The sequence below is a fragment of the Bradyrhizobium sp. JR4.1 genome (assembly GCF_040548605.1).
GTDB lineage: Bacteria > Pseudomonadota > Alphaproteobacteria > Rhizobiales > Xanthobacteraceae > Bradyrhizobium > Bradyrhizobium canariense.
On sequence record NZ_JBEPRY010000035.1, the window covers coordinates 1 to 53,300 of the forward strand.

General features: G+C 58.7%; 34 protein-coding genes and 4 pseudogenes. 20 read left to right on the forward strand and 18 right to left on the reverse strand.

The genetic code is table 11. The features are described from left to right. The coding region (locus ABIB90_RS37615) for an IS5 family transposase (protein WP_354202528.1) at positions 1-1,154 on the reverse strand (1,154 nt) is incomplete at its 3' end. 1,251 nt (positions 1,155-2,405) lie between these two features. Between ABIB90_RS37615 and pimC (ABIB90_RS37620) the strand changes: the two genes are divergently transcribed. Together pimC (ABIB90_RS37620) and pimD are read left to right on the forward strand one after the other, a co-directional pair. Next, positions 2,406-3,593, forward strand: a complete 1,188-nt coding sequence (gene pimC, locus ABIB90_RS37620; protein WP_354202529.1) for a pimeloyl-CoA dehydrogenase large subunit — start codon at positions 2,406-2,408, stop codon at positions 3,591-3,593. A 64-nt stretch (positions 3,594-3,657) separates the two neighbouring features. Beyond that, complete coding sequence (gene pimD, locus ABIB90_RS37625; protein ID WP_354202530.1) at positions 3,658-4,800, forward strand: pimeloyl-CoA dehydrogenase small subunit; 1,143 nt, start codon at positions 3,658-3,660, stop codon at positions 4,798-4,800. Positions 4,801-5,293: 493 nt separating this feature from the next. Here the strand turns inward: pimD and ABIB90_RS37630 are convergent, their stop codons facing one another. Continuing rightward, on the reverse strand, positions 5,294-5,467 hold the full coding sequence (locus ABIB90_RS37630) for a hypothetical protein (RefSeq protein WP_354202531.1): 174 nt from the start codon (positions 5,465-5,467) through the stop codon (positions 5,294-5,296). A gap of 207 nt (positions 5,468-5,674) precedes the next feature. Here ABIB90_RS37630 and ABIB90_RS37635 point away from each other — a divergent pair. Together ABIB90_RS37635 and ABIB90_RS37640 are read left to right on the forward strand one after the other, a co-directional pair. Next, a pseudogene (locus ABIB90_RS37635) lies at positions 5,675-6,711 on the forward strand (IS110 family RNA-guided transposase). Positions 6,712-7,038: 327 nt separating this feature from the next. Further along, a pseudogene (locus ABIB90_RS37640) lies at positions 7,039-8,060 on the forward strand (IS110 family RNA-guided transposase). Positions 8,061-9,077: 1,017 nt separating this feature from the next. Here ABIB90_RS37640 and ABIB90_RS37645 read toward each other — a convergent pair. Both ABIB90_RS37645 and ABIB90_RS37650 read right to left on the reverse strand, forming a co-directional pair. Next, positions 9,078-10,370 carry an MFS transporter gene (locus ABIB90_RS37645; protein ID WP_354202532.1) on the reverse strand — a complete coding sequence of 431 codons (1,293 nt, stop codon included), beginning with the start codon at positions 10,368-10,370 and terminating at the stop codon, positions 9,078-9,080. A 453-nt stretch (positions 10,371-10,823) separates the two neighbouring features. Continuing rightward, positions 10,824-11,759 carry a cyclase family protein gene (locus tag ABIB90_RS37650; protein ID WP_354202533.1) on the reverse strand — a complete coding sequence of 312 codons (936 nt, stop codon included), beginning with the start codon at positions 11,757-11,759 and terminating at the stop codon, positions 10,824-10,826. A gap of 1,404 nt (positions 11,760-13,163) precedes the next feature. Here ABIB90_RS37650 and ABIB90_RS37655 point away from each other — a divergent pair. Further along, on the forward strand, positions 13,164-14,858 hold the full coding sequence (locus ABIB90_RS37655) for a vanadium-dependent haloperoxidase (RefSeq protein ID WP_354202534.1): 1,695 nt from the start codon (positions 13,164-13,166) through the stop codon (positions 14,856-14,858). A gap of 191 nt (positions 14,859-15,049) precedes the next feature. Continuing rightward, positions 15,050-15,257 (forward strand): annotated as a pseudogene (locus ABIB90_RS37660) (Ku protein); the annotation flags it as partial. On the opposite strand, the gene ABIB90_RS37665 reads toward ABIB90_RS37660, so the two are convergent. The 4 genes from ABIB90_RS37665 to ABIB90_RS37680 are packed head-to-tail and all read right to left on the reverse strand — an operon-like array spanning position 15,242 to position 19,829. Continuing rightward, complete coding sequence (locus ABIB90_RS37665; protein WP_354202556.1) at positions 15,242-16,324, reverse strand: NAD(P)/FAD-dependent oxidoreductase; 1,083 nt, start codon at positions 16,322-16,324, stop codon at positions 15,242-15,244. The pseudogene ABIB90_RS37660 and the gene ABIB90_RS37665 sit on opposite strands and share 16 nt — an antisense overlap. Before the next feature lie 20 nt (positions 16,325-16,344). Further along, positions 16,345-17,886, reverse strand: a complete 1,542-nt coding sequence (locus ABIB90_RS37670; protein WP_354202535.1) for a LodA/GoxA family CTQ-dependent oxidase — start codon at positions 17,884-17,886, stop codon at positions 16,345-16,347. 34 nt (positions 17,887-17,920) lie between these two features. Further along, a complete protein-coding gene (locus ABIB90_RS37675) occupies positions 17,921-19,378 on the reverse strand; it encodes a ferritin-like domain-containing protein (RefSeq protein ID WP_354202536.1) in 1,458 nt (485 codons plus the stop codon). 52 nt (positions 19,379-19,430) lie between these two features. After that, a complete protein-coding gene (locus ABIB90_RS37680; protein WP_279668549.1) occupies positions 19,431-19,829 on the reverse strand; it encodes a cupin domain-containing protein in 399 nt (132 codons plus the stop codon). Between the two features lie 702 nt (positions 19,830-20,531). Between ABIB90_RS37680 and ABIB90_RS37685 the strand changes: the two genes are divergently transcribed. After that, on the forward strand, positions 20,532-21,293 hold the full coding sequence (locus ABIB90_RS37685) for a hypothetical protein (protein ID WP_354202537.1): 762 nt from the start codon (positions 20,532-20,534) through the stop codon (positions 21,291-21,293). A gap of 42 nt (positions 21,294-21,335) precedes the next feature. Here the strand turns inward: ABIB90_RS37685 and ABIB90_RS37690 are convergent, their stop codons facing one another. Beyond that, positions 21,336-22,856: a Dyp-type peroxidase gene (locus tag ABIB90_RS37690; RefSeq protein WP_354202538.1), complete on the reverse strand. Its 1,521-nt coding sequence runs from the start codon at positions 22,854-22,856 to the stop codon at positions 21,336-21,338. Next, complete coding sequence (locus tag ABIB90_RS37695) at positions 22,849-24,159, reverse strand: DUF8225 domain-containing protein (protein WP_354202539.1); 1,311 nt, start codon at positions 24,157-24,159, stop codon at positions 22,849-22,851. Before ABIB90_RS37695 ends, ABIB90_RS37690 begins: the two co-directional genes overlap by 8 nt. 305 nt (positions 24,160-24,464) lie before the next feature. On the opposite strand from ABIB90_RS37695, the gene trpF reads away from it, so the two are divergent. Beyond that, positions 24,465-24,764, forward strand: coding sequence for a phosphoribosylanthranilate isomerase (gene trpF / locus ABIB90_RS37700; protein WP_354202540.1), 300 nt, complete (start codon positions 24,465-24,467; stop codon positions 24,762-24,764). Positions 24,765-25,328: 564 nt separating this feature from the next. Here the strand turns inward: trpF and ABIB90_RS37705 are convergent. From ABIB90_RS37705 to ABIB90_RS37730, 5 genes are all read right to left on the reverse strand, one after another. Beyond that, positions 25,329-25,514, reverse strand: a complete 186-nt coding sequence (locus ABIB90_RS37705) for a DNA adenine methylase (RefSeq protein ID WP_354101689.1) — start codon at positions 25,512-25,514, stop codon at positions 25,329-25,331. 317 nt (positions 25,515-25,831) lie between these two features. Continuing rightward, positions 25,832-27,325: an NAD-dependent succinate-semialdehyde dehydrogenase gene (locus tag ABIB90_RS37710; RefSeq protein ID WP_354202541.1), complete on the reverse strand. Its 1,494-nt coding sequence runs from the start codon at positions 27,323-27,325 to the stop codon at positions 25,832-25,834. Positions 27,326-27,889: 564 nt separating this feature from the next. Next, a complete protein-coding gene (locus tag ABIB90_RS37715; RefSeq protein WP_279669038.1) occupies positions 27,890-28,366 on the reverse strand; it encodes an Lrp/AsnC family transcriptional regulator in 477 nt (158 codons plus the stop codon). Positions 28,367-28,992: 626 nt separating this feature from the next. Continuing rightward, positions 28,993-30,645, reverse strand: a complete 1,653-nt coding sequence (locus ABIB90_RS37725; protein ID WP_354202542.1) for an MFS transporter — start codon at positions 30,643-30,645, stop codon at positions 28,993-28,995. Between the two features lie 470 nt (positions 30,646-31,115). Continuing rightward, on the reverse strand, positions 31,116-31,592 hold the full coding sequence (locus tag ABIB90_RS37730) for an Lrp/AsnC family transcriptional regulator (protein WP_091966966.1): 477 nt from the start codon (positions 31,590-31,592) through the stop codon (positions 31,116-31,118). 151 nt (positions 31,593-31,743) lie between these two features. Here ABIB90_RS37730 and ABIB90_RS37735 point away from each other — a divergent pair, with 151 nt between their 5' ends. From ABIB90_RS37735 to ABIB90_RS37760, 6 genes are all read left to right on the forward strand, one after another. After that, a complete protein-coding gene (locus ABIB90_RS37735) occupies positions 31,744-33,258 on the forward strand; it encodes an NAD-dependent succinate-semialdehyde dehydrogenase (RefSeq protein ID WP_354202558.1) in 1,515 nt (504 codons plus the stop codon). Positions 33,259-33,268: 10 nt separating this feature from the next. Further along, a complete protein-coding gene (locus ABIB90_RS37740) occupies positions 33,269-34,666 on the forward strand; it encodes an aminotransferase (RefSeq protein ID WP_354202543.1) in 1,398 nt (465 codons plus the stop codon). A 478-nt stretch (positions 34,667-35,144) separates the two neighbouring features. Then, the gene (locus ABIB90_RS37745; protein ID WP_354202544.1) at positions 35,145-36,272 is read left to right on the forward strand and encodes an ABC transporter substrate-binding protein; all 1,128 of its coding nucleotides are present in this window, start codon (positions 35,145-35,147) and stop codon (positions 36,270-36,272) included. Further along, a complete protein-coding gene (locus ABIB90_RS37750) occupies positions 36,257-38,011 on the forward strand; it encodes an ABC transporter permease subunit (RefSeq protein WP_354202545.1) in 1,755 nt (584 codons plus the stop codon). The genes ABIB90_RS37745 and ABIB90_RS37750 overlap by 16 nt, the downstream gene beginning before the upstream one ends. Positions 38,012-38,072: 61 nt before the next feature. Next, positions 38,073-39,158, forward strand: a complete 1,086-nt coding sequence (locus ABIB90_RS37755; protein WP_354202546.1) for an ABC transporter ATP-binding protein — start codon at positions 38,073-38,075, stop codon at positions 39,156-39,158. 173 nt (positions 39,159-39,331) lie between these two features. Further along, the gene (locus tag ABIB90_RS37760; protein WP_354202547.1) at positions 39,332-40,879 is read left to right on the forward strand and encodes an acetolactate synthase large subunit; all 1,548 of its coding nucleotides are present in this window, start codon (positions 39,332-39,334) and stop codon (positions 40,877-40,879) included. Positions 40,880-40,897: 18 nt separating this feature from the next. Here the strand turns inward: ABIB90_RS37760 and ABIB90_RS37765 are convergent, their stop codons facing one another. From ABIB90_RS37765 to ABIB90_RS37775, 3 genes and pseudogenes are all read right to left on the reverse strand, one after another. Beyond that, on the reverse strand, positions 40,898-41,275 hold the full coding sequence (locus ABIB90_RS37765) for a hypothetical protein (protein ID WP_354202548.1): 378 nt from the start codon (positions 41,273-41,275) through the stop codon (positions 40,898-40,900). A 258-nt stretch (positions 41,276-41,533) separates the two neighbouring features. Further along, positions 41,534-42,984 (reverse strand): annotated as a pseudogene (locus ABIB90_RS37770) (aldehyde dehydrogenase family protein). A 226-nt stretch (positions 42,985-43,210) separates the two neighbouring features. Then, positions 43,211-44,320, reverse strand: coding sequence for a DUF2817 domain-containing protein (locus tag ABIB90_RS37775; protein ID WP_354202549.1), 1,110 nt, complete (start codon positions 44,318-44,320; stop codon positions 43,211-43,213). A gap of 662 nt (positions 44,321-44,982) precedes the next feature. On the opposite strand from ABIB90_RS37775, the gene ABIB90_RS37780 reads away from it, so the two are divergent. From ABIB90_RS37780 to ABIB90_RS37805, 6 genes are all read left to right on the forward strand, one after another. After that, complete coding sequence (locus ABIB90_RS37780; RefSeq protein ID WP_354202550.1) at positions 44,983-45,756, forward strand: EutQ-related cupin domain-containing protein; 774 nt, start codon at positions 44,983-44,985, stop codon at positions 45,754-45,756. A gap of 130 nt (positions 45,757-45,886) precedes the next feature. After that, entirely contained in the window at positions 45,887-46,711 is an 825-nt protein-coding gene (locus ABIB90_RS37785; protein ID WP_354202551.1) for an enoyl-CoA hydratase-related protein, read from the forward strand. 486 nt (positions 46,712-47,197) lie between these two features. Then, the gene (pimC, locus tag ABIB90_RS37790; protein ID WP_354202552.1) at positions 47,198-48,397 is read left to right on the forward strand and encodes a pimeloyl-CoA dehydrogenase large subunit; all 1,200 of its coding nucleotides are present in this window, start codon (positions 47,198-47,200) and stop codon (positions 48,395-48,397) included. 90 nt (positions 48,398-48,487) lie between these two features. Next, positions 48,488-49,651, forward strand: a complete 1,164-nt coding sequence (locus tag ABIB90_RS37795) for an acyl-CoA dehydrogenase family protein (RefSeq protein WP_354202553.1) — start codon at positions 48,488-48,490, stop codon at positions 49,649-49,651. Positions 49,652-49,713: 62 nt separating this feature from the next. Next, positions 49,714-51,924: an acetate--CoA ligase family protein gene (locus ABIB90_RS37800; protein WP_354202554.1), complete on the forward strand. Its 2,211-nt coding sequence runs from the start codon at positions 49,714-49,716 to the stop codon at positions 51,922-51,924. A 224-nt stretch (positions 51,925-52,148) separates the two neighbouring features. After that, the gene (locus ABIB90_RS37805) at positions 52,149-53,006 is read left to right on the forward strand and encodes a MaoC family dehydratase (RefSeq protein WP_354202555.1); all 858 of its coding nucleotides are present in this window, start codon (positions 52,149-52,151) and stop codon (positions 53,004-53,006) included. Positions 53,007-53,300 lie beyond the last annotated feature (294 nt).

Genomic DNA, 53,300 nt, shown 5'->3' on the forward strand with positions numbered 1-53,300 from the left:
TGTCCGATGATGGGCTCGATGGCGGAGCGGCGCCGGAGCTCGCGCTTGATGGCGCCGAACACGCCGCGCTTCTGGCCCGAAATGAAGACGCGACGTGGATTTTGAGCATCGTGGCCGCGGTATCCCTTGTCGACATAGGCCCGCTCGATCGGACATCCGGTGAGCGTCTCGGTGCGGTCGATGACGTCCCGCAGGGTATGACCGTCGTAGGGATTATCGGGCAGCGACCTGGCGTGCAGTACGAACAGGCCACCGGGCGCCCGGCGGTTGTTGGTGACGATGGAGGCCTTCACGCCGAACTCGTAAGGGGCGGCGGCCTTGCCTTTGCCGATGCATTCCACCTCCGGGGCATGGAAGGAATAAAGCTTCCAGCCGCGCTGGCGCTGCTGCTGCGAGCGGATTTGCACGGCCCGGCCAAGCGGGAGGGCGAATGCCTCCTCCAGTGCCGGCTGGCCCTCGATCTTGCGGCGGATGTCGCGGATGATGCGGCCGAGCCGGCTGCGCAGAATGCGCAACTGCCGCTGATGCCGGCTGAACTGTTTGGCATGGGCGTAGCGGCCCGCCATCATCGCGGCGGCCTTGCCACACGAGAATAGGATTGCCGCAGCCTGACGGCGTGCCTTCTCGCCAGGCGGTTGAGCCCCCTTGATAGCCGCATGGAGCAGCTTGGCATCGGTCGGAAAGGTGATGGCCTTCGGCTGCACCGTGGTGTCGACGGTGACGCGCTTGAGGTCCTGGCCGCGTAACGCGCCGGCCTCGTGCGCCACCCGCAGGCTCTCCGCCAGCAGCAGCTCCAACTTGTCGCCGAGCCGCTTGCGCCAATGGCTCAGGTCCGAGCGCTCGTGCGGGAAGGCATGCTGAAAGAACTCTTGCCCGGTGAAGAACTGGAAATACGGGTCGTGAACCCAGCGCTCGCAAACGCCCTCATCGGACAGCCCGTAAGTGTGCTTGAGCAACAGCAGCCCGATCATGAACCGGGTCTCGATCCCGGGCCGGCCATTCTCGCTGTAGAGCGGCGCGACCTCGCCGTCGATCCAGTCCCAATCGATCTTGCCGGCGAGCTGAACCAGCTCGTGCTTCATGTTGATGATCTGGTCCAGCCGCGCCCGGAACAGATCGTTCGATCCCGTCGTCTTGTGCTTCTTCGGCCGCATCGTTCCCTCCGATGCACCACAGAATCATGGGCCGCAGGGAAAGGGAATCCAAAAGCGAAATTGCAGGGTTTGGCGGCCTCAAGCCCCCAATCCCTGCAATCTCAAATGCCGCCGCAACCGGAAAACTGACTCCTGCTCAATCGCTTAGAGCCTTGTTCACAGACGACTTGCTAGGCGGTGATCGGCCGCAGCGCGCGTTCGCAGCATTGCTGATTGGCAGGGCGCTCGTCACTCAACTCTCGCGACCCCTGCCACGCGTCTAATGATCCCGGCAGACCGCGAGCGATGCGTCCGTCCTCGCTCACGTTCACGATCATCCCGGGGCCCGGATCAGCATTGATCAAGCGAAGGCTGATCGAAGAACCGTCGGGCTAGATGATGATGTCGGCGGTCTGCTTAGGACCGGCTATTGCGGTTCGCTGCTCGCCAAACGAGCTTGCAGGTCGACGATGGCAGCATCAAGGACTGCGCGAGCGTCGGAAGCCGTAGTGGAAACTCCTCGCTCGTGAGCCGTCGTTTCGAAAGCGCCTCAATTGCGCGTCTTTCTAGCGCAAACCCGAGGCTTCTGTATTCGACCGTTCGCAGGCCCACAGCACTCGGGCGGCAGGCGACCGTTAGCGCACATCTATTCGCATCGAGCTGAGAGATAATGAACGCTAGCAAATTTGCACCAGCCCGTCGCGCGGCTATGGAAACGACGGTCGAACTGTCAATGCTTGTCCGATTTCGCACAGCGTACGATGTCTGTTCGGTTCATAACGCCGGTGATTGTTCGCGAACTATAGACTATTTTCAACTGGCACGACCGTTGCTACAGACGTTGGTGCAGAGCGGCGGCAACACTGTGAAGAGGCGGCTGAATGCATTTAGGAGTACAGGATGGGCGATGTTCTCGCTACCGAAATTCAGGATGCCGATTATGCGGGAATAGCTAAGCAATCTTTCACGCTCGCCTGACGGGAAGCAAGACGCCTCTAGTCATCACACTGCGGGACAAACTGAAAACGAGAAGTCGAACGCGGACATGGGGCACCATCGTCTAACGGGTTCGCAGGGGCCAGAAAGGAGAAATCGTTGGTATCGCCACGCAAGGGCGCTGATAACAGGCGGATGCTTTGCCCCTCGCCAGTCCTCTCGATACACTTCGCGTTCGACTCCACCTCTCCTCGATGCCTCTTCCAATTGGCATGCATGGAGAAGGCGTCGCCATCCTAACGCGGCCCCCACTTTATTCGGTTGCAGGAGAATTCGATGGATCTTGTATTCACCAAGGAAGAGCAAGCATTCCGACATCAAGTCCGGCAGTTTCTGCGCGACACTGTATCGCCGCAGCTGCAGCGCAAGATGATCGAAGGCCGCCATGTGTCGAAGGAGGAAATGGTGACATGGTGGCGCATCCTCAATAAGAAGGGGTGGAACGTTAGTCCCTGGCCGAAGGAGTACGGCGGCACAGGCTGGAGTTCGGTTCAGCATTACATCTTCAGGGAGGAGCTGCAGATGTATCCGGCGCCGACGCCGCTCGCCTTTGGCGTCGGCATGGTCGGCCCCGTCATTTATACCTTCGGTAATGAAGCGCAAAAGCAATATTACCTACCGCGCATCGCAAACGTGGATGATTGGTGGTGCCAGGGTTTTTCGGAACCCGGCGCTGGCTCGGATCTCGCCTCGCTCACGACAAAGGCCGAACGCAGGGGCGACAAGTGGATTATCAATGGCCAGAAGACCTGGACGACGCTCGCGCAGCATGCCGACATGATCTTCTGCCTCTGCCGCACAGATTCTAGCGCAAAGAAGCAGATGGGCATTTCCTTCATCGTGTTCTGCTTGGATTCCAAGGGCGTGACGGTGCGTCCGATTCAGACCATCGATGGCGGACATGAGGTCAACGAGGTCTTCTTCGATGACGTCGAGGTGCCTTACGAAAACCTAATCGGCGAAGAGAACAAAGGCTGGGACTACGCAAAGTTTCTGCTCGGCAACGAACGCACCGGCATTGCGCGGGTTGGGGTCTCCAAGGAGCGAATCCGGCGCATTAGGGAGCTGGCCGCAAACTTCGAAAGTGGCGGCCGGCCTATGATCGAGGATTCCATGTTCCGGGAGAAGCTCGCCATCTCCGAGATCGAGCTGAAGGCACTCGAGCTCACGCAACTGCGCATTGTCGCGGACGAAGGCAAGCACGGTAAGGGCAAGTCAAATCCTGCGTCGTCCATGCTTAAGATCAAGGGCTCACAAAGCCAGCAGACCGCGACGGAACTCTTGATGGAGATGATCGGGCCATTCGCTGCGCCCTATAGCGAACATCCCGATTCGCCCGATGAAGCAGTGGACTGGACCACGCAGATAGCGCCGAGCTACTTTAACAACCGCAAAGTCTCAATCTACGGCGGCTCCGACGAAATCCAGCGCAACATCATTGCCAAGGCGGTGCTTGGGCTCTAACCCCTCTTTTACACCGATGGGACCGGCAGGAGGTCCACATCTGTCGCCTGGAGAAGCTTAAAATATGGACTTCAATTTGTCCGAGGAGCAGCGGCTCCTCAAGGAAAGCGTCGATGGACTCTTGACCGATGTCTACGGTTTCGACGAGCGCAAGAAATATTTGAAGGAGAAGGGCGGCTGGAGCAGAGTGGTCTGGAGCCGCTTTGCTGAGCAGGGTCTGCTCGGACTCCCTTTTGCCGAAGCCGATAGCGGGTTTGGTGGCGGCGGCGTGGAGACTATGATCGTGATGGAAGCGTTCGGCCGAGCGCTTGTGGTCGAGCCTTATCTCGCCACCGTTGTGATCGGCGGCGGTTTCCTGCGGCATGGCGGTTCGAACGTGCAGAAGGCAGCTCATCTGCCTGAGATTATTGACGGTAGCAAGACCTTTGGATTCGCGCAACTTGAAAAGAGCTCTCGCTATGATCTGAATGACGTGACGACCTCCGCGAAGAAGAGCGGCGATGGATGGGTCATTGACGGCGAAAAATTTGTTGTTCTCAACGGCGAGAACGCCGACACGTTGATTGTCACCGTGCGCACCAAAGGCGCTCAACGCGATAGCAGCGGTATTGCGGTCCTTCTGGTGCCTACCGACGCGCGAGGCATTTCCAAAAGGTGCTACCTGACCCAAGATGGGCTGCATGCCGCCGACGTGAGCTTCACAAGTGTCGAGGTGGGCAGCGCAGCCGCGATCGGCGATCCCGAGAACGCGTTGCCGCTGGTCGAGCGGGTGGCTGACGACGCCCGCACCGCGCTTTGCGCGGAAGCGGTCGGCCTGATGGACGAAGCGCTGAAGGTGACAGTCGATTATATGAAGACGCGAAAGCAGTTCGGAGTGCCAATCGGCTCGTTCCAGAGTCTGCAGCACCGCGCCGCCGACATGTTTGTGGCGCTCGAACAGGCGCGCTCGATGTCGATGTACGCCACCATGGCCGCGGATATCGATAATGCTGCCGAGCGTGCAAAAGCCGTCGCCGCGGCTAAAGTGCAGATCGGCAGGAGCGGAAAATTCATCGGTCAGCAGTCGATCCAGCTTCATGGCGGGATCGGGATGACCATGGCGGCTAAGATTGGCCACTATTTTAAGAGGCTGACCATGATCGAGAACACGTTTGGCGATGCGGACTATCACCTTCGTCGGGTCAGTGAGACAGGCGTGTTGGCGTGATTTGTGGTAGCTAGGGCATGTCACCAAATTCCACTTCGAACTCTATTCTGGAGAATGAGGGGCAGCATGGATGCTGCGCCCCTATTCGTAGGCACTCGTGAACGCGCTCTGACACCGACCGACGCAGGGAGACACTTCGGCTTCGGATCGGCCCCTCCTGTGTAAAGAAGTGAAAGAATTTGAGGCGGGAGAGGAGAGGCGTTCCGTCCGGCGAGATCGGTGGTCACAACAAGTCGGTTCTGTCCGGTGCCAATGCCAACTGACTGCGCCAGCGTGTTCGCTTGGGGCCATCAGCTTGCGGAAGTTGACAAAGGAGTTGGTGACGCGCGGGATCAAGACGGATCTGCGGGCGGTGGGGACGTTTGTGCACGCCGGAGTGCTGAGTTTCAAAAAGCGATCCTGCCGGCCGAACGTGAACGCCCCAACATCGCCCATAATTCGACGCGCTGGAAGGCCCACCAAGTCAAAATTGACGCTTAACTCCTGATCTTTGTCAACGAGGATAGCGGACCATTTGTCGGATCACCGCGCCATTCTTCTGCTCGACAAAGGCCTGATCGTTCTTGCGAAAGGAGAACTCGTCGTCAGGAATGCGGCCCTTTTTGACACCGCTCGATACTCTGTAAAGCCGCGCCGAAACAGACTGCAGTTCCGCGCGCGTCGCCAAGGGCAATTTCCTCATCGCCGGCTCTACGCTCCGTTGCCATTGGGGGAACAACTTACGTAACAGAATAACTCACTAGTTCAGGCATTTCTGACGAGGCAATGCGGCTTCCCATCCAGATTGATGGTGTGGAACGGCCCCGTAACCGACAGCATCAAAGTGCTAAAACGTGGTCGTTGCTGGCAACGCCACAAGGTAGGGAGCCGTTCCGTGAATCAGATTAGCACCATCGGCCTGGATTTGGCCAAGAACGTTTTTCAAATACACGGCGCCGACGCCGAGGGCGCGCCGATCTTAAATCGAAAACTGCGTCGGGCCGAAGTGCTGCGCTTTTTCGAAAAGCTTCCGCCGTGTCTGGTCGGCTTGGAGGCGTGCGGCAGTGCCCATTATTGGGCGCGCGAGATTGCGGCGCTCGGTCACGACGTGCGCTTGATCCCGCCGGTTTACGTAAAGCCGTTTGTGAAACGGGGCAAGACGGACGCTGCCGACGCCGAGGCGATCAGCGAAGCTGTGACCCGCAAGACCATGCGTTTCGTTCCGATCAAATCGGCCGATCAGCAGCGGCGGCCATGGTTCTGAAGACGCGCGCTCTTTTATTCCGCCAGCAAACTCAGGCGATCAACGCGCTTCGCGGGCATTTGTCGGAGTTGGGCATTATAGCCGCCATCGGCACGGCGAAAGTAGCAGAGTTGATCGAGATCGTGCGTGACGATGAGGACGTTTGCCTGCCAAAAGCCGCCCGCTTGGCTTTGGCCGAAATCGCCGATCAGATCGAGGCATTGACGGGCCAGATCGATAAGCTCGAACGAGGGATCGTCGGCGAGGTGAAGCGTGACGAGGACATGCGGCGGCTGATCACAATTCCGGGCGTTGGAGCGATCACGGCGGCTTCCGTCAAAGCCGTCCCGGATCCCGAAGGATTCAAATCCGGCCGTCACTTCGCCGCCTGGCTGGGACTGACGCCAAAGCCTCATTCTAGCGGCGGCAAGGAACGGCTCGGCGGCATATCGAAAATGGGCAATCCGACGCTCCGCTCGCTGCTTGTTTGTGGCGCGACGTCGATCCTGCGACGCGTGAAGGGCAACGAGAAAGCGCCGCGGTGGCTAATCGCGCTTTTGGCGCGACGGCCTTTCAAGGTAGTCGCGGTCGCGCTTGCCAACAAGATCGCGAGGATCATCTGGGCGCTCCTCACCAAGGGCGGGAGCTGTCGAAATACTGGCGCAGCAAGCGGCGCAGCACGTGCCTGAGCCGAACGACGACCAGAACAGACTGCCCGGCGCGTAGCCGGACAGAGGCGAGGTGCATAATAGACGATGACCCCACGGGACGAAATCCCGAGGCGAGAGAGGCCGGCGCGACAATGCGCTTAAAGCGCGTCAGATTGATCAGCCCCTCGCGTCGCGAATTTCATCGAGGCCAGCGGTCCACGACCGCGCTGAAAGGCCGGACATATGACCGCACCGGTCCCGGAGGACGAAATGTCTAAAAAAGCACTTGCCCGCGGGGCCAATGGTATGGACCCCGCCCTTGCCGCGGTGGAATCTCAAGCGTCAACTGCAGCGAAGGAGGATGTTATGCAGGTCGTTCGGATAGGTCTAGATCTGGCGAAGTATGTCTTCGAAGTTCACGGCGTCGACAACCACGGGAAAGTCGTTGTGCGAAAGAGGTTACGTCGCGATGCGGTGGCCGGCTTTTTCACCAATTTACCGGCCTGCCTGGTCGGCATGGAGGCTTCCAACGGGGCACACTATTGGGCTCGCGTGCTCACGGAGCTTGGCCATCAGGTCCGACTAATCAGCCCTCAGTTCGTGACACCATACGTCAAGTCGAACAAAAACGACCAGAACGATGCGGAAGCCATCTGCGAAGCGGTCGGTCGTCCGTCCATGCGCTTCGTGCCACCGAAATCAACCGATCAGCTGGCGGTACAGGCCGTCCACCGCATTCGCCGGCGCCTGGTCGCCGATCGAGTCAGGCTCGTCAATCAGATTCGCGGTCTTCTGTCCGAGCATGGGATTGTCATTGCCCGTGACATCGCGCAGCTGCGGCGTGGCCTCGCGGTCATCGTAGGAAACATCAATGACGACCTCAGCGAGATGCTCCGAGCGCTCATGAGGGAACTGCAAGAGGAGTTGTCCGAGCTTGATACCCGCATTGCAGCCTATGACCGGCGGATAAGGGAAATCTTCCGTACGAGTGAGCAGTGCCAGCGGCTCGGCAAAATCGAAGGCGTCGGACCTGTGACAGCAACAGCCTTGGTCGCCGCCGTGGGCGATAGAAGCTGTTTCAAGAACGGCCGACAGTTCGCGGCTTGGTACCCAAGCAGCGATCCAGTGGAGGGCGGGCCCGCTTGTTCGGCATCAGCAAACGGGGCGATCGATACCTGCGGACGCTGATGATTCACGGAGCTCGCGCCGCTTTAAGCCGTGCTAATGGCAAGCAGGATCCGCGAAGCCTCTGGCTCGGCAAGATGCGGCAACGGCGCCATCCCAATGTCGCGGCCGTGGCTCTTGCCAACAAGAACGCGCGGATCGTGTGGGCTATGCTCACAGGCGGCGCGGCTTATGAGCCGGCGCTTTCGGTGAAGGCGGCCTGAAGCGAAGCGGCAATCAAGGAAAGGAGGTCTCACCGGCAATTGCAACAAATGGCAGGAGATGGCGAAACGGTCACCCCGTCGCTTCCCGAACCTGATGTGTGGACCGGCACGGCTTGCGCCGATGTCTCGGGGCCGTTGAGGTGGAAGCGGGCGAAAACCATCGAGGCTCGCGGCGGAGACGTTGTCCAGCCGCATCAAGAAGCCGGATATACGTCAGCAGTTGTGGCCGTCGATCCTGATCAAGCCAGTCGTTGCAATCGGGCGGGGTCCATATACGTTCCACATATGTCGCGCTATAATAAACCCCGACAATGCAGCGAAGGCTGCCCGGTTCGACGCTGCTTGGTTTGTGGCGAAACGTCCGGACAGCAAGACCGACTGGGGCCACATACAGGAGCGTTGGCTGGCGTGGCGGCAAGCTAAGCTCAGCCGCTGCATGTGAGCGACGTCGGTTCTGGCGGGCTTCGTCATGGACCAGGCCAACACATTGAGTCTGCTTGGCTGCCGCTGCCTGGATGCATCTTTCTCGTGGTACTTGTAATTCTGCCTCGTGCGGCCCTTATTGCTTTTGTTTGGGATGGGAAACCGAACGCTGGGGATCTTTCAGCACATCGGCTAGCATAGTCAACGAAAGGTCGACCTCTAACGTCCGTAATGCTATTCCTCTGGTGCTGATGCCATGTGTTGAATCGCGTGCCGACTCCGTCATCAGCGAATCCGTTTTGCGTTGCCTCATTACCCGAACCCATCAAGAGCGCTGCCCGCCGAAGCTGCGGGTGCCCAGACGCCCCACTGGATCGCTTTGATATCTGATCTCGCAAAGGGACGCCCCAGCTAGCTATTCAATCGAAGTGCTAGCGATCGTCAGTATCCGATTGTGGTCGTCTATGGCTCGCGCGCAAACAACGAGCTTTCCGAGGCACCGAACGCGAAGAGGAACTAACTGCAGCGGCGCCGCTGCAGCTATCGCCTACGGTGTCGGTGAAAGCTCAAGCGCCTTGCACCCAAGGCGCGGTGCTAGAGCGCAGGTTTGTCGTTGACCTCCTCGGCCCTGGCGCGCCTCCCCACGTTGCGTAGCGTTGGACTGAGACAAGCATAGGCAAGCAAGCCAGCGAGCACAACGGACTCGAGGAGAAACGGACCGCGAGGGAAAACCTCGTAAAGGCTCACCGCGAACGGCGCGAAAAGCACATTAACACCACTGATCGCCCCAATAGCTCCGGCCACACGGGCCTGCTCTTTCATCGGAACGGAAAGGGACGCGCCGACGATGAAGCCCGGTCGGGCCAAGGAGAAGCCTAGGCTCGCCAGGGCATAGCCCAGGATAGCGATAGCATAATCTGACGAGAGGGCGACCGAGACGCTGCCGAGAGAGGCCAGTCCGGCACCCCACCGCAGTAGGGCTTTCGGCGTCATGCGGAAAATGGGGATGAAGGCCCAGAGCGCAAGCAAACCGGCGAGAGCCCCGCAGACCATCGCAATCTCGATATGGCCTTGCGCTATGCGCAGCAAGTCCGGGGATGGGAGCTCAGGTAGCTCTTTGCTCGTTTTGTCGATGATAAGAAAACCCAACGTCTGTGCCAGCGCATTCTGGCAAACGAAGAGCAGGAAGCCGTAAGCGAGGAAGGGGACAAAGTTGGAGCGGAGCCACGGCGGTCCACGCGCCGTCTTGTCACTCCGGAGCGGTGGCTTCGTCGCCAAGATCGGCGCCTCATCTAGATAGCGGGCGACAATAATCAGCATTGTCGTGGCGATCAGGGCAAACGCGTACAGCGGCCCTGCGTATCCAAAGTTTTCGATGATGAAAAGTGGCGCCAGCACTGGGCCAACCACGGTGCCAAGGCTAGAAGCCCCAGCGATGCTGGATATCCACCGCGTGCGGTCGGCAGGGCAGGTGCGCTCCGCGATGTAGGTTTGATTCGCCGGGCTGGTGGCCGAGCCGAAGAGCCCATAGATCGCGCGACAGACGAGGAAACATCCGAAGATGATTGTGGGAGTAGTCAAATGGGCCAGGCCGGCGCTTACCACCAGGCCGCAGAGCACCATGGAAACCGCAAATCCAGCAAGGCCGATGATCATGAGGGGTTTACGACCACGCAGATCAGATTGACGAGCCCAGAAGGGTGAGGTCACAGCCCACAATAGGGAGGAGAGCGAGAAAATGGCCGTCACCATCCAGTCCGCGATGCCAATCGAGCGGCCGATCGACGGAAGCACTGACTGCAAGCCAGTATTGCCAATTGCGGTAGTTATCGAAAGACAGAAGATGATAGCGAAGGCGCGGCGCGAAAGCCTGGGCATATCGGACATGTGGCGTTCTTGCTAACCCCGCTTGTTGCGAAAGTATTGGTCCGGCCGGCGTCCCACGTCTGTCAAAAGGGAAAGCAAGCCATCGAAACGCAGCTTATGCGAGTTCCGCGGCCGAATTTTCGTGTGGATCGTCCGTGCTTGCCGAACTTCGGCGTCTTGGACGTAAATTCAGGTGAAAGTCTTCTTGCCGCAGATCGGCAACGCTACATTCCACGGTACCGGTGCCCATTGCCCATGCTTACCTTCTAATCACGGCTATTTTTCCGGTAATATCCGCACTCGTTACTTACTTGTTTTTTCATCGCGGCCCCGCAAAATTTGAAGCATGACCCACGCGAACGACGAGCCATGAGCGCTTCCTGCAAAGGCGCGATTAAGTCGTGGTTTGAACGCGAACGTCTTAAGCGCTGCATTTTCGAAAGCCGGCGCGTAGCCACCACTCTTAAGGCCAGCCTATTTCAGCGCGTGCGGGTTCACGGGCGAGCCAAAGCCGCCGGTAACCTCCAGAGGCGGAGCTGCAAGCAGGAAGCTGTACCGTCCGTCGGCGGCGCAGTCCGCTGCCAGCGCCTCCAAGTTGAACATCTCCCCAAGCGGCATGCCCATGTCTCGCAGCGCCAGCATGTGGAAGGCGAGGGGCATCTCCGATGCCAGCCCCTCTGAATCCAGGATCTCGACAGCCATGTTATCCGCGGCCACGGCGGCCAGCGACTTGTCATGAGCCCATTCGGCGCAGGTATAGCTGAGGCCCGGTTGTATCCCCATAAAGCGGTCGCGGTCGCCGTCCGCGGTGAACCACAGCATATGGCCAGTGCGCACCAAAAGGATGTCACCGGCTCCGACGCTCACGCTCTCCTTCTGGCAGGCGGCGTTCAGATCGTCGACCGTGATCGCGTAGTCGAGCGGCAGCCGCTCGACCCCCTTTAGCCGTGCGATATCGAGCAGCACCCCGCGCGAAACAATGCCGGGGGTTGCCAGATGGTTGATGCCCATCTTGAGCGCGCCGTTTTCGGTGAGGCATTCGCGCGCGTTGCAGCCATTGTAAAGATGGCCGTCATAGTGAACATGGCCGAGCGCGTCCCATTGCGTTGAACATTGCAAGGGCATGTGGATGACGTCATCGGAGTAACAGACGTCCGGCGCGGCGGGGCTCATGGGGGTGAAAAGGTCGGTCGCGTAGACCATCGGGTTGAACCGCTTGCGTCCCAGCTGAGGCCCGTGCCGGTCGAACCGCAAACCGAGATTAAAGAGCTTGCCAACGCGCACCTCGGCGGCTGCGTTCTTCAGTGTTTCTGGCCCGATGTGGTTAAGCGTGCCGCGCTGATCGGCTTCGCCCCATCGCCCCCAGTTGCGCAGCTTGTCGGCAAGAAAGTCAAAATTGACGGGCCGCATGGCCGGCTCCTTGTTTGTCGCGAAATTATGGGCCGCCTCGGCCCTGTTCGATGGGATGCCTCTAGGCTGGCTTGACGTTCTTGGTTGGCCAAGCGGCGCCATCGCGAACTATTGTGTCGTCGCGAAGCGCTTCTTCTGCGTGAGAAAGTTACCGATTCGCGACAATTCTGGCCGCTTAAATCGACCGGCGTCCTGACGAATTTCTGCGCCCGATCGCGTCGATGCGCAGCTTTCCTACCAGTGTGCCGCGCCTCGTGACGTGCTCAGCAACTGATCGATTGGGTGAGCGCATTTAGGAAATGAAAACGCAACAGCGTCAGCGGGCTCTCGCCTTCAGCCGCTGCCGATTCGCCGCAGCTGAACAGTGTCACTCAGGAAAGCGAGATGTAGGCCAGTTGCTCCGCGCCAAGTCAGCATTTGGCAGCCGTTGATCATCTAGAGTGCCTGGACGTGCTCGATTACGCGAACCTTGAACCTGTGAAAGCCGTTTGCGGACTGCGGCGGCACTTTGCGTGGCTGCTTAGCCCGCTCAACTCGGCTGATCGACGATATCATATTGCCGCTACCAACGCTGATATCCTCGCTCGTTCCCGATGATTGGTTCTGACGATATTTCTGACAGCGGGGTGAGGAGGAGAAACTCGCGAGAGACCACGCCAAGATCATAGGTGGTATGGCCGACAAAGCGGACCCGTTCACCAGGAGGAAGTAGGTAAGGCTTCCGGAAAAATCGGATTTATAGGAGGCGGTCAGGAACTGTGACATCGAAAGCCCAAACATGGTCATCGCAAGGCTCGGGCTCGACCGCCGATAGATCCTATGCTGACACATTAACAACGAGTCGGCTAACTCATTGAACACTCACGATCCGGCGCTGAAAGAACGCGTCGGATTTGACCTTAGGAACGAGTCATTTGGTCGTGTCGGGCTTTAGGTCCGAGTCGTTTCCTGCAAGTTTTTGATTTTACAGTAATCGCTAGCGCGCGGAGAAAGCCGTCCGGGGCTACTCGGCGGCGGTGCGGATCTCGTATGCTAGTGCGGTCGATTTGGTTGGGCGAACTGGATCGGCATTGCCGTAGTGGCTACCACGGTCCAAGCGGATAAAGCCGCGGGATAGGAAGCTGGTGGAATAGGCGGCTGAGCCGCGCAGCCAGATGGCTGCAATGTCCTCTGGGAGCCTCTGAGACCCCCGGTATTGCCGGCGAGCAGTGGGGTCGGCGCGCGCTTAGGGAGGATGGCCTCGGACCATTCGTACAGTTCCCCGCCTAAGTTCGCCGAGCAAGCGACGGCCGCCGATCCTCCCGACGTGCCCTTGAAGGGGACCGCGGCCGGTTCAGACGCAGTACAAACCGAGGAGTGACGGTCGAGGGTCTACACTAGACTGCGAACCGGGATTGGCTCGCGATGATCGACCGACCTTCTCCAAGCCAGCGCGTTTCGGCTTTGCCAGCTGGGTACCGCATCGCTGTGGTCCGCCTGGAGGCAGCGGCATCCCGGCGCCGCCGGACTGCTCTCGCGCGATCGCAACGCGGCGATCACCAGCTCCTGCCGCTCGAGCTTGCGCGTGAGAGCGTCGATTTTGCCACGACGCGGCCCAATCAGACCGGGACGCTGATGAGCATTTTGGCGTTGAGCGACCGAACAGTCTGCGACAGGAAACCACACCCCCGGCGAAGGCTTGGTATGAAATTTCTCACATTATCCGAACGCTGTGCGTGCTATTTTTACAACGTAACACCAAAAGTTGAAAGGCATTTTGACATGGACATTTTAAGCGTCAATAAACTTGCTCTTGATCTTGTCGCCAGGGATTTCAGCGACGGCCACAACGCCAACAATGGCGGCCCAACGAAGACCGCGCGAGCGCTGGCCATTATCCATCTGGCGGCGCGCGACGCGTATGCCAAGGTGACGGGTGTCTATCCTCCGAAGCTCGCCGGATTGCCCAACAAACCGGCGGGCCTTGGCGCGGGCGATGACGTCGGAAGTAGTGCGGTCATCGGCGCCGGCATCAGAGCCTGCACAATTCTCTATCCAGATTTCAGCGGATTTATCAACGAGCAGTCGGCTCTGATTGGCAGTGGCGTGAGTGTCGAGGCCATGACTTATGGTTGCGAGATCGCCGAGAAATGGATCGCAAGCAGGCAAAATGATGGATCGGCACTACCGCAAAACGACGCCATGTACAGCAGCGATCCGGGCCATCATCGACCGGACCCGGTCGCCAAAGGGCCGTCCTTCGGTCGCACTTGGGGCCTGTGCCCGCCGTTCATCCTCACCAACGTTGCGACCGACGCGCCGCTCGGGCCGCCGCCCGCTCTCAACTCACAAGACTATGCCGACGCGTTCGATGATGTATTCGTTAATGGACGTGACAATATCACCGAGCGGACGGCGGTGTTCCGACGACACGCTACCGTCGGAACTTTCTGGGGCTATGATGGATCAAACAAGCTCGGCACCCCGCCCCGGCTCTACAATCAGGTCGTCGTCAAGAGCAGCGCATTCACGGCTTTGGCGCATCCGGCCAAGATCAACGTCCTGGCCGCCATCAATGCGGCGATGGCGGACGCGGGCATCGCGGCCTGGTACTGGAAATATGTCTATGATTTCTGGCGCCCCGTGGCGGCGATCCGGGAGGCTGACGCCGGCTTCGGACCGAGCAAGCTCGGCGACGGCAACACGCTCCGCAAACACAGAGGCGACCCCTTCTGGAAGCCGCTTGGCGCCCCGCGGAGCAATCCGGTCGCTCCACTGAAGGCTGGAGCGGAAGGCGATAACTTTACGCCCAACTTCCCCGCTTATCCGTCCGGCCACGCGACCTTCGGCACGGCCTGCTTCGAAACTTTCGCGGGCCTGCTGGGTAAGAAGCCAAAGGACATCAGCGTGACCTTCACGTCCGACGAGTTGAACGGCATGACGACCGACAACACGGGCGCCATCCGACCGAATTGGGAGCAAACCTTTACGCTGCAGGATGGGATCGAACAGAACAAAATCAGTCGCGTCTATCTCGGTGTGCACTGGTCGTTCGACGCGAGCGGCGGCGAGACTGTCGGCAAGGCCGTGGCCGCCAAGGCCGTGTCAGCGTTCAAGTAGTGTCTCGCGACGCGCGTCGGATCACAAGTCCGGCGCGCCTCCTCTCCAAAGCTTTTTGCAAGTGTTGCCAACGTGGCGACGAGGTGCCAGGGCATTGGTCACCTTCATCCGACGAAGTCCGAGGAACCGTCGTCGGAGTCCGAAAAGGTCTCGTTCAACCAGCTCAACCGGAAGACCGACGACCGCATCAAGTTCGCTACTTGATCCGTCCCTGCTACCTCACTCCGGACGGCAAGGTCGGCCACAGCATTTGCCGTCATCCGCGAAACCATTCGCGAAACGAACAAGGCCGCAATCGGTCGCGAGGTGCCGACCAACCGCGAGCACATCATCGCGCTGGAGCCGATGGACAAAGGCCTGATGGGAACGCTGCTGCGCTATCCCTATGAGGTCCATGCGTTCGCACTCCGGCTTCCCCTTCGCGTCCAGAAAGCTGAGGAAAACCGAGGAGCGGCACGCCGGTACGTCAAGCGCTGCTGGGCAAGGTAGTCCGCGAACGTGGCGCGTTCGGCTTGCTCATATGCTTCAAAGGCGCGAGACACACTCTCGCCGTTGACGATGAGCCTCGCAATAGCCGTGCCTTTCGCCAAAGCAAGCGGGACGCCCCTTCCGGACAAAGGATCGTAGCTGGCCGCAGCTTCCCCTATGCAAATCCACCCCTCCCCGCGGATCACTTGTCGAAGGCCGCTGTTGGCCGGATGACCCACCAGAGGAAGGTCAGTCGGGAGCGTCTTCGAAAAGGCGCTGACGAGTCTTGTGATGGCGAGTTGAGCGCGAAAATATTCCTTCTTCGCCGCCCACGTCCTCGGAAGGAGATCGGCATCTGTCAGGAAAGCAACGACCGCCTGGCCATGCGGTAGCGGCGCCGCATACCACCACCCGTTCTGTCCCGCCTCGATTACCAGGTTCTGCTCCGGCGAGCCGCTCGACATTGGGCCATACATCAGAAGGGCGACCAACCGATCCGTCGCGGTCCGTTCATATGGCCCGATCGGCCCCTTCGCGCGCCCGGTCGCCTGAAGGACGAGAGGGGCAACGACACATCGGGATTTCCGCTCCCCTCGATCAGCGAGACACCATCGATTGCCGGAGCGCTCCGCGTGCAATTGCCGCCCCAAGCGGGTGACGGCGACACCCGCGCGCTCGGCCTCGGAAATCAGCCAAGCCTCGAATCTGGGCCTGTCGATCAGAGCGCCCAGACCATATGGACTCACCATCCCGTCGGACTCGACGAAGCCCTCTTCGTCCCACGACGATACGTTCCCCGCTAGAGCCAGGGAGTTCAATGCATCGAACGCGACGTCGATGCCGAGTTCAGCAAGCGGAACGCGAACACGAGACTCGATGATCTCGCCCGGCTTGCTTCCATAGGTCCGCGCCCGGTCAAAGAGAACAACATCGAATCCCGCACGAGCCAAGCCAATCGCCGCCGCGCACCCGGCGGGTCCCGCCCCGACCACTGCCACGTCCGCGACTTGCAACTCTATTACACGCCTGTATCGAGGGCAGGGTCGCGGTCCGCTTCCGCAAACCCGGCGCCTGTTTTGACGATCACGCCGAGCTGCGCGAAGTGATCAACCATGTTCTGATGACTCTGCGGATTCTCCTCATTGATGACTATCAATCCCCGCGCCCACGCCGGTCCGGCGGAGCCATCTGCCAACCGGCCCGCGATATCGGGTCGCTGAGCGGGCCACCAGTTGCCGGCGCACTCGGTGAAATCGGCCTGCCATGGGCAGGCCATTCGCGACGAGACAAGGCCCGGTGCGATTGGCAATACCGTCCCATCGTAGTCGGTAAAATTGCCGCGGATTAGTCGGCCCAGTTCGGCATAGATGGACGGCTGGCGAAGCACCGTTCCCGCCTCTATGCCCGGAAAGAACCCGCCGCCGACGCAGTGCTCCAGGCTGGCGCGGTCGAGGACGGCAGCCGGGGACGGGCTGGGGCGCGCAGCGTCGGCGTGCTCTTGGAAGGTACCGTTGACCCAAGCCTCGAGAATCTGCGATTGCCGATCTGTGAGCCGATAATCGGACATCTGCGAAGCCGCCGCCAGCAACAGGTCGCGCACCGTCCTTCGATCTCCTTGCCCGCTCGCGGCGTTGCTTCCCGGGTTCGGAAGCGCTTTGAGCTTGTCCCGGAATCGCTGCCAGTTCGGCTTGGTATTCACGAAGCAAATATTAGCGCCACGTTGCAGGATCGGTTCGATGTCCTGCGGATAAGTCAGCGTGCCCGGCAATGGGACGTTGGTCGCCTGTTCGGCGATGTCGAACAGAGATGTCACAGGATAGACGTCCGGCGCGAAGTCGGGCGGTGCGGTAAACACCCAAGCTCCAACAGCGGAGACCGGCGCTTGGCCCGTTAAGGTGATCGTGGCATCGACCGAGCCGTCGGCGATATCATCGTACCAGGTCGGATTGTTCAGGTATTCAGGCATTGGCCTTGCCGGCGTGGCCCAACTTGCCGAACGACCTCTGCCGGCCAGGACCACAAGGCGCCCCACTGAGTCGGTGCGGGCCTCGCCAATGAAGATATCTTGACCCACGATCCGTCCCAAGGGTTCGGTGCCCGGCGCGGGTCCCGCGTTACGTCCGTTCACGGCGAGATTTACTGTGGTTTTGAGATCCGCTCGAGTGTAGCCCGGTGGCGGCTCGTTGCGGTTATCACCACTCGGAACGATAGTCCGCTTGCCGTCAGCTCCAATGACGGCCTGCATCCGTTTGCCCTCGGCCTTCGATGCGGTCAAAGTTACGGACCATTTGATATCGGCTTCCGCAAGGGTGACCTCGCGAACGAGTGTGACAGTCCCGCTGGCCTCGTCGCGATCGTACTCGTAGATCCGAAATCGAGCTCCCTGCCGTCGCATGATTTTGGCCGCATCCTTGTAGCCGCTGAAGGCGACCTCGTTGCCCGCCGCATCTATGTCCGTGGGTGCCGCGCCTAGCGCTTCTCCGGCCAGGAAGTAGCCGTGAGTGCTCGGACCAACTCGGGCAAATCCTATGCCCGGATGAATCTTGTAGATTTTCGCCATGACGTGTGCCTCCCGCACCCGAGTTGTGACCACGCTAAGCCGGCAGCGAATCTAAGAGAGGTTTGATCGGATCGTCGAGCGTGTCGCCGATGCTGGCGGCGGTAATTTTCAGCGTCGACGAGGCATTCGATTGATCCACTTCGCTAATGACCTGGTGCACCTCGGCCATCACATCGCGCGCCCGACCGGCAACCTTCTGGAGATCGGGAGCGAGCGGTGTGCTCGGCGCGGTGAAAGGAAGGCCGCAGACCTTTCCCTGACTTTGATCGGACACAGCAATGGACGAGAGCGTTCCAGCCAGCACGCTCAGGCAATCGCGCATCGCTACTATTGCGGCCTTCGCGGGCTTGGCGCGGATTTCGGGCGTCGTGGTCTTAGGCAGGAGAAGATGCGCCGCAGTGCAGAGCAGTACCAACTCGTAAACCTTGTCCGCCATGAGTGCGAAGAGCCGTCCATCGGCGGACGTTATTTCGTCGCCGGGCGCGCCTTCGTTTCCGGCATAGAACGGATTGACGGCTACTGGCAGCGCCAGGTCGTTGGAGGCCTTCGCGAGGCGCCACGCTTCAACGAAACGTCCGAAATGGCTTTGAGCGACATTGCCGAATCCCTCGCCCTGTGCGGCGATCTCCGCAATCGCTCCGAGCGCGGAATCCCTGCCTGAGATGGGATCCACTATGACGCTCGTGTAGTTGCCCCTCCACTGCTCTGGCATCGCGCTTACATCTCTCGCGTCAATGACGAAGCCATCTCGTACGTGGCGACCTCGGAGGTCGGCGTTGGCGGCCATATCGGCGACCGGAAACCCCACCCACGGCTCTTTCGTTGGATCTGGCAAAGGATCGTCGTTTTGACGCAACAGCCAATAGATCTTGGCGTAGAGTAGACCGACCCGATGTCCTTCGACCGGCTCTCCTGCGGAGTTGTCTGCTTGGGCTATGAGATCCGGCAGATCGGGCTTCACGTCAGGCGGCACGAGGGCCGGATCGGGCATCTCGGCCACCGCGTACTTGGCAAGGGAGCCGACTGAGGCTGCCTCGAGCCTGAATGGAAATGGTCTGAAGCCGTTCCCCTGACCCCACCTGCCGCGCCCGAAGGAAGGAGCGGATCCGCATGCCGCCAGGAGATTCTGGACCGTGACGAAGTGGCCCATCTCTTCTATGGCGATTAGCCGAACCGCACCGGCAGCGATCAGAACCTTCAGCGAATACGCCGCATAGAGGTACTGAAGCATCAGACCTTGCTCTATTTCGGCCGCCTCGTTGAGAAGTTGGACGAGCTCGTCCTCCGGCGACATGTCCGTTGCGGGAACACCAAGTTCGGCGAGTGACCGTTCGAACGAGAACCTGGAAAGTCCATCGTCGCGGCGGAAGGGCAAAAGACCTATGAGCTCCCTCATCCGCGCGCCCATGCCTTGCTTGCGCGCCAGCTGATAGAGAGGTCTCGTCGACACTCGCACCCAGCGGTAGTCTGGAGAGACACGCGGATTGAACATACCGCTCCCTTCGGCGAGGCGCCGTCGTTAGCCTGAAACCAGCGATGATCGATTACTTTTGATTGGCCGGAATGGCAGCGTTCATAGCTTGGACTTCGATCGTCTCCGGCCGCTCATGCGTCGCGATCAGAATGAACCGTGCTTGAGCTTTACTCGTGTTCTCGATCCAGTGAACGTAGCCCTGCGGCACGAAGGCGGCATCACCTGGATGAAGCGGGATCACGTGATGGTCGCCGTCCGGTCCAACGATCCCGACTTCGCCATTGCCAGAGATGCAATAATCGAGCTGCGCGGCGTTCGGATGCAAATGAGCCGATCGCAGCTCACCGGGCGCCATATCCAGATCCTGAATGGCGACGCCTTTGAGAGCCGGAAAATTAGCAGACGATATACGAAAAAACCGTTCGTTCTTCGGAGCAGAAATCGAACGCGAAAAATGTAGATCTGACATCAACGCCTCCCACAATGTGATGCGCCGGGAGTATCATTATAAATAATCACCCTGTGGATGTATGTTACTACTGATTGTAATTTTTCGTCAATTCATTTTTGCGTTCCGGGCCAAAATCTGCGAATTTCTTCAGCCATTTGAACCGGAACCCCGGAAGGTTGTAGTCGAAATGGAAGCGCCGGCCGGCAAACGCAGCGCGAACACACTTCAAGACCGATCGAAAGTCCTCGTCGTCGTGATCGCAACTATTGGAGCTGCATCGATTCGGGGGAGTGCGCGCCAGTTGATCTCGCGCAAATCGAACTGAGAAACGGGTAGAAGGCGGAGCCTCTTGGTCGGCCGATGATCGGCCGATGTGCAATCGTCATTCCAGCCAGAAGGGTTTCAACCGGCAGTATTGCAACACTGCGGTCGTGCACGGATGCAATAATGCCGGCATCGAAGCACAAATGACGGAGGAAACATGTTTGGAGTCCAGAACCAGACCGATCCCGCGGTTTTGAGCCAAGGAAAGCAGGAGGATGTTGGCACAGGCGTTTTCGCCATTTCCGATCCTACCTCACCGGATTACGGCGCGACCACGAAAGTCCTAGTCGACAAGATCACTTATCAGGAGTGCGTCAAACGGGGACTGGCAACCGTCGCGTTCAAGTGGGTCCCTCATAAGAATGGCGCTATGAATCCCGAACTAAAAGACAGCAAATGCGCCATCGCCGGCGCGAGGTGCGTGGATCGATGCGCGCCTCCGGGCTGCATGTGCGTCAACGGTGTGTGCACCTAGCGATGGTCCGCTTCACACTCCTGCTCGCCGCAGCCATCGCCCTCGCTGTTGCGGCAATCGGTGCTGCCCTTTGGGCCAATGCGCAATTCGACTTCCTTCCGACCGTCACGGCTGCAGATAAGCTAGAGCTCATGAAATTACTGCCGGCCACGTTGGCGGTAGTCGCGAGTATTTTCACGGCCGCGGTTTCCCTGCTTTCTGTTCGGCTGCAGCGGGAATCAGCTACAAAGATCGAGACGTTGAGGAGCGATTTCCAGAAAGATTTGGAGCGCTTCAGGAGACGGATGGGCCTGGCAGGCGCGGACGCGGACAAGGCTAGGGAGATGCTCGACCGCGTGAGATCCTCCGCATCCTCTTATCATGCGGAGCTCAAACGTCTCGAGACCGGCCACTTCAGCCCTGTCAAGGTTGCCGAGGCCGAGAAGGCGGCCGAAGTGATTGGGGGCGAAATCCCGCGAGACGCCTCGTATCTCGAGGCTTGGTATCGGTTTTGTCAGCAGGGTTATTGCATGAGCGACCTTGCCAAACGAAAGAACTCGACTGCCGAGCGAAAGGCGATCTGGCGGGAGGAAGCACGCCTGCTCGGTGATCAGCTCGAGACTCTCATCGAGCGGCTGCGGCAGGATGAGGCCGACATCCGCGAGCGCGAGCTCGCGTCCGATGCGGCAACTGAGAGCACGTAGCGCTCCAGTCGGATCCTTTGGTTCTCCGCCATCGGCGGCTATTTACGCGATGGGTCCGGCCACGCGCTCGGTCCAACCTATGGATGGAGCAAAAAGGAAAGCTCCCCCCGTAGGGATCACCCATTGAGAAAGTGCGGAAGTCGCGACTACCCTTCCGGATGGGCCGTCAAAGAAGTCGGCCGATTTGGACGCGTGGTCCCCCGAAGCAGCGAGGTGCTGTCCAACCAAAAGATCGTATCCCCCGGCCGTCGGCGCAACATCGCTATTCATCCAGTTCTTATTGAGTGTCACGAATTGGTCATTGATCGACCTCTGGTAGGCTAGAAAGAGAAGTCCGCGATCCGTCGCATTGATGGGATTGGTGGGCGTCTCGTGATCGTAGGCCTTCCCAAAGGGAATTCCACGCCGAAGCATCTGAAAGCTTCTCGTTTCGTCGGGACCGCCTTTGTCAGTGGGCAGATCCCTCGGATTGACCTTGCGGATATGCGCCCAAACAGGACAGCTCCTTCCTTGTTGGAATTGCGGGTCACCCGCGGCGCCGGGTATTTTCTCTCCCGTTGCGAGTGTCAGGTCGGGCAACGTGCGTGAAAAGGCGAAATAGTTCAAAGCAAGATCCGGATCCAAACGATTTGGATCCGCGGGCGCGCGCATCAGCGGCTGACCAGAGGGCCATCGGCCGACGATGCGCGAGCGCAATTCGAGTCCGGAGATGGTACGACCTATTGCGACCGACAATTCGCCGGCCATGATATCGGCGTCGGCATAAAAGCGACGGACGTCCTGACGCAAGCGGCGGAAGACCAGAAACGATCCATTGCGAAGATCTCCATCGTCGTCGCCGAAAATAAACTGGGTCGGATCCTGGAGCGGCTGGCCGGGTTTGCCGAAGGCGGTACCCTGATCGTCGGGAATTCCATATCTTGTGGTGATGAACCGCGAAGCGCCGTCGACTTTCACGGTACCGAAGAGACCTGGCTGCGAGATGCCGTCTTGGTATCCGAAATGTTCCTTGTCTCCCTTTAGTAGCGTGCCGACGTCGCGGTAAAACGGCACAAGACCAGATGCCGATATCTCGTCTATCGTAGCTTGCGCTTTCGCCTCGATGTCTGCGTCGGCTGCGAAGATCAGAAGTAAGTCAAGCACATGTGCCGGACCACCAACCAGCCAGTTCGCGGGCGCAGCCGGGTTAGCGCTTCCGTCATCTAGTGTCTTGCGCGTACTGTCCCCGGTGAGAGAAGGCACCATACCCGCCTCGAAGGCCAAGTCGGCATCCCGCGCCGCCCCTATACCGAGAGCGTCTGTCGCACCGATTCCGATAGCGTAGTTAAGCCAAAGATCGTCACGCGTCGCGGGATCTCTGCCGGCGAGGAAGGCAGCTTTCCGCTCGTCGCGATGATCCAGAACGGCCGCAAGCGGCGTCAGCCGACGGGCGATGATCGCCGCGACCTTGCGCAGGCTCATTCGATCCGTACCGCGAAAGCCGACGAGCAGTTGCTGCTTGCGACGAAACCCCGGAACGATGTTACCTTGGATGTCGTACGCATCGAGTACCGGTTCAATCATGTAAAAGGCGCGACCTCAATTTCTTGCTGGCTGGCGCAGGCACAACGTTGTCAATTGGTAGCGCGGTGGTCAGAAGGTGCGACGCCGGCAGGAGACCCGGATAAGCTTCTACCGTCTGAGCGGCGCACGGTGCGCCACCGCGAGGCTGATCAAGATTGATGTCCTTGATGTGTCCTGGTTGAGTCCCCGCCGGCATGCAGCAATGCCCGCGGCAAGAAACGAGTTTGGGAGCGGCGCCAGCCGCTGGAGCGACCTTGGCATACAGTACCATGTCGATGCACTCGGCGATCTGGCCGCCGAACTCCAACTTGATTCCCTTAACCTTCACCTTGTCCAATCCGAAAGGGCTGTCCGCGGGCGGTTCAACTATCGCCATCAGGCCGAGATCGGCGCTCCCTCTAACGAAGTTGAACCAATGGTCCAGTGGTTCGTCGTTCGGACCGGTGAGAGAGCCCTGCTGCAGCCCGCGCATGTACAGACCAACGGGATCGGCGAGAGTGGCCAATTGCGCAACGGCGCCCGGCGCGACACCGAGGCACGTGGTGTTTACTCCCCATCCGATGGTGGGATCGCTGCTGCGATTGGCATTGCCATAGCCCGCACAGCAGATTAGCGGTCGCACCTCCGATACGCGTTGACCTTTCGAGTCCCGCCGCGGCACGCTCGCGACGGCGGCGAGATTGATCTCAGCGCCGAGCGTATTGGCCCAATGGGTCAGGTGCATCGCTCCCTTTTCGGTATTCCAAACGTTGAACGGATTATATTCGCCTGCCTTCAACAGCATATCGTCGTCGTACTGGAGATCCGTGGTGAGAAGAAGGTCCCGCTTCTGAACGGCAGGATCGACGAGCTTCTTGTAAAGGTCGACGACTGCGTCGATATCGTGCTTCGCGACTTTGATCCAGTATTCCGGCCCCTCGGCGGTGAATACGACCCTGTTCTGATAGGCGTGCCACTCGCAGTACTCGTCCTGCAGCCTGAACTTGGTCGTTACCTTCTCGGGAGCGTTCCTCGGCGTGTAGATATCGATTGATTGCAGCACATCGGCCGCAGCCCACGCCTTTCGCCTGTTGCTGCCTGAGGCTCTGGCGAGGCTGAGTGGAAATCCGTTCCAACCGATGGGCACCGGTGCGCTCTCGGCCGGCGTGTCAACCTCGGTGAAGAACAGGGGGTGATCGCCAAGCCCCGCGATATTATTGCGGAACGTAGTCTCGATAAAAGTATGCCAATCGTCGAGAAAGGCGCCTCGGCTGGGGCGGCCAGTGAGATCGTCCATTGATCCGGGCGGCGAATATTTGAACATCTCAGTATCCCTTGATTGAAATCGAGAACGGAAAAAGCCGGCCGACCGCAGGTCTTGCGAGCGGACGGAAAGCTGCACTATCGTGGATTGCAATGATTTCGGCAAGCCGTTTTATGGGATGGCTGTACGTTTACCGTTTCGCAAAATGTACGGTGATATGAAGTGCGAGAATGAGAACGCCGCTTATTGGCTCTCCTTGCTTGTCGCTGTTCCGGCATTCGGTCGCCGCCGCCACATGAGAGACGCAGCATGTCCGCCAGCACAAGCGCCGCGCCCTTACCTGTGACAGGACCCGAGGCACTGAGGTGGCGCGCGCCTACGATGGAATTGTCGAATGGATCCTGCTTGATAGTCATCGCGTTGGCGATCCTCAAATCGGTGCGCAGGGCGTCACGCATGATTGGAGCATCAGCCGAACGATCGTCGAGACCGTTCGGGCTCCGGTAATACTCGCCGGCGGACTGGCGCCGGACAATGTCAAAGAGGCTATCCGGTCGGTTCAACCTGCCGGCGTGGACTCAAAAACGAAGACCGACAGCGAGGGCACCCACTCGAAAGACCTGGTGAAGGTCCAAGCTTTCAATCGCGCCGCGAAGAACGCCTGATCGCTCTTATCCAAGCCGGGCGAACTGACGGGCGTGGCGCTTCCCGAGGCTTAGGACCACGGGCCTGGTTTGTGCGGCTGTCCCGGATTGCTACGGTGCCATCGACGCGTGATCGTTTACGATCTGCGATTATATCTTCGTGCGATGGAGATCGAGTACGCCCCCGAGCGCGAGGCGGTTGCGGCGGTGAAGCTCGCTGCTGAAGCCGACGGAGCCGAACGGCAGAGATGGATCAACGCTGCGCTGGCGTGGATCGAACTCACTCGCCTACGGGTGCCTGGCCGCGAGCGCAAAGGGCAGCAACGAGATGGCCCATCCGCGCAGCGTCCGGACCGCGGGCCGTCTTTCCTTCGTCATCAGCATCGAAATCGCTCCTGCCGTGACGAATCCTTGGGACCGCTGGCTCCTTCCTGGCGGTTAGCACGGGTCAGGGATTCGCAATCGGCAGAGCTGCAGCTTGTCCCCGTGTTTCGCAGCGCCTGTGCAGAACGCTAGGGCGCGGGATCTTCCTTGACGCCGCGAGCGACGATCCGCAACGCGCCGTCCGGAAAGGATGGATTCCGATTAGCGGCAATGGTCGCGATTTGGATTGCGGACGAAGCTTAGCACGTCTCCGGTCGAAAGGCGGTAGCCCCTTTGCTTAAGGTATCGAGATACTGAGCATGTGCCTGCAAATGGATCGCAGACCGAGCGTGCGTGCTTTCGGTGCCACGCGACGGAGGGTGTCGGCCAAATACGGGAGCGTAGCAACCTTTGAGCCGATGTACCTCATCACGCAAACTGTAAGATCGTTTGGTTAATAAGAAGAAATTGAGCGACAGTCCCTATCGTATCGGGACTCAAGCGGGATGGGCAACGAGTCGCACTCGTTTGAACGACTTCAGCATCCTGCACCAAGGGGACGCCGACCATGCGTAGGATGTTTGCTAAATGAAGTCGAGAACATGCGCCCGGACAGCATATAATTCTAGCTGACCGCTAACTTAGAGGTGTATCAGGTTGACCCACCGACTCGTTCTTAGAGCGTGATCGACTCGATTCTAAAGTGTCGGCATAGATCCCTTCGCTCAAAGCCCCGCCATCATCACGTATTTGATCTCAACATATTCTTCCATGCCGTGGCGGGAACCTTCGCGGCCAAGGCCGCTTTCCTTGACGCCGCCGAACGGCGCGACTTCGGTCGTGATCAGGCCGGTGTTGACGCCGACCATGCCCGACTCCAGTGCCTCCGCCACGCGCCAGACGCGGCCCAGATCGCGGGAGTAGAAATAGGAGGCGAGACCGAAGGGCGAAGCGTTGCACATCGCGATCACGTCGACCTCGTCCTTGAAGCGGATTACCGGCGCAAGCGGACCGAATGTCTCCTCCTGTGACACCAGCGAATCCGGCCTGACGTCGGCGAGCACGGTCGGCTCGAAGAACGAGCGTCCCAGCGCATGTCGCTTGCCGCCGGTCACGACCCTGGCGCCGCGCTTAACAGCGTCCGCTATATGCCGCTCGATCTTGTCGACCGCCTCCATGTTGATCAGCGGCCCCTGCACCACGCCTTGTTCTGTCCCGTCGCCGATCTTCATCGCCGCAACCTTCTTGGACAGCCTCTGCATGAATTCGTCGTAGATTCCTGCCTGTGCATAGATGCGGTTGGCGCAGACGCAGGTCTGGCCCATGTTGCGGTATTTCGAGACCATGGCGCCTTCGACCGCGGCTTCGATGTCGGCGTCGTCAAACACCACGAAAGGCGCGTTTCCGCCGAGTTCGAGGCCGAGCTTCTTCACGCCGACGGAGGCTTGGCGATAGAGAATCTTTCCGACCTCCGTCGACCCGGTGAAGCCGACGAAGCGCACGACCGGGTGTTCGCAGAAGACCTTGCCGATCGACCGCGAATCTCCGGTGATGACGTTGAAGACACCTTTGGGCACACCGGCCTTCTCAGCGAGTGCGACAAGCGCCAGCGCCGATAGTGGCGTTTCGCTGGCCGGCTTTAGCACCACGGTGCAGCCCGCGGCGAGCGCCGGCGAGACCTTGCGGGTAATCATAGAGTTCGGGAAATTCCACGGCGTGATTGCGCCGCAGACGCCAATCGGCTGTTTGATCGCAAGCAATCTTGCATCCGGGCGCGGCGAGGGTATCGTTTCGCCATAGATGCGGCGTGCCTCTTCGGCAAAGAACTCGACATAGGCGCCACCGATATCGACCTCGCCAAGCGCCTCGGAGAGCGGCTTGCCCTGCTCCGAGGTCAGGATTAGCGCGAGATCCTCGCGATTGGCGACGATCAGTTCGTACCATTTGCGCAGAATGTTGGAGCGTTGCTTGGCTGTGTGCTTAGCCCATGTGGGGAACGCACGTTCAGCAGCTTCCACGGCTCTCGTGCAGTCGTCGGCGGAGAGCTGCGGCACCTTGGCGAGCTCCATGCCGGTCGCCGGATTGTTCACCGAAAAGCTGGGCGGGCCGACCCAGGCGCCGTCGATGTAACAGGCCTCCCGCAGAAGCGCCGGGTCCTTCAGACGGTCGCGCAGCATGGAGGGACCTTGCTTAGCGTGTGCGGCGGCGGTCGGGGTCATCCCGTTACTCCTGGCGGCTATCGAATCCGAGCGACCCGGACTTCCGCCAATAGCGGAAAAGGGCCGCGCGAGTCACCGCGCGGCCGAGTCAGGGAGGAAACGCCCCGAAGGGCACTAATAGGAGCGCTGTGAGTAGATGAACTCGCTGGCAACCCCAATCCTGCACGAAAGTCGTCAGCTCGTGCAAGCGAACATCGCATACTCATTTTTTCTTGAGGATTGGCGGCGTTCGCCAGCGTATCCTGAAGTTTTTCTGCGCAAATCTCGCCAAGTTCGCAGCAACTGCGACTTTGAAGCATTCCTCGCGAGATTGTTCGAACTTGTGTGCTGTTTATCGAGGTACATCGAGCACATCGCTCGCTCCGTTCGCGTGTCCCCCCTTGCCGAGTCGGCTTCAGGATTTCGAAATCAATCGAAATTAGTCAGCGCCTCGTCAACGAGCGGCAGAGAAACATGTGGCTGGGCGATCTAGTGGATATCACATTCAGCGGAACTCAATCTGGGTAATCGCGGTAGCAAGCACGATCGTGGGGCGGCTCGCTTTGCTAAAGCCTGAATCCTCTATCAGTCCTCGGAGGGAGACTCGATTGGTACGGCAAAGCCCACCTTTATCCGATCTAACACGACCATCGTCTTGAATCCCTTTATGTCGGGGTTCACATAGAAAAATTTCCTGGTGAACTCCTCATAATCCTCCATGGTGCGGGCGGTAACGTAAAGAACAAAGTCCGCATCGCCGGTAACGTAGAAACCGTTGACGACTTCAACTGATGATTTAACGGCCTTCTTGAATTTGTCGATTATATCTGCGCGCTCTCGCTCCAGGCTCACAAGCACAAGCATTTGAATACGTCTGCCTACCGCCTTCGGCGAAACAATCGAGATGTCGGCCTCGATGATGCCTTCAGAACGAAGCCTCTTCAGTCGGCGCTGACATGCGGTGGCAGAAAGGCCGGCCAGTTCGCCGACCTCCTCGGAAGTCACCCGGTTGTTTTTTTGCACGATCTCGAGGATGCGGGCATCTATCCGATCGTACTGCATAACCGGACCCCAACCTTGATGTGAATTTCACCGCGAAAACGCCTCGCAGCGCAGGAAATAGCCTGAAGACTATCCAGATTCAGGAATGTTTTCAACAAGTGACGGGAAGGTGACCGCGATGAGCCGTTGGGGGCTACGACGAACGCCGGCGCGACGTAATAGATGAGACCGGTTCACTCCTTGCGATTGCGTTCGCGCGTCGGGGCACTCAGTTGGCGCCCCGCTCGCAGCTCGATCACGTTGCTCTCGAGAAAATCGAACGCCTACGAGCAACACCTTCACCGCCTCCGGGCGTTTTCGCTACATGCCTCGACTTTTTGGCCCTCGGCAAGCTCAAGGGAGCCTCTTAGCCCCGCAGGTTCGGATAGAGCTGGCATGCCAGAAGTCAGCTTAAAGCACCGTTTAGTTCCAAGCGAAGACTGGTTGTGCCAAATCGCGGGTGCGAGTTACGCGCCGACAGAATTGATAGATTAGGGCAGCTGTCGGTGCGTGGATCAGGCTCCCCCGATAAGGAAAGCGGATCATGCGTCGCTCGCTATCGCGGATGGCGACGAAGTGGAAAGCGTCCTCCCGCTCGATCGTATGAAGCGCAATGTCGAACGGAGGTGACCTCCTGCGGGCAGCAGCTAGAGCGCGCTGGCGGCGCGGTCGGGCACATCCTCCTTCCAGCGTACCGATCCAAACGGGCGCTCCAGCATGCGTCGGATACGAACGGGCTCCGGCCCGATATGGAAAGCCATCGCCTGCTCATCTAACGCACGCTCGGACTGAGTCCAGCGGTTGCGTTGGCGCAAATAATCGAGCCATGTCGGGCAGTGATAGCGCTCAGTCCATAGCTCGGGGTCGGCGATATCACGGGCAATTGACCAACCATAGGCGCCGTTGCGTTGCCGGTAGAGCTGCACATCCTGCATGACGTTGTGGAAGGCTCGCGCATTTTCCAAGGCCACGCGATATTCGAGCTCAACCACGAGTGGGCCACTGCGGTAGGTTAACGGAAGTCGCACCTTGGGATCGGCAAGCATCTCGGCGTCCTCTCCGCGCTCGGTGATAGGCGGCATGCACAGCCAGCGCCCAAGAAGCGGTAAAAGCATCATCAGTGCGGCCGAGATGAGCAGTGTGATATCGACACCGACAGCATCGGTGAGACGGCCCCAGCCCCAACTGCCAATTGCAAGGCCCCCGGAGAACGAAGCTTGCCAAGCCGCAAGCGAGCGGCCCGCAACCCAGCGCGGGGCGGAGAGCTGCACGCCAATGTTGAACAGCGTCCACACTATCGTCCATACGGCGCCCGCCAAAACCAGAGCGGCGGCTGTCAAGATCGCATTGTGACTGAGCGCGACCGCCGCGATCGCGCCGCTCATCGACAGTGTGCAGGCACGAACTGCAGCCTCGCCGCTCATACGCCTGCGCATCTCGCTGATGTTGAGAGCCCCGACTACTGCGCCCAACCCGAAGGCACCTAGCATGACGCCGTAAGTCTGAGCGCCCCCGTGCAACAGGTCGCGAGCGACGATCGGCATTAGCGCTTGGAGCCCGCTTCCAACCAGGCCGGTTATCATGGTGCGAGCTACCACAATCTTGATCGAAGGCGAATTGCCGATGTAGCGCACGCCGGAGACAATGGCGCGGCTCAGATTTTCGCGCGGCAGCCGCGACGGCTCCGCGACACGTTTCCAGAGAAACAGCGCCACTGTCAGCGGTAGATAGAGGAATGCGTTGATTGCAAAGGCCGCACCCGCGCCTGCGGTCGCAACAACAATGCCTCCGACCGCGGGTCCGAAGCTGCGCGCGATATTGTAGCTAATGCCATTCAAGGCAATCGCCGCTGGCAGCATCTTCGCCGGAACCTGCTCGCTGACCGAGGAACTCCAGGCTGGTCCCATCAATGCCATGCCGCCGCCGACCACAAAGCAAAGCACCAGCAGCAGATTCGGTGTGGTAAGGCCCGACCAATCGAGAGCAGTCAGCGCTGTCGCGCCGCTGAGCGCGATCGAGAGCCCAACCAGCGTCACAATTCGACGATCATACATGTCGGCAATGGCGCCGGCCGGCATAGCGATCAACATGACAGGAAGCAACAAGGCTGTCTGCACCAGCGCGACTTTATCGGCTGACGACGTCATTTCTGTCATGGCCCAAGCCGCGCCGACGCCTTGGATAAGTATGCCGAGGTTCGACAGCAGGCTCGCCAGCCAAATCCGCCGGAAAGTGGAATAACGCAGCGGCGCGGTAATTCCATCGGCGCTGGAAGTCTCGAGATCGGAAGGAGGCGTCATTTGGATTCACAGACCGTGCGCGGCGACCTGACCGATGTCAGTATTTGTCGCGGAACGCTGAAGTCAGATTGGACGAGCGCTTCTCGCCCGCCCTCAAGCATCCGAAACTCGCGTTGCGTGCCCATTTCGTTTTTGAGTTTGCTGCTTCTGTCGCAACTCGTATGCATAATATCCAGATCTAGGAATAATTTGTCGCGCTCTGATTGGAAATCTTTTCCGAGTTCTCTGACACCTTTAGCATTGCTCCCGCAATGCAGTCATATTCGATCCGGCCCTCACGGCCATAACGGCCTCGCGTTTGCTCTCAAACGTCAGCGGCATCGGTTCACTTGGCTGCAATCCCGGTTGTTGGAGCAACGACGCCCTCACCAGATATTACAACAGCGCTTGTGCTCGTTTCTCGCGTTATGCCCGGATGAGCGATGAAAAAAAGCGCGAAGCCTTAGAACAATGGTGCAAAGACAGCAACTTCAATCCTCGTGAGGGGCCTCTACCGGGATCGCAAAACCTGCCTTTACGCGATCCATGACGACCATTGTCTTGAAGCCTTTGATGTCAGGATTCTCGTAGAAGAAACGTCGGGTGAATTGCTCGTAGTCTTCCATGGTCCGCGCCGTAAGATAAAGGACGAAGTCAGCGTCCCCAGTGACGTAGAATCCGTTGACGACCTCAGCCGACGACTTAATCGCCTTCTTGAACCTGTCGATGATGTCTGCGCGCTCACGCTCGAGACTTACGAGCACGAGCATCTGAATAGGCCTTCCCACTGCCTTTGCCGAAACAATCGAGACGTCGGCCTCGATGATGCCGTCACAACGGAGCCTCTTCAAACGTCGTTGGCATGCAGTCGCAGAAAGCCCGGCAAGTTCGCCGATGATCTCAGATGTCAGGCGATTGTTTTTCTGCACAATCTCCAGGATGCGGGCGTCTGTTCGGTCGTATTGCATGAGTCGGGCTCCAGGTGAATTCCGCTGCAAAGTGGCGAGGTCCCGCAGGAAACCGTCCAGGCGACGGTTAAAAGCGATGCAAATCTGTCTCTGACATTAGTATCCTGATTGCGAGCAGAATTTCAACAAGATGACCGCCAAGGACTTCGAAATGGTTTTCCAAGCTGCCCGGCCCAAAAGTCCGCCTCTAGTCGGGCTAGCTAAAGGGCATCTCGAAAATCTGCGCCGTCGAGATTTTGTCGCGGGGGCGGCTCTGATCGATGGGCGCTGGATTGGGAGCGATCAAAGAGACGTTGTCGTCGATCCGGCAACTGGCGAAGTGATCGCCGAAGTTGCTCGTTGCGACGCCGCAGATATGAATCTTGCGATCGACGCAGCGCAACGATCTTTTGCTCAATGGCGAGAGCTACTGCCAGAGAGGCGGGGCGCAATTCTCAGGACTTGGGCCTCGTTAATGCTCGCCCATGCGGAGGAGCTTGCCGTCCTCCTAACTTGCGAGCAGGGCAAGCCGCTCGCGGAAGCAAGGTCCGAAATTGGATATGGTGCGGGATTTCTCCAGTGGTTTGCCGCAGAGGGAGAGCGCGCCTATGGTGAGACGATCCCAAGCCACAAGCCTGGAAGTGTGCTTCAGGTAAGAATGCAGCCCGTTGGCGTTGTGGCGGCAATCACTCCTTGGAATTTTCCTGTCGCCATGATTACGCGAAAGGCCGGGGCCGCCATGGCGGCTGGCTGCCCGGTCATCGTGAAGCCTGCGCCCGAGACGCCGCTCTCGGCACTTGCCCTGGCGAGGTTGGCTGAAGAGGCTGGAGTTCCAGGCGGTGTGTTTCAAGTGCTCGTCGGCAATCCAATCGAGCTCTCAAAGCCGCTGTTGCGGGATGCAAGGGTGCGAGCCCTTTCGTTCACGGGGTCTACAGAAGTTGGTCGTTTGCTACTGGAGGGAGCGGCGCAGACGGTAAAGAAGGTCTCTCTCGAGCTCGGAGGGCATGCCCCCTTTATTATCTTTGATGATGTCAATCTCGATAAGGCCGTCAAAGGTGCGATGGCCGCAAAGTTTGCCACGTCGGGGCAGGACTGCTTGGCGGCTAATCGAATCTACGTACAGAGGGGCATTTATAATGCCTTTGTCGAGAAATTTTCTGCGGCAATCGCGCGGCTCAGAGTTGGTCATGGCCTTGAGGCTGCGACTGATATCGGTCCGATGACGAAATCGTCCGTGGCCGAAAAGTGCAGGGCTCAGATCAATGACGCTGTCGCAAAAGGGGCGCGGGTTGTTTCCGGGAAGCAAGACCACGTCTTCGGGCAGAACTTCGTCTGTCCAGCATTGCTGAGCGATGTCACTGACGACATGCTCATTTCGAGCGAGGAGACATTCGGCCCGGTGGCCGCAGTACTTCCGTTCGACTCCGAGGCGGAGGTTCTGGCCCGAGCCAACTCCAGTGAAATGGGCTTGGCCGCGTACGTCTACACCGACAGCTTGCGTCGAGCGCTGCGACTTTCTGAGAACATCGAGTGCGGAATGGTTGGCATCAATACGGCCTCATTCACTGGGCCGCCAATTCCGTTTGGAGGTTGGAAGCAATCCGGCCTCGGTCGCGAAGGTTCCCGACATGGCATTCAGGAATACATGGAACTGAAATACGTCTGCTTCGGCGACTTGGTGGATTAGGAGAAATGGTATGAACGATATCAAGACGATCGCCGAAAAAGATCGCGCGACTGTTCTGCACCCCTTCACCCAGCTTAAGGAGTTTGCCACCGGCAAAATTGGTGATCCGACAATCGTCACCGGCGGGAAGGGTATTCGCATCGAAGACGCCAAGGGACATAGCTACATCGATGGCTTTGCTGGTCTTTACTGCGTCAATATTGGGTACGGCCGGACCGAGGTGGCCGAGGCGATTGCGCGGCAGGCCTACAAATTGGCCTACTACCATACATATGCTGCCCACACGACCGACGAGCTGGCCATTCTGTCGGATCGCCTCGTGCGAATGGCGCCTGGTAAACCAAGCAAAGTCTTCTACGGGCTATCCGGATCAGACGCCAACGAGACCCAGGCTAAGCTTGTCTGGTATTACAACAACTTGCGCGGTCAGCCTAAAAAGAAGAAGATTATCTCGCGCGAGCGCGGTTACCATGGCTGCTCAGTCGTTTCCGGCTCGATGACCGGTATGTCGTTCTATCATGATCATATGGACCTGCCGTTTCCGGGTATCTTGCACACAGGCGCGCCCCACCACTACTGGGGTGCCGAGCTAGGTGAGACGGAAGAGGCTTTCTCTCGTCGACGTGCGGCTGAGCTAGAACAGATGATCGTGCGTGAGGGACCGGAAACGATCGGCGCCTTTATTGCTGAGCCGGTGCTGGGTACAGGAGGGATTACGCCGCCGCCCGACGGTTATTGGCGTGAAATTCAAGCGGTGCTGCGACGCTACGACGTTCTTTTGATCGCAGATGAAGTGATTTGTGGATTCGGTCGCACCGGCGCTGAGTTCGGCAGCACTCTTTATGGAATAGAGCCCGACCTTGTAACAGTGGCCAAGGGGCTGACGTCCGGTTACATGCCACTCTCGGCGGCAATCGTTGGCGAGAGGGTCTATGCAGTCATGGAAGAAGCGGCGGATCGTGTCGGCGCATTCTCCCACGGCTATACTTATTCCGGCCACCCGATCGCGGCCGCAGCTGCTAACGCGGTCCTCGATATTGTGGAGAAGGAGCAACTCAGCGAACGGGCGAGAACCGTGGGCGCGCATTTCTTGAAGCGGCTCAAGGAGCGCTTTGCACAGCTGGAGATTGTCGGGGAAGTAAGAGGCGTAGGCCTACTCGGTGCCGTAGAGTTCGTCGCTGATCGCCAGACGAAACGACGCTTTGATCCGCAGCTCAAGGTGGGCGCCCGGATCTCCAAGGCGGCGCGCGATAGGGGACTTATCGCGCGAGCAATGCCGCATGGAGACATTCTAGGTTTCGCTCCACCTCTCGTCGTTTCCGAACATGAGATAGACGAGATCGTTGAACTCGCCTATCGGGCGACGAAGCAAGTGATGGACGAGCTTACGAAAGAATCGGCAATTTAAACCAATTCCTGTATTCCGATCTGAAATCGGCTGTCTCTCCAATTCGCTGATCTTCGTCAGATTTGTTACAGCCGGAAGGAGAGGGGCTGACGTTGCGAAGGACGGGCTGCCGAACCGCTCCCGGGCAGCTTCGGCGTCATGATGGTCGTACTTGCCGGGTTTGGGGGCGATCATCGCGTGACCGCGGTTTGCGGCTGTGCCGGCCTCGCCTGATAAACGCGGTCGCCGCCTACCAGCAGCATCGCGAACATCTTGGTTAGGAGACGGGCGTGGAGTGCATGTAGGGTGCTTGGTTGCAGTGCTACGATAGTATCCCATTGGATGGTGAAATCGTAGACAGGTAAGTTGCTTGTTGCGGTTTTTCCTCGCGCTTCGACCCTTCCGTGCCGTTTTTGCGCGTCAACATGGCCTTGGACGGTGTAAATGGTTTCGGCAAACGATGTAGGGCTGTGTCACTTAGGGAAGGAGTGCCTTGATAATGAAGGATCGTGTTGGCGGTTTACATCGTGGGCTGACCCGGCGCTCATTTGTCGAGTCGGCTGCGGCTTTGCTGAGCGTGCCGTTCCTTGCAAGGGCTACTGCAGCCTGGGCGCAGGAAAGGCTTGCTGGCAGCGGGGAAGTTGTCGTCTTCAGCTACGGCGGATCGTACACGCAGGCGGTGAGAAAGTACGTTTATGAGCCCTTCACAAAAGCGACGGGCATTGCTGTGGTCGACGTGACCGCTGACATTGCCGAACCTCAAGTGAGGGCGATGACCCGCGCCGGGCGCGTCGATTGGGATGTCGCCTTGATTGACGGGCAGAACTACCCGACGATGCATGATGCTGGTTTATTTCAGTCCATTGACTACGGTTTGTGGGATGATGAAGCACTCAAGGGGGCACCGCAAAGTGCTCGCCTCAGTGACGCGGTGGTTGCATTCCGTTCGACGACGTTGCTCGCTTATGATGAACGTTCCTTCCCGAAGGGAGGGCCGCAAAACTGGGCCGATTTTTGGAACGTCAAGGCTTTCCCCGGGCCGCGCGGCCTCAGCAGTGTCGCTAGGCATATGGTCTTGGCACTCGCAGCTGACGGTGTGCCAAATTCGGATCGCTGGCCACTGACCGATGACAAGGTCGAGAGGGCTCTTAAGAAGCTCTCGGAAATCAAGCCGAGTGTCGCGAAATGGTGGACGGCGGGAGGCGAGCCTGTTCAAGCGTTGATCAATCGGGAGTTCGTGATGACGAGCTGCTACGATGGTCGTGCGGTGTCGGCCATTCGCCAGGGGGCCCCTATTCGCATGGTGTGGAGCGGTGGAAATCTGGTCTACGTCTATTGGACCGTGCTCAAAGGTGGTCCTAACAGCGGAAACGCACAAAAGCTGGTTGCATTCCTGAACCGGGCTCAGAATGCCGCGGCATTCACGATGGGCACAAACCTTACGGGGCCCAATGTGAATCAGCTCCAGCATTTGCCGGCAGATCTCGTTCCGCTTCTCAGCATTACTGAGGACAATGCATCCCAGCTAGTGGCTCAGGATGATGCTTGGCTCGCCGCCAAGCGCCCCGACGGCAAGACCAATGTAGATCATCTCCAGGAGCGCTGGCTGGCATGGCGGGCACAATGAGTTCAATGGCAATCAAAGGTCGAGCGCAATCCTCGCGACCTTGGCCCACGCCATGGGCCTGGCTATTGCTGCCTGGAAGCGTCTTCCTCCTGGTGCTCTTTGTCGTGCCGCTCACGGGGCTTCTGTTGCTTGCGTTCGGGATGCCAAATTGGACTCTCGCGAATTTTTTACGCATCGGCGACACCCCTGTCTATCTGACCGTAATGCGCAACACGCTGGAGATCAGCCTGACGGTGACTGCGCTCGCCTTCGTGCTTAGCTATCCCATCGCCTACGCGCTCACGACGGGCGGAATGGTATTGCGCACCTTTTTGCTCATCGGGGTCGTGCTGCCCTATTTCACCAGCGCTTTGGCACGGACCTTCGCCTGGATTGTTCTTCTTGGGCGCAATGGCGTCGTTAACCAGTTCCTACTGGAGCTCGGCTGGGTGTCCCAACCAATCCCGCTGCTCTACAACCGATTTGGTGTGATCCTCGGCATGACCCACATTGTCATGCCGATGATGATCCTGCCGATGTACACGGTCATGTCTAGCATTGACCCGAAACTTATGCGCGCTGCGAGGGCGAATGGAGCGAGCCCGCTCGCCGCCTTCCTCACGATCTTTCTGCCGCTCAGTTTGCCGGGCCTGATTGCCGGGATTCTGCTCGTCTTCATCTATTGTCTCGGTTTCTACATCACACCTGCGTTGATGGGGGGGCTGTCAGACATCATGATCACAATGGCGATCAGCTCCCAGATCCTGGAGCAACTCAATTGGAACTTCGGCGCTGCGCTTTCCGTGGTCCTCCTGCTCGCCGTTCTGAGCCTGTTGTGGATTGGCTCGCGCTTCTTCCCCATTGAGCAGCTGCTGGGGTTCTCAGACGGCAAGCTTGGTTCAAGCGTTACTCGCCGCCAGATGGGCGCCAAAATGTTAATGCGGATCGGCTCCGCGGCAAACGCTCTTGATCGCTGGCTTCCTTCGATGCGAGGTCAAGGTGTCCCGATCCTGGCAAGCTTTCTGGCTGTACTTCTCCTGCTGCCGGTACTGATCGTTGCGTATTTGTCGTTCAGCGCCTCGTCCTACTTTGTCTTTCCGTTGCCAGGTTACTCGCTGCGCAACTACGAAGCCTTTTTTTCCGACACGCTGTGGTTGCGCGCGACCTTCACCAGCATCCGCATTGCCTTGATGGCGGTTGCCATGGCAACTGCGCTAGGCGCCATGCTTGCCTTCGGTCTGTCGCGCGGCGCCATGCCAGGTCGTGGAACTATGATCGCGATTTTGCTGTCACCGATTATTATGCCGACCGTTATCGTGGCGGTCGCGACCTATTTCTTGCTGGCGCGGTGGGGTCTGCAGGGCACCGAGTTCGGCCTGGCACTTGGTCACGCGGTCCACGCGATCCCCTACGTGGTGGTGATTGTGGTTGCCAATCTGCGCGACCTTAACCCGAGCTACGAACGTGCGGCCCGCAGCCTTGGTGCCGGGCCTTGGGCCACCATGCGCACAATCGTCGCGCCGCTGGTCCTGCCGGCGCTCATCGTTGCTAGTTTCTTTGCGTTCCTGGCCTCGTTCGACGACGTTGTCTACGTGCTGTTCCTTGGCATCGGAAAGATCACGACCTTGCCGATGCGCATGTGGGAAGGAATCCGGCAGGACATCAGTCCCACCATTGCTGCCGTAGCCACGCTGCAGATGCTGCTTGCCACGATCGTGATCGTCGTCGGTACCCTGCTGAGACGGCAAAAAAAGACCTGACGGTCCTGACTGGGTCGGAAGGTCAAACGAGAACCAACGACGAATTCCCTAGGGAGCTGAAATGTTGATGAAAGCGACCGTGAACGGAACTGACGCGAAAACCGCAGGCATTACGCTGCATAACTTGCAGAAGCGTTACGGCAGTGCGATGGCCGTTGACGATGTCAGTCTTTCCGTATCGCCCGGAGAGTTCATCTCCTTGTTGGGGCCCAGCGGATCAGGAAAGACAACGACCCTGATGATGATCGCCGGCTTCGAGATGCCGGACAGCGGTCGGGTTCTGTTGGGCGACAAGGATATCACGCGTCTGCCGCCTCATCGTCGAGAACTTGGCGTGATATTCCAGAACTATGCACTCTTTCCGCACATGACAGTCGCGGAGAACGTTGCGTATCCGCTTCGGATGCGGCGTATGGCAAAGGCGGAGATCGAAACGAGGGTGCATCGCATCCTCGATCAGGTGCATCTCGGTGCCTTGGCCTCCCGCTACCCCGACCAAATGTCCGGCGGTCAGCAGCAGCGAGTGGCGATAGCGCGGGCACTGGTTTTCGATCCGCCCGTTCTTCTGCTCGACGAACCCTTGGGCGCGCTGGACAAGAAGCTGCGCGAGCATCTCAGGAACGAGATCAAGACGTTACACAAGGAGGTCGGCAAGACGATGATCTACGTCACGCACGACCAGGATGAGGCGCTTGCTATGTCCGACCGTGTCGCGGTGATGCACGAGGGCCGGATCCGCCAAGTCTCGGCGCCGAAGGACATTTATCGCAGGCCGGCCGATTTGTTCGTGGCGGGTTTCGTTGGTGAGGTCAATCTCATCCCGGTTAAGCTCAAGTCCGGCATCGTGCACGGTCCTGCGGGCGAAAGCCTCCCCTCTCCGCCGTGGCAGGATGCGGATAGGGATGCGACTCTGTGCGTGCGCCCGGAACATTTGCGTCTGGAAGCGAGCGCTGGTTCATCCGGCGGAATTCAGGGACGCATCAGCGGCATGACGTTCGTTGGCGATGCGACGGTCCTGGAATTCCGGAGCGAAACGGGATTGCAACTGCTATCGAAGGTGCTGAACGTATCGGACCATTCCATGGAGGTGGGCGATCCCTGCGTAGCCTCTTGGGTTGCGAACGACGCAACAATCCTGACAGATTAACTCGCCCGATTAGCCGCATCGAACTTTGGTCCTGGTTTGTAATCTGGCGCCCGCCTCGCAATCCAGACGCGTAAGCGCGGGGCTTTCGCAGCCGCCTCTTTTTTATCGCTCTGCCGCGATCTAACGATGTGCTTCGCGGCCCTGCGATGTAAGTAACACGAGGAACCTATCCAATGAACGGCGCTGAAAGTCTGGTTCGTACGCTCGTTGCCGGAGGCGTGGACACCTGCTTTGCAAATCCAGGCACCTCCGAGATGCACTTTGTAGCGGCCCTCGACCGCGTCGATGGTATGCGCTGCGTGCTCGTGCTCTTCGAGGGAATCGCTACTGGTGCTGCGGACGGTTATGCGCGTATGGCCGAAAAGCCGGCCGCCACTCTTTTACATCTTGGCCCAGGCTTGGCGAATGGCCTCGCCAATCTGCATAACGCCACCAAGGCGTCCAGCCCAATCGTCAATATCGTGGGAGATCACGCAACCTACCATCTCAACTATGATGCGCCGCTCACGTCAGATATTGAAGGTGCAGCGAAGCCGTTTTCTCGCTGGGTCCGCACCTCCCCTAATGCAACGCGTGTTGCGGCTGATGGCGCCGCGGCCATCGCGGCGGCGCGCACCCCACCCGGTCAGGTCGCAACCCTCATTCTTCCGGCCGATACCGCCTGGAATGAAGGCAGTGGCCCCGCTGCTGTGGCCGAAGCACCCAAAAGAGTACGGGTTTCGCAGGATCGCATCAAGGATGTTGCCAAGGCACTCCGTTCCGGCGAGCCTGCGATGATTCTGCTGGGGGGACTTGCGCTCCGGCAGCGCGGCCTTGATCTGGCAGGGCGCATATGTGCCAAGACAGGCGCGAAAATCATGGCGCAAACATTTGTTGGCCGTATTGAGCGTGGCGCTGGCCGCGTTCCGGTCGATCGCCTTCCGTACCCAGTCGACCAGGCACGTGCGACACTTGCGGGACTTAAGCATCTTGTCCTGGTGGGTAGCCGCATCCCGGTGGCCTTCTTTGCCTACCCCGACAAGCCAAGCTTGATGGCTTCTGAGGACACCGACTTTTTGACGCTTGCGCGTGCTGAAGAAGACGCATTGGATGCGCTCGAGAGACTTGCGGACGAATTGGATGCTCAATCAGTTCCGAGTCAGGCCGCGAAGCTGGTGCCGCCGTCGTTAGCCATTGGGGCAATTACCGGCGCCAGCCTCTCGCAGTCACTCGGCGCGTTGATTCCCGAAAACGCGATCGTGGTCGATGAATCGATCTCGACTGGCGGTGGCTTTTTCGCTGCAACCTGGAATTCGCAGCCACATACTTGGCTCCAGAACATGGGCGGATCGATTGGACTTGGCATGCCCATGGCCACGGGTGCTGCGATTGCCTGCCCGAATAGACCTGTGCTCAACCTACAGGCGGATGGCAGCGCGATGTACGCCATTCAATCACTGTGGACTCAGGTGCGTGAGGGCCTCAACATTACGACGGTGCTGTTTAATAACAGATCATACGCTTGCCTCAGAGATGAACTGGCCAAGGTGGGGGCGCAAAATGTCGGGCGCAAGGCTTTGGATATGCTCGATCTCAGCCGGCCTGACATCGATTTTACCGGATTGGCAAAAAGTATGGGTGTGGCGGCGGCCCGGGTGACCACGATGGATGACTTCAATATCGAGGTGGCGCGCGGACTTGCGACGCCCGGACCTTATTTGGTCGAAGTACTGATCACCTAAGCGGTCAGGTCCTTCGCCCTACGCCAACATCGGCTGGCGCTTAGGCCCATGTGCTATTGATTGAAGAATTTCGTCGAGGGTGAGAGGCCAATTTGATTGATCGCGAACAGCGAGTAGCTGTAGCGCGTCGATCTGGATGGGAAGGCCGCGGCAATCTGGATGGCGGGTCAGTGTCGCGACGGTGAGACGATTGCGGCCTAGAATATCGCGCGCAACAGTTTTGTTGAAGTCCCGACGATCCATCCTGATCGCCGCGCGACAGAGTAGCCGCGACAAAGCTTTCAGATCTACTCCTGGCAATAGATTCTGCCATGTAGAGAACGACACGGAGATTGTGGCCTGCGATGTTGCGGCGCGCCATCCCTGCACAAGTGTCTTGCCGATCGGGCTGCTCATTGCCTCAAGCGAGTGGGCTGCGAATGATCGCCCAGGCCTTTTGGTTTATGCTGGGGTGGCTTGCGTTGTTTTCTAGCCGTTCGCGTGTTCGAGCCGAGGCGACAATTTCCACTCCACCTGAGTCTCGTTGCAGTCGGGTCGGCGAGGAGCGGAGGAACCGGTGTACGCTGCAGGCTAGGTTGCCGTGTAGGCGCAAGACTTCGAGGATTCGAATCTCGAAAGCTTGCAATCTCAACCTCCGGCGGCACCGAACCTTGTTCAGCGCTTTGGGCTTGGCGGTTCAGCACTAATAGTGCCGGCAATCGATTTGACTTCCAAATAGTCTTCCAGGCCGAAGCGACCCCATTCGCGACCGTTACCCGATTGTTTGTACCCGCCAAACGGGGCCGCGCGGTCAAGTGATGCACCCTGCAGGTATATGTTGCCCGCGCGAATCAAGCGACCCACGCTGCGCGCGCGCTCGGTTGAGCTGGAGAATACGTAACCAGCGAGACCATAGGGGGTATCGTTGGCAATTCGAATTGCGTCGTGCTCATCCTTGGCGCCAATGATCGCAAGTACAGGCCCGAAGATCTCCTCACGCGCAATGGTCATCTCGCTAGTGACGTTCGCAAAAATTGTAGGTCGAATGTAAAACCCTTTTTCGATGCCTTCTGGCAGGCCAAGGCCGCCAGTGATCATCGTGGCTCCCTCGTCGATGCCTTTTTGGATTAGTCCTTGTATTTTGTCCCACTGGCCGTGGTTTACCACGGGACCCATATGTGTACCGGCGGCGCGGGGATGGCCGACCTTGTACCTGTCCGCCACGGTCTTCGCGATCTCTGCGACTTCCGCCATTCTGGACTCCGGCGCAATTAGCCGCGATGGCGCGTCGCAAGATTGGCCGGAGTTAAGAAAAATCGTCTCGACGCATCCGCGGACTGCCTTGTCGAAATCGGCATCATCAAGAATAATGTACGGAGACTTGCCTCCCAGCTCTTGGCTTACACGCTTGACAGTATGGGCCGCTCGGCTCGCAACATCAATTCCCGCTCGCGTCGATCCGGTGAACGAGATCATATCGATGTCTCGATGCTCGCTCATAGCAGCACCCACTTCAGGGCCTAATCGTTGATCAGATTGAATACCCCCTTCGGTACGCCAGCTTCATGCAGGATCTCCGCGAATATTAGAGCACAAGTGGGGGCGAATTCGGACGGCTTAAGAATCATAGTGCAACCGGTAGCGAGCGCTGGTGCTACCTTGCAAGCTATTTGGCTCATAGGCCAATTCCAAGGCGTGATCATTCCCACTACGCCGATAGGCTCGCGAAGCACAGCCGCACTGCCAATTCGCTCTTCGAAAGAGTAGTTCTTGAGCACGTCGAGCGTGGTCGCGAGATGGCCGATGGCGGAATTAGCCTGCATCTGCTCGGCCATCTCTAACGGAGCGCCGATCTCGTCGGAGATGGCGTCGCCGATTTCTTTCGCGCGGCCTTTATAGATATCGATGATGTTTGCGAGCAGGCTTAAGCGCAGCTCGCGCGTGGTCTGGGAAAAGTACTCGAACGCGCGCCTAGCCGCGATGACCGCCCTATCGACGTCTGCCTTTGAGCCAAGCGCTACCTCATACATCTCCTCTGCGGTTGCTGGATTGATCGTACGCATTGACTTCGGCGCGGCGGGATTGATCCAAGCCCCATCTATATAGAATTGCATTCGATTGACCATGTGATCCTCTCGACGTTGGTGTATTTGGGCGGAACCAGCCACGCTGAATAGCCATCTTGGTGCGGTGAGTGTTTAAGTTACCCTCCGCGCCCGGATGGCGGCTCTCCAAAAAGGCGGCCCGCTCCTTGTGGAACGGGCCATCCCAGGGAGGAAGACGCCCATGAGGGCGGTTTGAGCGTTCGATACACCTGGTGCCGTCATGTTCGTTGAGCGCGCGAGCCCGCGTTCACCTTCGCAGGCCTTGAATCATCTGCCGATGAACCTGGCGAGTGCGACATAGCACCATCTCCTTCCAATCGGCTCCAGCCGGATAGTAGTGCTGCTTCACGCGTTGGCGAATGTCACGCCCAAAGTCGGTTTGAATCTGAGCCTGCCCGTAGGCATAAAGCCAATGGTCAGCGCGCAACACTGCTCTGGCCGCCTCAGGAGGATAGGTTCCAAACTCTAGACAAACGTAGACGTGGCGATCACCCAGAAGCCGCTGCCAATAGTCGTCTTGCGTGCCATTCAGTACCAAGGCCGATGAGGTGCCGAGATCTGGTGAAGTGACTGAATGGCCGAATATGTCGCGCGCCCGCTGATATCCAGTCATGCCTGATGCCTGCTCGCATTGCAGCTCACCATAGCCATATGGTCCGAGGCCTGTGTGATAGTCTACGATCAAGACTAGCTGACGCGACGCGATACTGTAGTCCGACACGATCCGTTCGAGTGTTTGGCGAGCTACGCTGAGGCCGAAGCCGCCAAAGAACATTCCTGTCGGATGGCGATACTGACCGCTGGTCCGTGCCTTTCGGTAGGCGATTTCACCATAGGCTGCCCGGTACCTTTCAATCGCTGCTTCGGCCGCCGCAAAAACAGGCCCATCCAAGGCACTTGGTACCAGACTATCCGCGATTGCGTCGTATCCCTCGTTTCTAGGAAGGGGAGCCGTGAAATCGATGAAGTTCCTATTGAGATCGCAACCTTCTTGCGTAACACGCCGGTCCCATGCGAACCCGTATGGGTTGATGGCATGAATTAGCAACGTGGCTTCATCAGACTTCAGCTGTTCGTAACCACGCTCGGCCAACCAGTCGAGCTGCGCTGCGGATCCACAATATCCTTCGGCGCCGTGCGTAGCCGATATGAGAACCCCCACTTTCGAGGCGCCTCGATCACCAAACCAGGCAACATCCGTCGAGAGCTCTTCTCCACCGGGCCCATAAGCGGGGGATGGATAAACCCGTGCCTCACCGACGGCGGCTTTGCGGACGTAGTCCCGAAACTTATGACGAGCTTCGAAGTAATTCGACGCGAAATGCTTATTCGCTGCATTGAGAATGGCGTCGTCCATGAGCATTCCGATCATGATTCAAGACATAGCGATAGTCGATCATCTATACTTGTCGGACTCAGAGTTACTGAGCCGAACGCAACTGGTCTCGGGCAGATCAGCGCCAGATTTACCTGAAGCAGTTCGCAGTTTTTCGGCGTTTACGCCCGGCGATCCGGTGAATGAATGCACGAGCGGCTCCGACCCCGACCTTTCGTCTGGGGCAAGGGGAGGAGAATTGGCGCGAGGAGCAGCTCACTCCTAGAGCGTCGCTACCCAGAACCTTGCCCAAAACGAAAGCTGAAGCGTGATGGAGCCCATTTGGGTCTGATTTGGTACAATGCGTCGATCATTTTGCAGGATTCTGCCTCAACGGGCGGAGTTTTCGCAAGATCAGGGCCCCTATCGATGCAATATAGTCGCTGCGGATCTTTCTGCGTAAGGGGCACCCGTGGTGCCCCGCAATGGAAGCGGTGATCATTCAGACGGCGTATGACAAAATGGCGAGGGACCGACCCTCCTCACGTTGTCTCTCGTCCCGATTTCACCGACGGCACTTATGGTGCGGTGACGGCACTTATGGGGCGGTGACGAAGATTGGGGCACTTGCTCAAACGATTGCGTGAAAAGAACCGGGTGTATGCCTCTTGGGCAGGCTCCTGGATCAAGAAGGGAGAACGATGATGACTAAAGCGCTCTATGTGAAGAGCGAGGACGTGGTATTTGCGCAGATGCATATCGACACCGGTGGCTCCGCGAGTATTTGCCAATTGGTCGGTCCAGAAATCAGCAAGACAATCGATGCCGGCATCGCCACGTACGACGGCTGCTCGATCGAACGCAAGGTGAATTATGATGAGACCATCGTCGTGCTTGGTGGATTATTTCGGCTTCTCACCGGCGAAAACTATGGCCGTGTCATTGAAGCGAAGTTCGGCGATGTAATTTGGCTTACTAAAGGAACCCGCCTGAAGTACCAAGGGGACAAGGCCAAGGTATTTTATGCTCGTCACCCTGTTGATTGGCGGACTCGCAGCGAGGCGACCGAGGACGATAAGCCCCTGAACGACGTCTATCATTTCCGAAGCACGGACATGATCTATTCACAGATGCAAATCTATTCGGGCGGATATGCATCTACCTGCAGCCTCGTTACTCCAGAGATCAGTAAATCACTTGGTGCGACGATCGCGACGTTCAACGGTAGCTCGGTCGACTGGACAACGGAATATGACCAGATCTCGGTCGCGCTTGGTGGAGTGATGCGGATTCGCACAGGTGAGAACTATAGTCAGGCATTCGACGCGCGGTTGGGGGACGTGGTCTGGCTGCCGAAAGGCACTCCGCTGAAGTACGAAGGCGAAAGAGGGATCATGTTTTTCGTCCCGTACCCGGTTGACTGGCGTCTGCGAAGTCAGCCGGTTAGGCCGAAGCCGTGGCCTGCATCGGTTCGATAAGTCTATACGATGAGGCTCTGAGAGCTCAGTAGGGCTATGCTGAGCTCCCAATCCACCATGCCATCGCTGGGCTTGCGGTCATTCGTATGTTGGTGCCCAGCCTTGGCGAAGTACAGCGGAGCTATCGCGCATGTCGCAATCGTTACAAATCAATACCGGAACAGATGATCTACTGGCGGAGATCCGTGATCGCGTGGGTGTGATTACGCTCAACCGGCCGCAGGCGCGGAATGCGATCTCCCAAGGAATGAAAGTCGCCTGGAGCAAGCTGATCAAGCGATTTGCTGACGATCCACACGTTGGTGCGATCCTGATTACCGCCACAGGGACCGCTTTCTGTGCCGGAGGCGATGTCAAAGGCATGGGGCAGAGTTCGGCTACAGTTGAAGCAACATTCCAGCAGCGGGTGGCCGAATTGCGGGCTGACCAGCGAAAGCTAATCGGTGACCTGTTCGCCGTGAGAAAGCCAACCGTTGCGGCGCTTCCGGGCGCTGCTGCGGGTGCGGGCCTTGCGATTGCACTCGCCTGCGACATCCGCATTGCTTCGCAGTCGGCCATCTTGACCACCTCATATGCGAAGGTCGCATTGTCGGGCGATTGCGGTATAGCCTGGCTGCTGACGAAGCTCGTTGGGGTCTCCCGCGCGCGCGAACTGATGTTGCTGTCCGAGCGCATCGACTCGCGGCGGGCAGAAGCGCTGGGCCTCCTCAACCGCGTGGTGGCGGACGCGGAGTTACCCCAATCCGCGTTTGAGCTTGCGGCTTCACTCGCCCAGGGGCCTACATTCGCGTTTAGCTGTATCAAGGACAATCTGGATCACGCGGCGGCGTCCGACCTTTTCGGGTCGATGGACCATGAGGCCGAGAACCTGATAAAAACGGAATTGACGCTCGATCACAAAGATGGCGTGCGGGCCTTTGCGGAGAAGCGAAAACCCGTGTTTCAGGGACGTTGAAGGATCGATCTTACTTCTGAGCAGGCAATCTTTGGGAGGCAGCGATGATGGATCATCTGCTGCTCTCGCGGTGACGCACCCAGGAGCGATCCTTGCTGGCGCCGCCGCGCGAGGTGCCAGGGGATGTTCGAGACCTCTCGCGCAAGCCTGCGAGCTATGCTCTGTTCCACGAGGAGCGATGCTCAACCGGTAAGGTTTGCATCGCCAGGAGCGCGGCCGAGAGAACGCTTTTCGCCGCTTCAGAAAATTCGCGCGTCCGGTCATAGCCAACATCCTAGTTTAGATTGGGCTCTCAGCTAAGTTTAGCCTGATTACGACTGGGACCGAGACAGCCCAGCTTTATGGCGCAGAAAAACTTCGCAATTATCGATTATATTGCAGGTTTTCTGCTTCGTTCCGTCGGAATCGGGATTTTTGGATTCGGCGCCTGGTATATTGCCAACAATTAACGATCGGCGCGCGGTATCGCGCAACTAGGAAGCAACGATGGATCTGAATTTTACCGCTGACGAACTTGCCTTCCGCGACGAGGTTCGAGCATTCTGCCGCTCCGCAATCCCTGCGGATATCCGAGAGAAGCTGATTGCGGGCCGGCATCCTAGCAAGGATGATAAGGTGCGCTGGACGCGCATTCTGGCGCAGAAGGGGTGGGCCGTACCGCATTGGCCCGTCGAGTACGGCGGCAAGGGATGGACGCCAGTCCAGCAGTACATCTTCGGCGAGGAAGTGAGCCAGACGCCGGCGCCGGAGCCGGCGGGTAGCGGCATCAACTTGGTTGGGCCGGTTATCTATACTTTCGGCAACGAAGCGCAGAAGAAGTACTTCCTGCCGCGCATTGTAAACGTCGACGATTGGTGGTGCGAAGGCTTCTCCGAGCCGGGAGCCGGTTCCGATCTTGCGTCGCTCAAAACGCGGGCCGTGCGTAACGGCGACCACTACATCGTCAATGGCCAGAAAATCTGGACCTCCTTAGCGCAATACTCCAACTGGATCTTCTGCCTGGTTCGGACTGATCCTGACGCCAAGAAACAGCGGGGCATCTCCTTTCTCCTGATCGACCTGAAGTCGGCGGGCGTTACCGTGCGTCCGATCCAGTTGTTCGACGGTTATCCGGAGGTTTGTGAGGTTTTCTTTGACGACGTGCGGGTTCCTGTCGAGAACCTCGTCGGCGAGGAAAATCGCGGCTGGGATTACGCCAAGTTTGTTCTTGGCAACGGTCGTGTCACGATTGCTTGTGTTGGCCTTTCGAAGGAGCGTATCCGGCGCATCAAGGAACTTGCTTCACGCGCCCGCTTCGGGGGCGAGCGGCTCATCGACAGGGCCGATTTCCGCAAGAAGATTGCGGCCGTCGAGGTCCAGCTCAAGGCGCTCGAGATGACGCAGCTCCGCGTCGTGGCCAACCAATCGAAGCTCGAGAAGGGTACGCAGGACCCCGCAAGCTCGATCCTCAAGATCAAGGGTTCGGAGATCCAGCAGGCGACCGCTGAGCTTTTGATGGATGTGATCGGCCCTTACGCGCTGCCCTATCAATCAGAGGATGAGCTTCAGCGCGGGGAGACGGCGATCGGTCCCGATTGGGCTGGACCGATTGCGCCCGCTTATTTCAACGGACGCAAGGTGCCGATCTATAGCGGCTCGGATGAGATCCAGAAGAACATCATCGCCAAAGTCGTCCTCGGCCTCTGACGCTTCAGCAAAACACAAAGCTGCTGACCGCGCGGCGTTCTAACCGGTTTGAGGGGCGAAGATGTGGCCCCGTTTCAGGAGGGTTTTCTAGTGGATCTTGATCTTTCCGAGGAGCAGCGGCTCCTTAAGGATGGCGTCGAGCGCTTGATGCGTGAGCATTATAGCTTTGAAGACCGCCGGAAGTACCGGACGGAGAAGCTGGGATTCAGTGAAGCGATGTGGGCGCGTTATGCTGAGCTGGGGCTTCTCGGGCTGCCGTTTGCGGAGTCTCATGGCGGGCTCGGCGCCGGGGCGGTCGAAACCATGATCGTCATGGAAGCTTTCGGCAAGGCGCTCATCCTTGAGCCATATTTCGCAACCGTCGTACTCGCAGGCGGCATCCTGCGGCATGGGGCGAATGAAGCGCAAAATTCGAAGCTCGTCCCCGCCATTGCGGGAGGTCGGATGAAACTCGCCTTCGCGTACGCCGAACCTCAGTCGCGATATGACCTCTTCGATGTTGAAACCCAGGCCAAGAGGGACGGCGATGGTTGGGTGCTCAACGGGACCAAGGGTCTTGTCCTCCATGGCGATGCCGCGGACAAGATCATCGTGTCGGCGCGAACGGCGGGGTGCGCGCGAGAAAAGGACGGGATTGGCCTTTTCCTGGTTGACGCTAACGCGCCCGGCCTTATGCGTCGCGCCTATCCGACGCAAGACGGGCTGCGCGCGGCCGAGATCACGCTTCAGAATGTACGAATGGCGGCGGCTGACGTTATCGGCGACCCGGCAGGCGCTTTCCCGATTATCTCACGCGTTGCAGACGAAGCGATTGCGGCCTTGTGCGCCGAGGCCATCGGCTGCTTCGCTGAAATGCATGCCATCACCGTCAATTACTTGAAGACGCGCAAGCAGTTCGGCACGACCATCGGCTCCTTCCAGGTGCTTCAGCACCGCGCTGTCGATATGTTCGTTGAATTGGAGCAGTCGCGTTCCATGGCGACGTACGCCACCATGATGGCAGGAGAGAGCGATGTGACCGAGCGTGAGCGGGCGCTGTCGGCGGCAAAAGCGCAGATCGGCCAGTCGTCCAAAGCGCTCGGACGGCAGGCTATCCAGCTCCATGGTGGCATTGGTATGACGATGGAATACAGCATCGGGCACTACTTTAAGCATGTAACGATGATCGACGCGTCATTCGGCGATACCGACCACCATCTTCAGCGGCTCGCCTCGCTCGGGGGCCTCTTCGGCGAGCAAGCAATCCAACGATAGGACAAGGACCTCGTCCAAACGAGACGCCAGCGTTACCCAATACAAGAACCGACGGGTTAAACATGCAAGTTGATCGTGTGCTGCAACAAGACCGCCTTCAGCAGGGAACGGCGGGTAGGATCAGCCAGCTGTTTCGGCCGGAATCCGTTGCCATTGTGGGAGCTTCCCAGAAGGGAGGCTTCGCGACCGAAATCCTCACGAATATCAAGAAATGGGGTTTCTCAGGCGAAGTCGTTGCGGTGAACCCGCGTTACACGCAGATCGCGGGCGTGCCATGCTATCCGAGCTTGAAAGCCATCCCTCATCCCGTTGGCCTGGCCATGGTCGCCATTCCAAGCAAAGCCATTCCCGAAGTGCTCGAGGATTGCGAAGCCGCTGGTGTGCGAGCGATTCAGATCATCTCCAGCGGATTTGCCGAGCAAGCCGGGGACGGGGAAAGTAAGCAACGCTGGCTTATGGAGTGGGCCGCACGAACCGGCATCCCGGTGGTCGGTCCAAACTGCTTCGGCTTGATGAACGCGGCCAATCAGCTGATGGCGGTCCCGCTGGACTTTCATAGCATGAAGGCAGGCGGAATTAGTTCCATCCTGCAGAGCGGCACTCTGGTCTACAGCTTGATCGTGCCACTGCTGGCTCGCGGAATCGGCATCGGTCGCGTGGTCACTGTCGGCAATGAGGCATGTCTCGATGTCGCAGATTTCATTGACTATTTTGTCGACGAGGAGGAGACGCGCGTCATCACCTCCTACTGCGAGCAGATCAGGCGGCCGGTTGAATTCATCAAGGCCTGCGAGCGCGCGGCCGACAAGGGCAAGCCCATTGTGATGATCAAGGTTGGCCGCTCTGAAAAGGCCCGGCAAGCGGCATTGGCTCATACCGGCTCTCTCGTAGGTTCAGACGTGGCGATCGATGCCGTCCTGAAACGATTGGGTGTCGTCCGGGTCGATACCGTTGATGATCTAATCGAGACCGCGGTTGCGCTGTCTTCGACGAAGCGGCCGCGCGGCCGCCGCGTCGCGTTCGCATCTTTCTCTGGTACCGCCGCCGGCATTCTGTCCGACGTCGCCGATTCCTACGGCATAGAATTTCCGCCGCTGCCCGCACCGGCGAAGGCTCGGCTGGAGAGGGTCTTTCCCGAGTTCGGCAATGTCGGCAATCCGCTCGATCTCACCGCACAGGGCGGCTATGACACGCGCATCATCGATGAGTCGCTGAGCACACTTGCCACCTGTGACGCGTATGACATGGTCATCTGGGGCCGCGGCTTCCCTTCCTGCTTGGATATGGGATCAGCTCTCGGGAAAGCCTTAACGCGGGCTGCAGCGGCGGCACCAGAGGTTGTCTTCCCGATATTGAGCCTCCCCGGCGGCCATTTCTACAGCTCTCTCGATCCAAAGGATCCGATGATCGAGCCGAAGGCCGAATTCAACGGCATGCCGTTTTTGCAGGGTCTAGCTCCTGGGCTGAAGGCGCTCTCTGCTCTGATGGGCTATGCTGAGTTCCAACGCGGCCATAAACCCGGTGATCGCCTATCGGCCCAGTGGGGCCGGCGCACCGCTTGCTATTCTGAGGCATTGCGCATCATGCGCGAGGCGAAAGACGACGTTCTGACGGAGCGGGAGGGCAAGCGTCTCCTCGCGCTCTACGGAATTCCCGTCACGCGCGAAGCGCTCGCAACGCGGGCGGATGAGGCGGCGCGCATTGCACGGACACTTGATTTTCCGGTGGTGATGAAAGTCGAGTCGGCCGAGATCGTGCACAAGACCGACGTTGGCGGCGTCGTGTTGAATATTTCGTCAGCCGAGAAAGCAGCGGAGGCGTTCGAGCAAATCGTGGCTTCGGTCCGGTCGCACCGCCCTGAAGCGAAGATCGCCGGCGTTGTCGTGCAAGAAATGGCCAGATCTGGGCCGGAGATCATGCTGGGCGCTACTTTCGATCCGCAATTCGGGCCGGTCATCGCCTTCGGATTGGGCGGAATCTGGGTTGAGGCACTCAACGACGTGCAGGTGCTGCTGCCGCCTTTCGATACGGCCGACGTGCAATCGGCAATCGGGCGGCTACGCGGTGCGAGCGTTCTGCGTGGTGCGCGGGGCGGCGCCAAGGTAGACTTGGAGGGACTGGCCGACTGCATTGTCAAGTTCGGGACGCTCTGCGCCGATCTGGCCGACGAGATCGGCGAGATTGACATCAATCCCGTCATCCTTTCTGCCAGTGGGGCTGGGCTAGTCGCCGTTGATTGCCTCATCACAAAAAAGAAGCTTACAGGAGCTTGACGGGCGAGCCGGCGATTAGCTGCAAGGCTTGGCTCGACCAGCCAGATCGCTAAAGAAGGATATCGCCGCCTGCTCGAGGAGAGAGGCGGCGCAGAGTGATCGTTGTTAGCTAGAAGAGAGAATCATCCCAAGGAATGCTCGTTGCTTGGTTTCTCTCCGCAAATAATCGTAAGCAGTCGAAGCTCTATTAGTTCCGGCCAGGCCCTGGCGCGAGAAAGATCACAATGGCAATCAACTATGAGCAGCTGATGGCCATGAAGAGACTCTACCAAAAATACAGCTATAGCGATTGCGATGTGCTGCTTTACGCTCTTGCTATCGGCATGGGAGCTGATCCCCTGGATGAGAGGGAGCTCGCTTTCGTGAACGAGGCCACGGCGACGGCGCGGCCACTGAAGGTCGTTCCAACCTTTGCCTCAGTTGCAGCCGGCTTCGCTGAACCTGGTGAATTCAATCTAGACTCCATCGCGTTGGACGGCGAACGGGACATCACATTTCACGGCACGCTTCCGCCCGCCGCCCAGGTCACGGCCGATTCCTCCGTGATTGGGGTCTATGATAAAGGCAAGGACAAGGGGGCAGTCATCCGCTTCCAAACGGTGCTGAAGGGCAGCCATGGAGAACAGCTGGCTAGCCTGGTGAGTTCGTATTTTGCGCGTGGGGATGGCGGTTTTGGCGGTCCTACCGATGGTCAGCCCGCGCCACACCAAATGCCGCGCCGAGCGCCCGATCGGGTCGTCAACATCCCCACGCGCCCCGATCAAGGGCTGATCTACCGGCTGTGCGGTGATCGCCATCCGTTGCATTCCGATCCGGAGTCCGCCAAGCAATTTGGGTTTCCGAAGCCAATCCTTCACGGCATGTGCACCTACGGAATCACCTGCCGCGGCATTCTGCAGACCTATGCCGATTATGATCCCAGCGCCTTCAGGCGGCACGCGGCGCGTTTTTCATCACCGGTCTACCCCGGGGAGACCGTGACGCTGGAGATGTGGAAGGATGGCAACCTGATCTCGTTCGAAGCGAGCGTGAAGGAGCGCGGCGTCAAAGTTGTCAAGAACGGCATGACAATGCTTGGCTGACAAGCCTCGTAGCGGCGCGGGATGATTTCGCTAAACTTGCCCTTTATTCTGCAGAATTTCTTCGATCCTCGCCGATTTATGACTCCTTGCGCCGGTTAGGTGGCTACGCTCGTGGATAGTTATACGCCCAACACCTTAGTTTAGTTCTGCATAACGAGGGGGAGCGTCATGACCAAAGGGGAGTCCGGGGATCATTCCGTTCTGATGTCCCCAGTCAAGCACACAGCGCACGGTTTCTCATCTCCACGAGGACTCATCGTGAAGTTCTTGTGCCGATGGATCGTGCAGAGGAGA

Coding starts and splice junctions, on each gene's coding strand:
- ABIB90_RS37745 (WP_354202544.1), top strand. CDS start 35,145: ATGAAGGATCGTGTTGGCGGTTTACATCGTGGGCTGACCCGGCGCTCA.
- ABIB90_RS37740 (WP_354202543.1), top strand. CDS start 33,269: ATGAACGATATCAAGACGATCGCCGAAAAAGATCGCGCGACTGTTCTG.
- ABIB90_RS37685 (WP_354202537.1), top strand. CDS start 20,532: ATGCGCCATCGCCGGCGCGAGGTGCGTGGATCGATGCGCGCCTCCGGG.
- ABIB90_RS37800 (WP_354202554.1), top strand. CDS start 49,714: ATGCAAGTTGATCGTGTGCTGCAACAAGACCGCCTTCAGCAGGGAACG.
- ABIB90_RS37675 (WP_354202536.1), bottom strand. CDS start 19,378: ATGTTCAATCCGCGTGTCTCTCCAGACTACCGCTGGGTGCGAGTGTCG.
- ABIB90_RS37695 (WP_354202539.1), bottom strand. CDS start 24,159: ATGTTCAAATATTCGCCGCCCGGATCAATGGACGATCTCACTGGCCGC.
- ABIB90_RS37725 (WP_354202542.1), bottom strand. CDS start 30,645: ATGACGCCTCCTTCCGATCTCGAGACTTCCAGCGCCGATGGAATTACC.
- ABIB90_RS37655 (WP_354202534.1), top strand. CDS start 13,164: ATGATCGACCGACCTTCTCCAAGCCAGCGCGTTTCGGCTTTGCCAGCT.
- ABIB90_RS37785 (WP_354202551.1), top strand. CDS start 45,887: ATGTCGCAATCGTTACAAATCAATACCGGAACAGATGATCTACTGGCG.
- ABIB90_RS37765 (WP_354202548.1), bottom strand. CDS start 41,275: ATGAGCAGCCCGATCGGCAAGACACTTGTGCAGGGATGGCGCGCCGCA.
- ABIB90_RS37670 (WP_354202535.1), bottom strand. CDS start 17,886: ATGGCGAAAATCTACAAGATTCATCCGGGCATAGGATTTGCCCGAGTT.
- ABIB90_RS37645 (WP_354202532.1), bottom strand. CDS start 10,370: ATGTCCGATATGCCCAGGCTTTCGCGCCGCGCCTTCGCTATCATCTTC.
- pimC (WP_354202552.1), top strand. CDS start 47,198: ATGGATCTGAATTTTACCGCTGACGAACTTGCCTTCCGCGACGAGGTT.
- ABIB90_RS37805 (WP_354202555.1), top strand. CDS start 52,149: ATGGCAATCAACTATGAGCAGCTGATGGCCATGAAGAGACTCTACCAA.
- pimD (WP_354202530.1), top strand. CDS start 3,658: ATGGACTTCAATTTGTCCGAGGAGCAGCGGCTCCTCAAGGAAAGCGTC.
- ABIB90_RS37760 (WP_354202547.1), top strand. CDS start 39,332: ATGAACGGCGCTGAAAGTCTGGTTCGTACGCTCGTTGCCGGAGGCGTG.
- pimC (WP_354202529.1), top strand. CDS start 2,406: ATGGATCTTGTATTCACCAAGGAAGAGCAAGCATTCCGACATCAAGTC.
- ABIB90_RS37710 (WP_354202541.1), bottom strand. CDS start 27,325: ATGACCCCGACCGCCGCCGCACACGCTAAGCAAGGTCCCTCCATGCTG.
- ABIB90_RS37730 (WP_091966966.1), bottom strand. CDS start 31,592: ATGCAATACGACCGAACAGACGCCCGCATCCTGGAGATTGTGCAGAAA.
- ABIB90_RS37715 (WP_279669038.1), bottom strand. CDS start 28,366: ATGCAGTACGATCGGATAGATGCCCGCATCCTCGAGATCGTGCAAAAA.
- ABIB90_RS37750 (WP_354202545.1), top strand. CDS start 36,257: ATGGCGGGCACAATGAGTTCAATGGCAATCAAAGGTCGAGCGCAATCC.
- ABIB90_RS37690 (WP_354202538.1), bottom strand. CDS start 22,856: ATGATTGAACCGGTACTCGATGCGTACGACATCCAAGGTAACATCGTT.
- ABIB90_RS37735 (WP_354202558.1), top strand. CDS start 31,744: ATGGTTTTCCAAGCTGCCCGGCCCAAAAGTCCGCCTCTAGTCGGGCTA.
- ABIB90_RS37775 (WP_354202549.1), bottom strand. CDS start 44,320: ATGGACGACGCCATTCTCAATGCAGCGAATAAGCATTTCGCGTCGAAT.
- ABIB90_RS37650 (WP_354202533.1), bottom strand. CDS start 11,759: ATGCGGCCCGTCAATTTTGACTTTCTTGCCGACAAGCTGCGCAACTGG.
- ABIB90_RS37680 (WP_279668549.1), bottom strand. CDS start 19,829: ATGTCAGATCTACATTTTTCGCGTTCGATTTCTGCTCCGAAGAACGAA.
- ABIB90_RS37780 (WP_354202550.1), top strand. CDS start 44,983: ATGACTAAAGCGCTCTATGTGAAGAGCGAGGACGTGGTATTTGCGCAG.
- ABIB90_RS37755 (WP_354202546.1), top strand. CDS start 38,073: ATGTTGATGAAAGCGACCGTGAACGGAACTGACGCGAAAACCGCAGGC.